Annotated in this window: 51 protein-coding genes; 30 read left to right on the top strand and 21 right to left on the bottom strand. The window is 64.6% G+C overall.

Translation table 11 applies throughout. The features are described 5' to 3' along the window. Positions 1-145 precede the first annotated feature (145 nt). Genes Q8R75_RS07670 through Q8R75_RS07655 form a run of 4 tightly spaced genes read right to left on the bottom strand, consistent with a single transcriptional unit; the run spans position 146 to position 5,940 of the window. Positions 146-3,229 (bottom strand): valine--tRNA ligase, encoded by a 3,084-nt coding sequence (locus tag Q8R75_RS07670; protein WP_305612749.1) that lies wholly within the window; start codon positions 3,227-3,229, stop codon positions 146-148. 29 nt (positions 3,230-3,258) lie between these two features. After that, entirely contained in the window at positions 3,259-4,017 is a 759-nt protein-coding gene (locus Q8R75_RS07665; protein WP_305612747.1) for a hypothetical protein, read from the bottom strand. Then, entirely contained in the window at positions 4,014-4,442 is a 429-nt protein-coding gene (locus tag Q8R75_RS07660) for a DNA polymerase III subunit chi (RefSeq protein ID WP_305612745.1), read from the bottom strand. Before Q8R75_RS07660 ends, Q8R75_RS07665 begins: the two co-directional genes overlap by 4 nt. Before the next feature lie 4 nt (positions 4,443-4,446). Further along, entirely contained in the window at positions 4,447-5,940 is a 1,494-nt protein-coding gene (locus tag Q8R75_RS07655; protein ID WP_305626029.1) for a leucyl aminopeptidase, read from the bottom strand. Between the two features lie 126 nt (positions 5,941-6,066). Here Q8R75_RS07655 and lptF point away from each other — a divergent pair, with 126 nt between their 5' ends. Then, on the top strand, positions 6,067-7,149 hold the full coding sequence (gene lptF, locus Q8R75_RS07650; protein ID WP_305612688.1) for an LPS export ABC transporter permease LptF: 1,083 nt from the start codon (positions 6,067-6,069) through the stop codon (positions 7,147-7,149). Positions 7,150-7,151: 2 nt separating this feature from the next. Further along, on the top strand, positions 7,152-8,225 hold the full coding sequence (lptG, locus tag Q8R75_RS07645; protein ID WP_305612690.1) for an LPS export ABC transporter permease LptG: 1,074 nt from the start codon (positions 7,152-7,154) through the stop codon (positions 8,223-8,225). A 31-nt stretch (positions 8,226-8,256) separates the two neighbouring features. Here the strand turns inward: lptG and Q8R75_RS07640 are convergent, their stop codons facing one another. The 4 genes from Q8R75_RS07640 to Q8R75_RS07625 all read right to left on the bottom strand — a co-directional run bounded on the left by Q8R75_RS07640 (position 8,257) and on the right by Q8R75_RS07625 (position 10,212). After that, positions 8,257-8,688 (bottom strand): RDD family protein, encoded by a 432-nt coding sequence (locus tag Q8R75_RS07640; RefSeq protein WP_305612691.1) that lies wholly within the window; start codon positions 8,686-8,688, stop codon positions 8,257-8,259. An 86-nt stretch (positions 8,689-8,774) separates the two neighbouring features. Next, positions 8,775-9,227, bottom strand: a complete 453-nt coding sequence (locus Q8R75_RS07635) for a DUF3106 domain-containing protein (protein ID WP_305612693.1) — start codon at positions 9,225-9,227, stop codon at positions 8,775-8,777. Then, on the bottom strand, positions 9,227-9,649 hold the full coding sequence (locus Q8R75_RS07630) for a DUF3619 family protein (protein WP_305612696.1): 423 nt from the start codon (positions 9,647-9,649) through the stop codon (positions 9,227-9,229). Before Q8R75_RS07630 ends, Q8R75_RS07635 begins: the two co-directional genes overlap by 1 nt. Further along, positions 9,646-10,212, bottom strand: a complete 567-nt coding sequence (locus tag Q8R75_RS07625; protein WP_305612699.1) for an RNA polymerase sigma factor — start codon at positions 10,210-10,212, stop codon at positions 9,646-9,648. The genes Q8R75_RS07630 and Q8R75_RS07625 overlap by 4 nt, the downstream gene beginning before the upstream one ends. Before the next feature lie 196 nt (positions 10,213-10,408). Here Q8R75_RS07625 and Q8R75_RS07620 point away from each other — a divergent pair, with 196 nt between their 5' ends. The 5 genes from Q8R75_RS07620 (at position 10,409) to Q8R75_RS07600 (ending at position 16,607) form a co-directional block, all read left to right on the top strand. Next, positions 10,409-12,118, top strand: coding sequence for an acetolactate synthase 3 catalytic subunit (locus Q8R75_RS07620; RefSeq protein WP_305626030.1), 1,710 nt, complete (start codon positions 10,409-10,411; stop codon positions 12,116-12,118). Between the two features lie 151 nt (positions 12,119-12,269). After that, a complete protein-coding gene (gene ilvN, locus Q8R75_RS07615) occupies positions 12,270-12,761 on the top strand; it encodes an acetolactate synthase small subunit (protein ID WP_305611570.1) in 492 nt (163 codons plus the stop codon). A 71-nt stretch (positions 12,762-12,832) separates the two neighbouring features. Beyond that, a complete protein-coding gene (gene ilvC, locus Q8R75_RS07610; RefSeq protein ID WP_305626031.1) occupies positions 12,833-13,849 on the top strand; it encodes a ketol-acid reductoisomerase in 1,017 nt (338 codons plus the stop codon). 208 nt (positions 13,850-14,057) lie between these two features. Further along, complete coding sequence (gene pssA / locus Q8R75_RS07605) at positions 14,058-14,825, top strand: CDP-diacylglycerol--serine O-phosphatidyltransferase (protein ID WP_305611568.1); 768 nt, start codon at positions 14,058-14,060, stop codon at positions 14,823-14,825. A 237-nt stretch (positions 14,826-15,062) separates the two neighbouring features. Beyond that, positions 15,063-16,607 (top strand): 2-isopropylmalate synthase, encoded by a 1,545-nt coding sequence (locus Q8R75_RS07600; protein WP_305626032.1) that lies wholly within the window; start codon positions 15,063-15,065, stop codon positions 16,605-16,607. 32 nt (positions 16,608-16,639) lie between these two features. On the opposite strand, the gene Q8R75_RS07595 is transcribed toward Q8R75_RS07600, so the two are convergent. Next, on the bottom strand, positions 16,640-16,999 hold the full coding sequence (locus Q8R75_RS07595) for a DUF2069 domain-containing protein (protein WP_305611566.1): 360 nt from the start codon (positions 16,997-16,999) through the stop codon (positions 16,640-16,642). Between the two features lies 1 nt (position 17,000). Beyond that, positions 17,001-17,594, bottom strand: a complete 594-nt coding sequence (gene wrbA, locus Q8R75_RS07590; RefSeq protein WP_305611565.1) for an NAD(P)H:quinone oxidoreductase — start codon at positions 17,592-17,594, stop codon at positions 17,001-17,003. Positions 17,595-17,694: 100 nt separating this feature from the next. Between wrbA and Q8R75_RS07585 the strand changes: the two genes are divergently transcribed. Continuing rightward, positions 17,695-18,525 carry a YihY/virulence factor BrkB family protein gene (locus Q8R75_RS07585; RefSeq protein WP_305611563.1) on the top strand — a complete coding sequence of 277 codons (831 nt, stop codon included), beginning with the start codon at positions 17,695-17,697 and terminating at the stop codon, positions 18,523-18,525. On the opposite strand, the gene Q8R75_RS07580 is transcribed toward Q8R75_RS07585, so the two are convergent. Then, entirely contained in the window at positions 18,522-19,973 is a 1,452-nt protein-coding gene (locus Q8R75_RS07580; protein ID WP_305611562.1) for a hypothetical protein, read from the bottom strand. The genes Q8R75_RS07585 and Q8R75_RS07580 overlap by 4 nt on opposite strands. Before the next feature lie 163 nt (positions 19,974-20,136). On the opposite strand from Q8R75_RS07580, the gene pyrF reads away from it, so the two are divergent. From pyrF to rplS, 7 genes are all read left to right on the top strand, one after another. Continuing rightward, entirely contained in the window at positions 20,137-20,877 is a 741-nt protein-coding gene (gene pyrF / locus Q8R75_RS07575; protein WP_305611561.1) for an orotidine-5'-phosphate decarboxylase, read from the top strand. Positions 20,878-21,019: 142 nt separating this feature from the next. After that, complete coding sequence (locus tag Q8R75_RS07570) at positions 21,020-21,940, top strand: ABC transporter substrate binding protein (RefSeq protein ID WP_305611560.1); 921 nt, start codon at positions 21,020-21,022, stop codon at positions 21,938-21,940. Next, entirely contained in the window at positions 21,937-23,862 is a 1,926-nt protein-coding gene (locus Q8R75_RS07565; RefSeq protein ID WP_305611559.1) for an ATP-binding protein, read from the top strand. The genes Q8R75_RS07570 and Q8R75_RS07565 overlap by 4 nt, the downstream gene beginning before the upstream one ends. A gap of 88 nt (positions 23,863-23,950) precedes the next feature. After that, entirely contained in the window at positions 23,951-24,187 is a 237-nt protein-coding gene (gene rpsP, locus Q8R75_RS07560) for a 30S ribosomal protein S16 (RefSeq protein WP_069039486.1), read from the top strand. Positions 24,188-24,195: 8 nt separating this feature from the next. After that, positions 24,196-24,729, top strand: a complete 534-nt coding sequence (rimM, locus tag Q8R75_RS07555; RefSeq protein WP_305611557.1) for a ribosome maturation factor RimM — start codon at positions 24,196-24,198, stop codon at positions 24,727-24,729. Beyond that, the gene (trmD, locus tag Q8R75_RS07550) at positions 24,723-25,442 is read left to right on the top strand and encodes a tRNA (guanosine(37)-N1)-methyltransferase TrmD (protein WP_305611555.1); all 720 of its coding nucleotides are present in this window, start codon (positions 24,723-24,725) and stop codon (positions 25,440-25,442) included. The genes rimM and trmD overlap by 7 nt, the downstream gene beginning before the upstream one ends. A gap of 124 nt (positions 25,443-25,566) precedes the next feature. Beyond that, positions 25,567-25,950 (top strand): 50S ribosomal protein L19, encoded by a 384-nt coding sequence (rplS, locus tag Q8R75_RS07545; protein WP_069039488.1) that lies wholly within the window; start codon positions 25,567-25,569, stop codon positions 25,948-25,950. Positions 25,951-26,043: 93 nt separating this feature from the next. On the opposite strand, the gene dxs is transcribed toward rplS, so the two are convergent. The 3 genes from dxs to xseB are packed head-to-tail and all read right to left on the bottom strand — an operon-like array spanning position 26,044 to position 29,079. Further along, a complete protein-coding gene (gene dxs / locus Q8R75_RS07540; protein WP_305611551.1) occupies positions 26,044-27,933 on the bottom strand; it encodes a 1-deoxy-D-xylulose-5-phosphate synthase in 1,890 nt (629 codons plus the stop codon). Between the two features lie 2 nt (positions 27,934-27,935). Then, on the bottom strand, positions 27,936-28,832 hold the full coding sequence (locus Q8R75_RS07535; protein WP_305611549.1) for a polyprenyl synthetase family protein: 897 nt from the start codon (positions 28,830-28,832) through the stop codon (positions 27,936-27,938). After that, positions 28,825-29,079 carry an exodeoxyribonuclease VII small subunit gene (gene xseB, locus Q8R75_RS07530; RefSeq protein ID WP_305611547.1) on the bottom strand — a complete coding sequence of 85 codons (255 nt, stop codon included), beginning with the start codon at positions 29,077-29,079 and terminating at the stop codon, positions 28,825-28,827. Before xseB ends, Q8R75_RS07535 begins: the two co-directional genes overlap by 8 nt. 194 nt (positions 29,080-29,273) lie before the next feature. Here xseB and Q8R75_RS07525 point away from each other — a divergent pair, with 194 nt between their 5' ends. From Q8R75_RS07525 to Q8R75_RS07500, 6 genes are all read left to right on the top strand, one after another. Further along, positions 29,274-30,377, top strand: coding sequence for an aromatic ring-hydroxylating dioxygenase subunit alpha (locus Q8R75_RS07525; RefSeq protein WP_305663630.1), 1,104 nt, complete (start codon positions 29,274-29,276; stop codon positions 30,375-30,377). A gap of 89 nt (positions 30,378-30,466) precedes the next feature. Further along, positions 30,467-31,315: a DMT family transporter gene (locus Q8R75_RS07520; RefSeq protein WP_305611544.1), complete on the top strand. Its 849-nt coding sequence runs from the start codon at positions 30,467-30,469 to the stop codon at positions 31,313-31,315. Positions 31,316-31,334: 19 nt separating this feature from the next. Continuing rightward, a complete protein-coding gene (locus tag Q8R75_RS07515) occupies positions 31,335-31,685 on the top strand; it encodes an STAS/SEC14 domain-containing protein (protein WP_305611543.1) in 351 nt (116 codons plus the stop codon). Positions 31,686-31,690: 5 nt separating this feature from the next. After that, on the top strand, positions 31,691-32,524 hold the full coding sequence (locus tag Q8R75_RS07510; RefSeq protein ID WP_305663629.1) for a sulfurtransferase: 834 nt from the start codon (positions 31,691-31,693) through the stop codon (positions 32,522-32,524). Further along, a complete protein-coding gene (locus Q8R75_RS07505; protein WP_305611541.1) occupies positions 32,488-32,829 on the top strand; it encodes a DUF3253 domain-containing protein in 342 nt (113 codons plus the stop codon). Before Q8R75_RS07510 ends, Q8R75_RS07505 begins: the two co-directional genes overlap by 37 nt. Before the next feature lie 223 nt (positions 32,830-33,052). Beyond that, positions 33,053-34,147: an alkene reductase gene (locus Q8R75_RS07500; RefSeq protein ID WP_305611540.1), complete on the top strand. Its 1,095-nt coding sequence runs from the start codon at positions 33,053-33,055 to the stop codon at positions 34,145-34,147. A gap of 4 nt (positions 34,148-34,151) precedes the next feature. On the opposite strand, the gene Q8R75_RS07495 is transcribed toward Q8R75_RS07500, so the two are convergent. The 3 genes from Q8R75_RS07495 to norR all read right to left on the bottom strand — a co-directional run bounded on the left by Q8R75_RS07495 (position 34,152) and on the right by norR (position 39,935). Beyond that, positions 34,152-34,529 carry a YbaN family protein gene (locus tag Q8R75_RS07495; protein ID WP_305611539.1) on the bottom strand — a complete coding sequence of 126 codons (378 nt, stop codon included), beginning with the start codon at positions 34,527-34,529 and terminating at the stop codon, positions 34,152-34,154. 326 nt (positions 34,530-34,855) lie between these two features. Continuing rightward, positions 34,856-38,233: a transglutaminase family protein gene (locus Q8R75_RS07490; RefSeq protein ID WP_305611538.1), complete on the bottom strand. Its 3,378-nt coding sequence runs from the start codon at positions 38,231-38,233 to the stop codon at positions 34,856-34,858. A 175-nt stretch (positions 38,234-38,408) separates the two neighbouring features. Then, positions 38,409-39,935, bottom strand: coding sequence for a nitric oxide reductase transcriptional regulator NorR (gene norR / locus Q8R75_RS07485; RefSeq protein ID WP_305611574.1), 1,527 nt, complete (start codon positions 39,933-39,935; stop codon positions 38,409-38,411). Between the two features lie 156 nt (positions 39,936-40,091). On the opposite strand from norR, the gene ytfE reads away from it, so the two are divergent. From ytfE to Q8R75_RS07470, 3 genes are all read left to right on the top strand, one after another. After that, the gene (ytfE, locus tag Q8R75_RS07480) at positions 40,092-40,784 is read left to right on the top strand and encodes an iron-sulfur cluster repair protein YtfE (protein WP_305611537.1); all 693 of its coding nucleotides are present in this window, start codon (positions 40,092-40,094) and stop codon (positions 40,782-40,784) included. Then, complete coding sequence (locus tag Q8R75_RS07475; RefSeq protein ID WP_305611535.1) at positions 40,777-43,062, top strand: nitric-oxide reductase large subunit; 2,286 nt, start codon at positions 40,777-40,779, stop codon at positions 43,060-43,062. The genes ytfE and Q8R75_RS07475 overlap by 8 nt, the downstream gene beginning before the upstream one ends. Before the next feature lie 154 nt (positions 43,063-43,216). After that, entirely contained in the window at positions 43,217-43,549 is a 333-nt protein-coding gene (locus Q8R75_RS07470) for a YegP family protein (RefSeq protein ID WP_305611533.1), read from the top strand. A 250-nt stretch (positions 43,550-43,799) separates the two neighbouring features. Here Q8R75_RS07470 and Q8R75_RS07465 read toward each other — a convergent pair whose 3' ends face one another. The 3 genes from Q8R75_RS07465 to trxA all read right to left on the bottom strand — a co-directional run bounded on the left by Q8R75_RS07465 (position 43,800) and on the right by trxA (position 46,432). Continuing rightward, a complete protein-coding gene (locus tag Q8R75_RS07465) occupies positions 43,800-44,399 on the bottom strand; it encodes a cysteine hydrolase family protein (protein WP_305611532.1) in 600 nt (199 codons plus the stop codon). Between the two features lie 347 nt (positions 44,400-44,746). Continuing rightward, positions 44,747-46,006: a transcription termination factor Rho gene (gene rho, locus Q8R75_RS07460; protein ID WP_069039506.1), complete on the bottom strand. Its 1,260-nt coding sequence runs from the start codon at positions 46,004-46,006 to the stop codon at positions 44,747-44,749. Between the two features lie 99 nt (positions 46,007-46,105). Further along, the gene (trxA, locus tag Q8R75_RS07455) at positions 46,106-46,432 is read right to left on the bottom strand and encodes a thioredoxin TrxA (protein ID WP_305615083.1); all 327 of its coding nucleotides are present in this window, start codon (positions 46,430-46,432) and stop codon (positions 46,106-46,108) included. A gap of 507 nt (positions 46,433-46,939) precedes the next feature. Here trxA and fdxA point away from each other — a divergent pair. From fdxA to Q8R75_RS07430, 5 genes are all read left to right on the top strand, one after another. Further along, the gene (fdxA, locus tag Q8R75_RS07450; RefSeq protein WP_305615081.1) at positions 46,940-47,263 is read left to right on the top strand and encodes a ferredoxin FdxA; all 324 of its coding nucleotides are present in this window, start codon (positions 46,940-46,942) and stop codon (positions 47,261-47,263) included. Positions 47,264-47,306: 43 nt separating this feature from the next. Further along, complete coding sequence (locus Q8R75_RS07445) at positions 47,307-49,976, top strand: PD-(D/E)XK nuclease family protein (RefSeq protein ID WP_305615080.1); 2,670 nt, start codon at positions 47,307-47,309, stop codon at positions 49,974-49,976. Beyond that, positions 49,973-53,248: a UvrD-helicase domain-containing protein gene (locus Q8R75_RS07440; protein WP_305615078.1), complete on the top strand. Its 3,276-nt coding sequence runs from the start codon at positions 49,973-49,975 to the stop codon at positions 53,246-53,248. The genes Q8R75_RS07445 and Q8R75_RS07440 overlap by 4 nt, the downstream gene beginning before the upstream one ends. A 102-nt stretch (positions 53,249-53,350) precedes the next feature. Continuing rightward, entirely contained in the window at positions 53,351-53,800 is a 450-nt protein-coding gene (locus Q8R75_RS07435; RefSeq protein WP_305615076.1) for a CBS domain-containing protein, read from the top strand. 74 nt (positions 53,801-53,874) lie between these two features. Continuing rightward, positions 53,875-55,572: a long-chain-fatty-acid--CoA ligase gene (locus Q8R75_RS07430; RefSeq protein WP_305615074.1), complete on the top strand. Its 1,698-nt coding sequence runs from the start codon at positions 53,875-53,877 to the stop codon at positions 55,570-55,572. A gap of 55 nt (positions 55,573-55,627) precedes the next feature. On the opposite strand, the gene Q8R75_RS07425 is transcribed toward Q8R75_RS07430, so the two are convergent. After that, positions 55,628-55,960, bottom strand: a complete 333-nt coding sequence (locus tag Q8R75_RS07425) for an H-NS histone family protein (RefSeq protein WP_305615072.1) — start codon at positions 55,958-55,960, stop codon at positions 55,628-55,630. A 373-nt stretch (positions 55,961-56,333) separates the two neighbouring features. On the opposite strand from Q8R75_RS07425, the gene Q8R75_RS07420 reads away from it, so the two are divergent. Beyond that, the coding region (locus Q8R75_RS07420) for a cbb3-type cytochrome c oxidase subunit I (protein WP_305663631.1) at positions 56,334-57,291 on the top strand (958 nt) is incomplete at its 3' end.

Genomic DNA, 57,291 nt, shown 5'->3' with positions numbered 1-57,291 from the left:
TGCGCTTCGGAGCGAGCCCTGCCCGCGATGCGAATGAACATCACGTGACATCGCGTGCCCGCAGATCGGATCGCCTGCGGGCACGCGCCTACTGTTCCAAGGCGGCCAGGGCCACGGCATGCACCGTGCGCCCTGAACCCGCCCCTCAGCCCAGCCGGCCGAGCTGTTCCTTCAACTTGCCCAGCAGATCGCCGAAGTCGGTCATGCGCTTGCGCTCCTGTTCGACCACATTGGCCGGTGCGCGGCCGACGAAGCTTTCGTTGCCCAGCTTGGCTTCACACTTGGCGATCTCGCCGCTGACCCGTGCGATTTCCTTGCCGATGCGCTCGCGCTCGGCGGCCACGTCGATCTCGATCTTCAACAGCAGGCGGAAGCTGCCGACCACCTGAACCGGTGCCGGCGAGGCCGGAAGCTCTTCGCCGACGGCCTGCACTTCGCTCAGCCTGGCCAGCGCGGCGAGATAGGGTGCGTAGCCGGTGATCGCCTCGATATTGCCGGCGGCCAGCAGCGGTACCTTCTGCGCCGGCGACACGCCCATTTCGCCGCGCAGGCTGCGGCAGGCGTCGACCATGGACTTCAGTTCGATCACCCAGGCATCGGCCGTCGCGTCGATGCGGCTGGGCACCGCCTGCGGATAGCGCGCGATCTGGATCGAGTCCCCCTCCTTGCGCGCCGCCAGCGGTGCGACCGTCTGCCACAGCTCTTCGGTAATGAACGGAATCAGCGGGTGGGCGAGGCGCAGCACGGTTTCGAGCACGCGCAGCAGGGTGCGGCGCGTGGCCCGCTGCTGTGCCGGCGTGCCGTTCTGGATCTGTACCTTGGCCAGTTCGAGATACCAGTCGCAGTACTCGTCCCACACGAAACGATAGATGGCCTGTGCCACCAGGTCGAAGCGGTAGTCGCCGAACTGCTTTTCGACTTCCGCTTCGACGCGCTGCAGTTCGCTGACGATCCACAGGTCGGGCGCCTGGAAGTGCAGTGCGCCTTCAGGGCCGCAGTCTTCATTGCACGGCGCCAGCCCGCAGTCCTGGCCTTCGCAGTTCATCAGCACGAAGCGGGTGGCGTTCCACAGCTTGTTGCAGAAGTTGCGGTAACCCTCGCAGCGCTGCATGTCGAACTTGATGTCGCGGCCAGGGCTGGCCAGCGAGGCGAAAGTGAAGCGCAGCGCATCGGTGCCGAAGGCGGGAATGCCGTCCGGGAATTCCTTGCGGGTGCGCTTTTCGATCTGTTCCGCCTGCTTCGGATTCATCAGGCCGGTGGTGCGCTTCTTTACCAGGTCGTCGAGCGCGATGCCGTCGATCAGGTCGATCGGGTCCAGCACATTGCCTTTCGATTTCGACATCTTCTGGCCTTCGGCGTCGCGGATCAGGCCGTGCACATAGACGTCGCGGAACGGAATCCTGCCGGTGATGTGCGTGGTCATCATGACCATGCGCGCCACCCAGAAGAAGATGATGTCGAAACCGGTCACCAGCACCGACGACGGCAGGTAGAGGTCGAGCGCCGGATTGCTCTTGTCCGGATTGCCCGGCTCCCACTCCGGCGTCCAGTCCAGCGTCGAGAACGGCCAAAGCGCCGACGAATACCAGGTGTCGAGCACGTCTTCGTCGCGCTTCAGTAGCGGCAGGTTCTCCTTGATCGCGTAATTCCGACCGACCTCGGGCAGCGTGTCGCCGGACATTTCGCGCGCCATCGCGGTCGCGACGGCGAGGCGCTTCAGGTCCGGATTCGACTGCGCCAGGTGCTCGAAATACTTCTGGTAGGCCTCGGCTTCCGAGTGCGCGACGAACACGTTGCCGCTTTCGTCGTACCAGGCCGGAATCTGGTGGCCCCACCACAGCTGGCGCGAAATGCACCAGTCCTGGATGTTGTTGAGCCACTGGTTGTAGGTATTGACCCAGTTTTCCGGGTGGAAGCGGATTTCGCCGCTGGCCACCACGTCGAGCGCCTTCTGCGTGATGCTCTTGCCGTCGGCGCCCGGCTTGGTCATCGCGACAAACCACTGGTCGGTCAACATGGGCTCGATCACCGCGTTGGTGCGGTCACCGCGCGGCACCTTCAGCGTGTGCTTGTCGGTCTTGTCGAGCAGGCCGGCCGCTTCGAGATCGGCGACGATGGCCTTGCGCGCGGCGAAGCGGTCGAGTCCTTGGTAGTGAAGCGGAATGTACTTAGCCAACAGCTCATCAAGAGTGAGCGAGTAGTCCGTCGCATTTTCTCTCTGTTGTGCGAGAGAGGCGTGCGTCGCGTCTTTCTCGTTGAACAAATCAAGAAGATTCGTAATGTCGGCAGTCCGGGTGATCGAAGTGCGGGAATAGAGCTTCGCATCCGGCGCGAGAATTGAGATAAGCCTGAGACCGTGGCGCTTGGCAACCGCGTAGTCGTTGAAGTCGTGCGCCGGCGTCACCTTGACCACGCCGGTACCGAATTCGCGATCGACATAGTCGTCGGCGATGACCGGAATTTCCCGGTCGGTCAACGGCAGCTTCACGGTCTTGCCGATCAGCGCAGCGTAGCGCTCGTCTTCCGGATGGACCATGACAGCGACGTCGCCCAGCATGGTTTCCGGACGGGTGGTGGCGACGGTCAGATGGCCCGAACCGTCGGCCAGCGGATAGCGGATGTGCCACAGCGAGCCGGCTTCTTCCTCCTGCACCACTTCGAGGTCGGACACCGCCGTGCCCAGCACCGGGTCCCAGTTCACGAGGCGTTTGCCGCGGTAGATCAGGCCTTCTTCATGCAGGCGGACGAAGGTTTCGGTGACGATTTTCGACAGGCCTTCGTCCATCGTGAAGCGCTCGCGCGTCCAGTCGGGCGAGGTGCCCAGACGGCGCATCTGGCGCGTGATGGTCGAGCCGGAGAATTCCTTCCACTCCCACACCTTCTTCACGAACGCCTCGCGGCCGAGGTCGTGGCGGGAGATCCCCTGGGCGTCGAGCTGGCGCTCGACCACGATCTGGGTGGCGATGCCCGCGTGGTCCGTGCCCGGCTGCCACAGCGTGTTGTCGCCGCGCATGCGGTGGTAGCGCGTGAGCGCATCCATCAGGGTCTGGTTGAAGCCGTGACCCATGTGCAGCGTGCCGGTGACGTTCGGCGGCGGCAGCAGGATGCAGAAGTTGGGCTTGTTCGGGGTGTCTGTGTCCAGGCCGGCAGCGAAGTAGCCGCGCGATTCCCACTCGGGGTACCAGCGGCGCTCGATGTCGGCCGGTTCGAAGCTCTTGGCCAGCGTCATGACGGGTTCGCGTAAAAGCAAACCGTCGATTATAGAGGCTGGTCCGGTGCTTCCGACGGGTCGCGGGACAGTGCCGCGGTGACCACTGCCACGCTGCGCGCCTCGATTTCACCGGCGATGGTGTCGCGCAGGTCGAGCACAGCCTGCTCTCGGATGCGCGCCGTGGCGTTTTCTACGGCGGCGCCCATCGCGGCTTCGAGTGCGGCGCGCAGTTCAAGCCCGACCAGCGCCGGCAAGGTGGTGCGGCTCCAGTCGTCGATCAGGCTCTGGATCAGCGGCGCCAGATCGCCGAACTGCTGCGTCAGAGCATACGAGGTGTTCTGCTGCAGTGCGTCCCGGAGTTCAGCGTTGATTTCCGCCCGGACCGCATGGCGGGCCTCGTCAAGCAGGTCCAGCCGTGTTTGCGCGGCGACCTCCTGCGTGACGCGCTCGGTGACGTCGCGCGTGACCTGCTGGGCGACTTGTGCAGTGACCTGCTGCGTCACGTCTGCCGTCACCGCAGCAGTGACTTCGGCGGTGACGCGCGCCGTCACGTCGGCGGTCACCCTCTCGGTGACTGCAGCCGTGACTTCGGCGGTCACGCGCTCAGTGACGTCGGCAGTGACCTGCGCCGTGATCTCCGCCGTGCGGTCTTCCGGTTCCGGGACGGCGATCAGCGCGTCGAGATCGATGGCTTCAGTCAGCAGCGGAATGCCGTCATCGACCGGGGCCGGCGCGGCATGACCGGCGACGAAGCTGCGGCTGCGCCGCATCAGGCTGTCGGCCCGGCCAAGCAGGTCATCACTCATGCGGGCTCCGCAGTGGCATGTCGGGTATGCAGGTCACAGCCGTGCTGCCGGTAGAACACGAAGCGTGCGCGGGCGGCGTCGCGGTCCTCGGTGTCGCGACCGACGATTTCGACGATGTGCTCGCGCTGTTCAAAGCCGTCCGGTACCTGAACCGACAGGTTCAGCAGTATCGCGTCGGCCGGCGCCAGCGCCGGGTCGCGGCCGATGCGCACCGGGGTGGCGTCGGCCAGCGGGTGGCCATCGCGCACATGCGGCACGAAGGCGAGGTGCTCGAAGGTCCACAACATCTGGTCGACGCGCGCTGCCAGCAGGTCATCGGCGCAATGGATCCACACACGGCGCCCGTCGGCGTGCCAACTGGCGACCAGTTCGCAGGCGTGGCGCAGCTTGTCGGGTGCGTCGTGGTGGAAGTCGACCCGGGGCATGGGCTCAGAGCTTGCCGGCGCGTTCGAGCAGGAAATTCACCAGCAGCGGCACGGGCCGGCCGGTTGCGCCCTTGTCCTTGCCGCTTTTCCAGGCGGTGCCGGCGATGTCCAGGTGCGCCCACTTGTACTTCTTCGCGAAGCGGGAAAGGAAGCAGGCGGCGGTGATGGAGCCGGCGGGCCGACCGCCGATGTTGCCCATGTCGGCGAAGTTGCTCTTCAGCTGTTCCTGGTAGTCGTCCCAGATCGGCAGCCGCCAGGCGCGGTCGAGCGCACTCTGGCCGGCGGCCAGCAACTCGTCGGCGAGCGCGTCGTCGTTCGCCATCAGGCCGCTGGTGACGTGGCCGAGCGCGATGATGCAGGCGCCGGTCAGCGTCGCGATGTCGACGACGCAGGCTGGCTCGAAGCGTTCGGCGTAGGTCAGCGCATCGCACAGGATGAGCCGGCCTTCGGCGTCGGTGTTCAGGATTTCGATGGTCTGACCGGACATCGACTTGACCACGTCGCCCGGCCGGGTTGCCGCGCCGCCCGGCATGTTTTCGACCGTCGGGATCAGACCGACCACATTGATCGGCAGCTTCATCGCCGCGATGGCCTGAAGCGTGCCGAGCACGCTGGCGGCGCCGCACATGTCGTACTTCATTTCGTCCATGCCTTCGCCGGGCTTCAGCGAAATGCCGCCGGAGTCGAAGGTGACGCCCTTGCCGACCAGCACCACCGGTGCATCGGCCTTCTTGCCGGCCCGATACTCCATGGCGATGAATTTCGGCGGCTGGCGGGTGCCGGCCGATACCGACAGCAGCGAACCCATGCCCAGCTTCTGCATGTCGGCGCGCTCAAGCACGGTGACCGCGATGCCGCTCTTGCGACCCAGTTCCAGCGCTTGCTCGGCCAGATAGGTCGGCGTGCAGAGATTGGGCGGCAGATTGCCCAGGGTTTTCGTGAAGGCGACGCCATGGCCGATGGCAGCACCCTGCACCAGCGCTTCTTCCGCCGCAGTGGCGCTGCATTTTTTCGGCAGCATGAAGGCCATCTTTGCCAGCGCGCGCGATTCATCTTTCTTGTGGCGTGCGTGCGTGTCGTAGCGATACAGAACGTCCAGCACGGCGCTTGCCGCCTGACGCAGGGCGCGCGCGCCAGCCGCCTTGCGCGGCGCTTCGTCGGCCAGCGCACACACCGCGTCGGAAGCACCCGTGTCGCGCAGTGCGCGCACGGCCGCAGCCACTGCATCGCGGTACTCGCGTGCGCCGAACTCCTTCTCCTTGCCCAGACCGACCAGCAGCACGCGCTCGGCGGCAACGCCGGGCAGCTTGTGCAGCAGCAGCGTGCTGCCTGCCTTGCCCTCCATGTCGCCGCTGTCGGTGATTTCGCTGATGCGGCCCTTGCTTGCCGCGTCCAGTGCAGCGGCAGTGGCAGTGAGCTTGCGGGATTCGTAGACGCCGACGATCAGCGCACCGGTGCGCAGTTTCTCGGGGCTGCCGCTCTTTATGCTAAATTCCACCCGCTTCTCCTCAAGTCAATTCGCGCCGCTTCAATCGCCCGATTATCGGTGTGAAGCCGCACACGAGTCAAAAAAGAACGCTGCGACGCGCCCCGGCGCAGAGCCGTTCCGCACGGAGCCCCAGGCTTGATCTTCCAGCGCGCCGCCCTGCGCGAATTCGCCAGCACAGCCTTGACGGTCTTTGTGGCCCTGTTTGCCATCGTGCTGTCCACGCAACTCGTGCGCCTGCTCGGACAGGCAGCCGGCGGAAAGGTGGCATCCGAAGCCGTGATGGCGCTGCTCGGCTTCGGGGCGCTGCGCTACCTGTCGGTCATCCTGTCGCTCACGCTGTTCATCGCCATCCTGCTGTCGATGTCGCGCAGCTGGCGCGATTCGGAAATGGTCGTGTGGTTTTCGACCGGCGTGTCGCTGACTGCCTGGATACGCCCGGTGCTGGTGTTCGCCGTGCCGCTGACCGTGCTGGTGGCGGTGCTGTCGCTTTATCTCGCGCCCTGGGCACTCAACAAGAGCGCCGAATTCCGCACCCGCATGAGCAATCGCGATGACGTGGCCCAGATGTCGCCCGGCAGTTTCCGCGAGTCGTCCCAGGCAGACCGCGTGTTCTTCGTCGAAAGCGGCGAGGGCAAGGAGGGTGCGGTGAAGAATATCTTCGTCAGCACGACCGACAAGGACAAACTGGGTGTGATGGTGGCGGGCGACGGCTACACGCAGACGGTTGAGAACGGAGACCGCTTTGTCGTGATGCTCGAAGGGCGTCGCTACGAGGGCGTACCGGGCAGCCCGGAGTACCGCGTAATGGAATTCGAGCGCTACGCAGTGCGCATCGAAACGCGCGAGGCGCAAGGCGTGGAGTCGCGGCCCTATCTGCGTACGGTCGAGGAACTGCTGGCCGATCCGACACCGCCCAACAATGGCGAACTGGCGTTCCGCATCGGGCTGCCGATCGCTGCGCTCAATCTGGCGCTGCTGGCGATCCCGCTTTCCTTCGTCAATCCGCGCGCCGGTCGCGCCACCAATCTGCTGACCGCGCTGCTGATCTACTTGATGTATTCGAACCTGCTTAGCGTCACGCAGGCCTGGGTCGCGCAGGGCAAGCTGTCGCTGCCCGGCGCACTGTGGTCGCTGCACGGTGGCATGTTCCTGCTGCTCGCACTCCTGTTTGCCTGGCGCACGTATTCACACGTGCCGCGGGCCTGGCTGAACCGCTGACCATGCTGATACACGAACGCTATCTGCGTCGCGAAGTCGTGCTGGCCACCCTGCTGGTGCTCGCGTCCTTTCTCGGCCTGTTCGGCTTTTTCGACCTGATCAACGAACTGGACAACCTCGGGCGCGGCAATTACGGGCTGGAGCATGCGGTGATGTACACCGTTCTGACCATGCCCGGTCGCGTGTATGAAACGCTGCCGATCGCCGTGCTGATCGGCGGTCTGTATTCGCTGACCACGCTGTCGCGCCACTCCGAAATCACGGTGCTGCGGGCATCGGGCGTGTCCACGCCGCAACTGCTGCGACTGCTGGCACGCATCGGTCTGCCCTTTGTCGTGTTGACCTTCGTCACAGGCGAGTTCGTCGCGCCGCCCGCCGAAAAGGCGGCGCAGGAACTGAAGCTCGCCGCACGTTCGCAGTTGCTGACCAGCGAATTCCGCAGCGGCTTCTGGATCAAGGACGAGAACGACTTTGTTAACGTGGGCAGCGTGACGCCGGACGGCAAGCTGCAGCAGCTCCGCATTTTCGAGTTCAACGATAGCCGTGTGCTGCTGTCGGTGCTGGAAGCCGCCGACGCAGCCTATCTGCCGCCCGAGGGCTGGACGCTGACCGACGTCACCCGCACCGAATTCACCGACAAGGGTGCGCGGGTGAGCCGATCGGACAGCCTGGTGTGGGAATCTGGCCTCAGCCCGGATGTGATGAGCGTCATGCTGGTCGTGCCCGAACGCATGTCGGCCTGGAAGCTCTGGCACTACATCCAGCACCTGGTCGACAACCGGCAGGAAACAGGCCGCTACGAAATCGCGCTGTGGAAGAAATTCACCTATCCGCTGGCCTGTATCGTCATGCTGGCACTCGCGCTGCCGTTCGCCTACATGCACAACCGCAACGCCGCGGTCAGCATCAAGGTATTCACCGGCGTGATGATCGGCGTGTTCTTCCACATGCTGAACGGTCTGTTTTCCAACCTCGGTGCGATCAATTCCTGGCCGCCCTATGCGGCAGCGCTTACGCCGGGGCTGCTCTTCATGTTCGCCGCGGCAGCCATGCTGTGGTGGGAAGACCGGCGATGACTTGCGGCTTTCATTGGCCCTTTGGAATGACTTACTTGACGCGGATCACCCGCGTGCCGGCCAGCCGATCGTGCAGAAACTGGCGCTCGCGATCGAACAGTGCCCAGATCAGGCCGGCGCCGCAGAACAGAACCGAAGGCCAGCTCAGCAGATAGCGCAGCACGGCGCGGCGCCAGTGCGGCGGTTTTTCCTGCGCCGCATCGACTACCTGGATACCCCAGGTCTGCATGGCCAGCGTCTGGCCGCCGCTGTGCCAGTAATGCACGAAATACAGGCCGAGCAGCGAGAACGCGTGCAGCCAGGCAAACCAGCCCTGCGGCGCCACCTCGAAAAAGAGGCCTATTGCCAGATAGGGCAGCATGAACCCAGCGGCCAGCACGCCCAGCAGCAACAGTGATTCGTACAACAGCGAAGCGAGGCGGCGGCGCAGGCCGGCCACCGGAAAACGGATGAGATCTGACATCTGAAAGTACGGGAGCGTGGAACGGCGACCCAGAGGTCTGCAGGAGTGCGAACTGCCCTCCTGCAGACCCCGGAACCCTGCGCAGTCTACTTGCGTACCGGAGCCGCGGTGGCGGCGCCCGGTGCTTTTTCTGCCGGGCGTTGACTGTCGCTGAAGCGCTTGCGTTCTTCGCGCGACAGGCTTTCGTAGGCTTCCCACTTGCGCGCAAGTGCTTCGCGCTGATCGGGCGGCATGGCCTGCAGGCGCTTGTAGCGCTCACGAGCCTCGACCCGCTCTTCTGGTGTAAGGCTGGACCAGTAGCTCATGCGCGCGCGCATGCGCGCCTGTTCATCGGGCGTCATCGATGGAAATCGCTGCGCCAGTTCGAGCCATTTCCGGCGCCGATCATCGTCAAGGTAATTCCAGTCTCCCCCCAGCGGGGAGAGCACATCGCGCTGCGCCGCGCTCAGTTGCTGCCAGTCGGGCTGGTCGCTGGCCTGTGCAGGGACTGCTGCGGTGATCGCCAGCACGACCGAAATCATGCACAGCAGGGGGCGCATCAGACGCCTCCCTGGTGCGCGACCCAGGCCGCGAAGCCACGGTCGAGGTAGGCATCGATCGGCAGGTCGTCCGTCAGCAGCGCGCTGTCGATTTCGATGACTTCGCTGTGATTCGCGTTCGCGCCATACTGGCCGGCGACAGTGGCGACCACCGCCAGCATGACAATGCCGAGCGCCGGAGTGATGACGTCGCGCAGCCAGCGCTGGCCGGTGCCCGGAAAGCCGGCCAGCTGGAACAGTGCGATCGGCGCCCGCCGCCTCGATGCATGCAGCGCAAGTGCCTTCTCGCGCGACTGGCCCAGACGGAATACGATGTCCGGCGGCAGTGCCGCACTGGCAGCTTCCAGCGCGGCATGCGCGCGCTGCCCGATCGCCGCCTGTTCAAGCGCATTCGGCTCGGGCCTGGTGATGGAATTGTTCATAGTTTGACGCCGCGCAGCTTCAGGGCGGCGGCCAGCGAATGCGTGGCGCGCGAGCAGTGCGTCTTCACACTGCCCTCGGAGCAGCCCATGACCGCCGCAGTTTCGGAAATATCCATTTCTTCCCAGTAACGCATCAGAAACGCCTCTCGTTGACGGCCCGGAAGCCGGGCAATCTCCCGCTCGATCAGCGCCATCACTTCTGCCTGCCCGACGTTCTGCTCCGGGCTGCGGCCGAGCGATGACGGGTCGTCGACCACCATGGTGTCGAGCAGATCGTAATCATCATCGTCATCCGCGCCGGAAAAGGCCGACAGCAGCGTTGTCCAGGTCGAACGCACCTTGCGTCGCCGGAATGCGTCACGGATGACGTTCTGCAGGATGCGCTGGAACAGCATCGGAAACTCGCCGGCTGGCCGGTCACTGTACTTTTCCGCCAGCTTTAGCATGGCGTCCTGCACGGCATCGAGCGCGGATTCGTCATTGCGCAACGCGAAGACAGCCTGTTTGAAGGCACGACGTTCTACGGCGGCGAGAAAGCTCGACAGTTCTTCTCTGGAAGCCAGATTGATTCCTTCTCGGGGTGTCTGCGCCGAACGATCAGCGTATTCTGGATCGGTCGGATGGAGGCTTGGTTCCCGGCGGGACGGGGCGCGGTGAGGAGCCCGCATTGCCGCGCAGATGGCGGACAAATGCCTTGACCACGCAACAGGTGCAGGCTACCCTCTGGCGCTTTTCCGGAAATTTTATACAGGTGGTTCAATGCTATTGACCGGAGCGGAAATTGTAGTCAGGTGCCTTGCGGAAGAAAAGGTCGAATATGTGTTCGGGTATCCGGGCGGTGCCGTCCTGTACCTCTACGACGAGCTTTTCAAGCAGGACGCGGTACGCCATGTACTGGTCCGGCACGAGCAGGCCGCGCTGCACGCGGCCGATGCCTACTCGCGCTCGACTGATCGTGTGGGCGTTGCGCTCGTCACGTCCGGTCCCGGTGTGACCAATGCCATCACCGGCATTGCCACGGCGTATATGGATTCCATCCCGATGGTGATCATTTCCGGTCAGGTGCCCACGGCCGCCATCGGTCAGGACGCCTTCCAGGAGTGCGACACGGTCGGTATCACGCGCCCCTGCGTGAAGCACAACTTCCTGGTCAAGGACGCAAAGGACATCGCCAGCACGATCAAGAAAGCCTTCTATATCGCCAAGACCGGCCGCCCGGGCCCGGTGCTGGTCGATATCCCGAAGGACATCACGATCGCCAAGGCGGAGTATGAGTACCCGAAATCGGTCACGATGCGGTCGTACAACCCGATCATCAAGGGGCATCAGGGGCAGATCAAGAAGGCGGTACAGCTGCTGCTCGACGCCAAGCGGCCGATGATCTACGCCGGCGGCGGCGTCATCCTGTCCGACTGTTCGGAGCAACTGACGAAGCTCGTTCGCACGCTTGGGGCGCCGTGCACCAATACCCTGATGGGTCTTGGCGCGTATCCGGCGACCGACAGGCAGTTCGTCGGCATGCTAGGCATGCACGGCAACTACGAAGCGAACATGGCAATGCAGTACTGCGACGTGCTGATCGCCGTCGGCGCCCGGTTCGACGATCGCGTGATCGGCAATCCGGCGGATTTCGCCCGCATTGCCCGCAAGATCATTCACATTGACATCGATCCGTCGTCGATCTCCAAGCGTGTGAAGGTGGATGTGCCCATCGTGGGCAACCTGCCGGACGTGCTGGACGACATCCTTCGCCTGCTCGACGGCTCGGCCGACCGCCCCGATCAGGAAGCGCTTGGCGAGTGGTGGAAGCAGATCGAGGAATGGCGCCGCCGCGACTGCCTGAAATACAAGCAGAGCGACGAAATCATCAAGCCGCAGTTCGTCATCGAAAAGCTGTGGGAAGTCACCAAGGGCGACGCGTTCGTGACGTCCGACGTAGGCCAGCACCAGATGTGGGCGGCCCAGTACTACAAGTTCGACAAGCCGCGTCGCTGGCTCAATTCCGGCGGCCTCGGCACGATGGGCGTGGGCATTCCTTACGGTATCGGCGTGCAGCTCGCCCACCCGGGATCTCCGGTCGCGGTCGTGACCGGTGAGGGTTCGGTGCAGATGAACATCCAGGAACTGTCGACCTGCAAGCAGTACCGCATTCCGCTGAAGATCTGCAGCCTGAACAACCGCTATCTGGGCATGGTTCGCCAGTGGCAGGAAATCATCCACGGCAACCGCTATTCCGAGTCGTACATGGATTCGCTGCCGGATTTCCCGAAGCTGGCCGAAGCCTATGGGCACGTCGGCATGCGCATCGAGAAGCCGGGCGATGTCGAAGGCGCCCTGCGCGAGGCGTTCAAGCGCAAGAATGATCTGGTGTTCCTCGACTTCCAGGTCGATCAGACCGAAAACGTCTATCCGATGGTGATGGGCGGCAAGGGTTTGACCGACATGATTCTGTCTTCGGAAGACTTGTAACCGTAATTCGAACGCTGCTGTACGCGGAACCGGGCGGCAACGCTGCCCAGTCCGTCTGCCGGGATTACCCGCCCGGCAGACAGCGGGCACCGGCCTCCGGCAGCCCGTTTCCGCGGCAGCGGTCTCTGCAATCCCTACCAAGGCGCTCGCAATGAGGCACGTCATTTCCGTATTGATCGAAAACGAGGCAGGTGCGCTGTCTCGCGTGTCCGGGCTGTTTTCCGCTCGCGGCTACAACATCGAATCGCTGACCGTGGCACCGACCGAAGACGTGTCGCTGTCGCGAATGACCATCATTTCCACCGGTTCGGACGACATCATCGAACAGATCACCAAGCAGCTGAACAAGCTGATCGAGGTGGTCAAGGTGGTCGACCTGTCCGAAGCGGCACACGTCGAGCGCGAGCTCATGCTGATCAAGGTGCGTGCGACCGGCAAGGACCGCGAAGAACTGAAGCGGGTCGCCGATATCTTCCGCGGCCGCATCATCGACGTGACCGACTCGACCTATGTCATCGAGCTGACGGGCAACACGACCAAACTCGATTCCTTCGTCGGCGCCATCGATGCGTCGCTGATTCTGGAAACCGTGCGTACCGGCGTCTGCGGCATCGGCCGCGGCGACCGCATATTGCGTCTCTAGGCTGCAATCGAATCCGTATCACCATCACGTACCGCATCACCGCTCAAACCCACACGTATAAGGGAAAACCCATGAAAGTCTTCTACGACAAGGACGCTGACCTGTCCCTCATCAAAGGAAAGAAAGTCACCATCGTCGGCTATGGTTCGCAAGGCCATGCCCACGCCCAGAACCTGTCCGATTCCGGCGTCAAGGTCACAGTCGGCCTGCGCAAGGGCGGTGCATCGTGGAAGAAGGCCGAAGGTGCCGGCCTGAAGGTGAAGGAAGTCGCTGAAGCGGTGAAAGGCGCGGATCTGGTCATGATCCTGCTGCCGGACGAGAACATCCCGCAGGTTTACTACGGCGATATCGAACCGAACATCAAGAAGGGCGCGACGCTCGCATTCGCGCACGGTTTCAACATCCACTATAACCAGGTCGTGCCGCGCGCCGACCTGGATGTCGTGATGATTGCGCCGAAGGGCCCCGGCCACACGGTGCGTTCCGAATACCTGCGCGGAGGCGGTGTGCCGTCGCTGATCGCCGTGTATCAGGACAAGTCGGGCAAGGCGCGCGATCTCGCGCTGTCGTACTCGGCCGCCAACGGCGGTACCAAGGGCGGCGTGATCGAAACCTCGTTCCGCGAAGAGACCGAAACCGATCTGTTCGGCGAACAGACCGTGCTGTGCGGGGGGCTGGTCGAGTTGATCAAGGCCGGTTACGAAACGCTGACCGACGCGGGTTACGCGCCGGAAATGGCCTACTTCGAGTGCCTGCACGAAGTGAAGCTGATCGTCGATCTGATCTTCGAAGGCGGCATCGCGAACATGAACTACTCGATCTCGAACAATGCCGAGTATGGCGAGTACGTGACCGGCCCGCGCATCATCGGTGCCGAAGCCCGTGCCGCGATGAAGGAGTGTCTGGACAACATCCAGAACGGCAACTACGCCAAGCGCTTCATCCTCGAAGGCCGCACCAACTACCCGGAAATGACGGCCCGTCGCCGTCTGACTGCAAATCACGAAATCGAGAAGGTCGGTGCCGAACTGCGTGCGATGATGCCGTGGATCGCGAAGAACAAGCTGGTCGACCAGTCGAAGAACTGATCCGGTATCGGTGCTGCCCGATCCGTCTGCGCGCGTGCGCGGGCAGATCGGGCTTTTGCATTTCGGGGTCGGCTGATTCGCGCTGACTCTTGCGACGTGGATCGTTGATGATGGTGGATCTGATCGCACTGGCGTTCACCGGATCGTCCTGAACGCAGTGTTCTGCCTTGCGCGCTGCTGTCCGCGCAGGATTTTCCGGAGAGAGCGCATGTCAGAGTACGACCCGCAATATGTGAAGCCCGCCGACCCGCTGAAACGCAGGCGCGGCATCTATATCCTGCCCAACCTCTTCACGACGGCTTCGCTGTTCGCCGGCTTCTACGCCATCGTGCAGGCCATGAACGGGCGGTACGAATATTCTGCGGTCGCGATTTTCGTGGCCATGGTGCTTGACGGCCTGGACGGACGCGTGGCACGCCTCACGCGCACCCAGTCGGCGTTCGGCGCCGAATACGACTCGCTGTCGGACATGGTGTCCTTTGGCGCCGCGCCGGCGCTGATCGCTTATGAATGGGCAATGCGCGGCCTCGGGAAATGGGGCTGGATTGCCGCCTTCATCTACTGTGCCGGTGCTGCGTTGCGACTGGCGCGCTTCAATACCAATCTCGGTACGGTGGACAAGCGATATTTCCAGGGCTTGCCCAGCCCGGCGGCAGCCGCGCTGGTTGCCGGTCTCGTGTGGGTCACGACAGACAATGGCTATACCGGCCCCGACATGCGCTGGGCGGCATTCGCAATCACCCTGTTTGCTGGACTGACGATGGTGAGCAATGTCAAATTCTGGAGCGGCAAGGACATCAATCTGCGCCGAAGCGTGCCCTTCATCGTCATCTTCGGGTTCGTACTGGCCTTCGTCACGGTGTCGTTGAACCCGCCGATCGTGCTGTTCGGCCTGTTTGTCGCCTATGCGCTGTCCGGTTACGTCATGCTGCTGGCGAAATTCTTCACCCGGAAATCGACTCCGCCTCCGGCCTGAACCGGGCAACGGACATTGCCGGGCGGCGAAATTGCATTTATATTCGGGTACATGAACGCGATCCGCCTTCCGTCGTCCTCCCTCTCGCTGCGCCGCCTGCTGCTGGCCCGGCCGCTGCTGCGCTCGCGCGCACACTAATTCCTCCCCACAATTTGTTGAAGTCTGCCCGCCGTGCGCCAGCGCCACCGCGGTGCGTTCCCGTACGCCGAACATTCCAGTCTGACACCGGAGAAAATCATGTCTGAACGATTGATCATTTTTGACACCACCTTGCGCGATGGCGAACAAAGCCCCGGCGCATCGATGACGCGTGACGAGAAGTTGCGTATTGCCCGTCAGCTCGAACGCATGCGTGTCGACGTCATCGAAGCCGGCTTCGCAGCTGCTTCGAACGGCGACTTCGAGTCGGTGCGCGCGGTGGCGGAAACCATCCGTGAATCCACCGTGTGCTCGCTCGCCCGTGCCAGCGAGAACGACATCCGCCGGGCCGGCGAGGCGATCAAGCCGGCCGCCAGCGGACGCATCCACACCTTCATTGCGACCAGCCCGATCCATATGGAGAAGAAGCTGCGCATGACGCCCGACCAGGTCGTGGCGCAGGCGATCAAGTCGGTCGGCTTGGCGCTCGAGTACACCGATGACGTGGAGTTCTCGGCCGAAGACGCCGTGCGCAGCGACATCGATTTCCTCGTCCGCGTCTTCACCGAGGTAATCAAGGCGGGTGCCCGGACGATCAACGTGCCCGACACGGTCGGCTACTCGGTGCCGGCGCAATGGGCCGAGCGCATGAAGCAGCTCATCGAGCGCGTGCCGGGCGCCGACAAGGTCATCTGGTCGACGCACTGCCACAACGATCTCGGGATGGCGGTCGCCAATTCGCTTGCCGCGGTGATGGCCGGCGCACGTCAGGTCGAGTGCACGATCAACGGACTGGGCGAGCGGGCAGGCAACGCGTCACTTGAAGAAATCGTCATGGCGGTGCGCACCCGGCGTGATGTGTTCGGGCTGGAGACGCGCATCGATGCCACGCAGATCGTTCCGGCGTCGCGCCTCGTGTCGACCATCACCGGCTATCCGGTGCAGCCGAACAAGGCGGTGGTCGGTGCCAACGCCTTCGCGCACGAGTCCGGCATCCATCAGGACGGCGTGCTCAAGCACCGCGAAACCTACGAAATCATGCGCGCCGAGGACGTGGGCTGGAACACCAACAAGCTGGTGCTCGGCAAGCACTCGGGGCGAAACGCATTCCGCGCGCGTCTCAATGATCTGGGTATCGTGGTCGAGTCGGAAGAGCAGTTGAACGTTGCCTTCGCCGCCTTCAAGGAGTTGGCCGACAAGAAACACGAGATTTTCGATGAGGATCTGCAGGCGCTGATGAGCGACGAGTCGGTCACGCCGGAAGAAGAGCTGTACAAGCTGGTCGCCATGAGCGTGCGTTCGGAAACCGGTGAAACGCCGTACGCTGCGGTGACGCTGATCGATGCAGGACGCGAAGCGACGGTCGAATCGAAGGGCAGCGGCCCGGTCGATGCGGCGTTCCGCGCGATCGAAATGGTGGCGGCGAGCAAAGCCGAGCTGTTGCTCTATTCAGTCAATGCGATCACCACCGGTACCGACGCGCAGGGCGAGGTGACGGTCCGTCTGGCAAGGGGCGGGCGCATCGTGAACGGTCAGGGCGCGGATACCGATATCATCGTCGCCTCGGCCAAGGCCTACATCAACGCGCTGAACAAGCTGCGCGGCGGTCAGAAGCTGAACCCCCAGGGTGAAAGCCCGATCTGACCAGAAGGCCGGCGCCGGGGCGCCGGCCTTTCTCATTCCGCTGCAGCCATCCGGCTCGGTGCCGTCAGCTTCGAATAGAACATGCAGCCGAAAAACAGCGTCGTCGTCAGCACGGTTGCGACGGCCGCCAGCTGTGCCGACAGCCCGCTGTCCGACGTCGCGCGCACGATGCCCTCCGTCAGGTAAACCAGGCTGAGCAACGACATCCACTGATGTGTATAGCGCTTGCCGCGCAGGATGCCGAACAGCGCGGCAAGCAGCGGCACGATCTTCAGCACCAGCCAGGATCCGCCCGGACGCAGCGGAGCAAGCCACAGTTCCCACGCGAGGCCGAGCAGGATGAGGGCGACCAGGCTGATGCTGGCCATCAGGTTCCAGTGACGTGCGCTCATGTCAGATGGCCAGTTTGAGTGCGGTGAGCGCGAGCCTGCGGCCGAGCGCGAAGGCCAGGCGTGCTTCCGGTTCGGTCAGCCGGTTGTCGCCATCGGCCCCCGCCACATGGCTTGCGCCGTAGGGTGTGCCGCCGTCGGGCGTCGTGGCGAGGTCGGGTTCGGAGTAGGGCAGGCCGACAATGACCATGCCGTGATGGAGCAGCGGCAGCATCATCGTCAGCAGCGTACTTTCCTGACCGCCGTGCTGCGAGGTGGTTGAGGTGAATACCGCAGCTGGCTTGCCTGACAGCGCGCCCGACAGCCATTGTGGGCTGCTGCCATCGAGAAAATACTTGAGAGGTGCTGCCATGTTGCCGAAGCGGGTCGGGCTGCCCAGCGCGACGCCGAAGCATTCTTCCAGATCGCACGCTTCGGCATACGGTGCGCCGCTGTCGGGCACTGTCGAGGCAACCGCCTCGCACACTGTCGATACTGCAGGTACGGTGCGCAGTCGCGCCGCAGCACCGTCGACCGAGTCGATGCCGCGCCCGACCTGGCGCGCCAGATTGAACACCGAGCCGTTGCGGCTGTAGTACAGAACCAGAATTTCCTTCACCGGATATCTTTCAACGCAGGTGATCCAGCACAATGAGTCAGGTGAGTGTACAGGCACCGGCCCCGGTCACCGAATTTCCCGTCCCTCCACTTCGTACGACATGTCTTCCCGTTTCCCGGTTTCGCTCATCCGCATCTTTCGGACACTGGCGGCCGCAGCCCGCCGGCATCGGGACGCCCATGCGGCCCAGTCCGCCGCAGCACTGGCACTCGCGTTGCTGTTCGCGCTGGTGCCGCTGCTGGTGCTGGCGCAGCAACTCGCCGATCTGTTGCCCGACGCGTTGCGCGTAGCCAGGCCGCTGCGCGCCTACCTGACCGGTGCGCTGCTGCCGGATGAAACCGGCGCATCGGTGGTCCGCCACGCCATGCGCTTCGTCGCAAAAGCGCGTCGCCTGTCGCCAGCCGATCTGCTGGTGTTGCTGGTCAGTGCATGGGTGTGGGTGCGCACCGCTGATCATGCGCTCAATGCGATGTGGCCACAGGCGCCGCGACGCAAGCTGCGTCAGACTGTGCTGGTCTATCTCGGTCTGCCGCTTCTTGCACCGCTTGCCCTTGGCACCGGTGCCGCGCTGAGCGTGTATCTGGTCACCACGTCGCTTGGCCTGATCGACGAGCCAACCTGGCTCAAGCTCACGCTGCTGCGTGCGGCTGCCGCGCTTGTCACTGCCGGTTTTCTGCTGCTGCTGTACTGCACGCTGCCCCGCGCCCGGGTATCGCTGCGCTACGCCGTGACCGGTGCGCTGGTCGCCACGGCGCTGCTGTCGTTGATGCAGAAGGTACTCAGCGCCTATATCGATCATGTGCCGGGCTACGAGCTGGTGTACGGCGCGCTGGCGACCTTGCCGGTTTTCCTGCTGTGGCTCTATCTGTTCTGGAGCATCGTGTTGTTCGGCGCCAGCCTGACGGCGGAACTGCACGCAGGCAGACCCTAGGGCGTCATCCGTTCTTCAAGTTCGAACAGTTCGAAGGCGTGCGTTTGCAGGGTGAGGTCCGACAACCGGGCATCGCCCAGCCGGAGGCGCTCTCCGGCGGCGTGTGCGATGAGGATGTCGCGACCGACTGCGGCGCCCGTCTGCAGCATCAGTGCAGGCTGCGGGCGCCGCGAGGTCAGCGGCGGCAGCCGCAGTGCTGCGACCGACATGCGACCGGATGCGCGTTCGGTGCCGAATATCACGGTGGCCGCCTGTGCGCCGTGACTGAGCAGTTCGACACCGATTTCCATCCGGTCCGCCTGACCGCTGCGTGCCCAGCGCACCACGCAGATCATCCATTTTCGCGAATCGACGCCCTTTATCATGACCGGCGTTCCCGGACGGACCAGTCCGGTCTGGCCGCTCGCCAGGCTCAATGCGAAGCCGCTTGCACTGTCGTTCTGAATGAGCCAGTGCGAACTGCAGCGCTGCCAGTCCGGCGAGGCATCGCGCCGCTCGAGCAGTGTCCATATGGCGTCGAATCCGATCAACATTCGCACGTCCTGAGTACGCTCGCGGCGCGCCTGCTGGCGTCTTGGCATCGACATCCAGCGCGACTGAAGCATGCGCATCAGCCGGCGTGTCGGCAGTTGTTCGAGACAGGCGGGCAGATGCAGTTCGCCAGCGCTTCCACCTTCGTCGATCAGATCAAGGTGCTGGCCGAGTACCTGCCCCAGCCGCTGACAGGAGCAGTAAAGAATGTGCCCGATGCGTTCCGTGTCGGCTGGTGCGCGAAGCAGTGCGGTGGGACCACGGTCGATCTCGTCGTCGAGCCAGAACCATGAATCCAGATCGCGGTGCGGTGGTTGTATCTGCAACTGCACCGCGCCCGAGTAGCTGCGCACATACTCGGCCACCCGGAAGAAATCGGCGGGTGCAAGGTTGGGTGGCTGCGCCAGCGCCAGCGCGACCAGTTGCCGGTACAGCTGTTCCGCGTCAACAGAACCGGGCCGGCTGCTAACCGGCGCAGCCACTACCCGTGCATGCATCAACAGCGCATTGGCGGTGCCCCACATGCCCGGCGGGTCGTCGGCCGCAATGAGCACATTGAGTGCGTAGGCGTCGAGTACGCACACCATGGCATGTCCTGCGGTACGTGCGGGTCGATGGGCAGCGCCTTCGGCGAGTGCTTCGAGATAGGCACGAGCGAGCCGCATGTGCAGCAGACAGAGCAGTTCCGCCGTGTCACGCATGGCGCGTTCGACCGGCAGGGCACTCGCCGCAAGCTCTGGCTTCAGTGCGGCGGCGCAGCTTCGTGCGCGGTCGTGGAAGATGTCGAGGATGCGCACGCGGGCCGCTTGCGCTACGTTCGCCTGGTCGAGCATGTCAAGGTGGGCGGACAGCGCAGCCGTTTCATCCGCGAATCGAGCATCGACCGGCTTTGCAAGCCAGTCGAGCACCGTTCTCATGCCCTGTCCTGTCCGCGCGTCACGGATGAGCCCTTCGAGTACGGGCGATACGGAAGCGGGAAAAGACATCGTGAGCGATCGTTGCAGCGGAAGAAGGTAGGAACGATTCTAGTAAACTCGGGCTTTTCGTGCGCAGGCCATACGCCTCACTTCATTCTGGATCATGACCGATTTCCGACCCGCCAGCGCTGAACGCCCCATCATCGACCCGCCCGACCGGCTGATCGTTGCCCTGGATGTACCGAGTGCCGATCAGGCGCGCGCCGTCGTCGACCAGTTGGGCGACGAGGTTCGCTTCTACAAGATCGGTCTGGAGCTTTTCATGACCGGCAACTACTTCGAGCTGCTCGACTGGCTGGTGAAGCGTGACAAGAAGGTGTTCGTCGACCTGAAGTTCTTCGACGTACCCGAAACCGTGCGTTCAGCAGTGCGCGCGCTGTCCTGCAGCGGTGCGACCTTTGCGACGGTGCATGGCAATCAGGCCATCATGGAAGCGGCTGGCGCCGACAAAGGCGCCTTGAAGATACTTGCTGTGACCGTGCTGACCAGTCTCGATCGTGGCGATCTGGATGATCTCGGCTTTGCCTGTGATGTCGAAGCACTTGTTCTGTCGCGTGCGCGGCGCGCACTGGCAGCCGGGTGCGATGGTGTCGTGTCGTCGGGTCTTGAAGCGCCGGCGATCCGCGCCGAACTCGGCTCGCGCGTGCTGGTCGTGACGCCGGGCATCAGGCCGGTCGAAAACCGGCCGTCGGACGACCAGAAACGTACGGTCGATGTAGCGCAGGCGCTTGCCAACGGCGCCGATTACCTCGTGGTCGGGCGCCCTATCCGCAATGCGTCCGACCCGGCCGCAGCTGCGCGCCGGATGCAGCTGCAGATCGCCCAGGCGCTGGGTGTGTGCTGAAAGGGAGCCGGCGCACGTTATCAGCCCTTCGGATGATGATTTGCGCGTGAGCCTTGCAGCATACTCAGCGTGTCTTCAGTCAGCGACGGGGCAGTACCGCGTTCACGTGCTTGCGTCGGCACCTACACCCGCCCGGTGGTCCGTGCGCTCCCGGTTCTCCCGGGCGGCTGGCGCGGTGCTGTGCGCCTTTCTCCTGCTTGGTGCGCCAGCCGCGCTGGCGGCGTCCGTGCTGGTCCTGCTCAGTGAATCGGGTGGCGCCTACGCGGAGTTTGCTGATGCATTGAAGGCTGAGCGCGGCGCACGCGGAGGCTATTCGATCGCCGTGCTGTCGCGGGCAGATTTCTCGCCCGAAGCGCTCGAGTCGCATGATCTGGTGGTCGCGGTCGGTGCGAGCGCGCTGCGCACGCTTGTGCAGAGCGAGGTCAAGGTGCCGGTGCTGTCCACGCTGGTGCCGAAGACGGCCTACGAGGGCCTGGTTGCCGCCGATGCGCGCAGGTGGTCGGCCATCCATATCGATCAGCCATTTTCGCGTCAGGTGGCGCTGATCCGTCTGGCACTGCCCGACGTACGGCGCATCGGCGTGGTGGCTGATGCCGATACACCACAACGTCTGCAGCCGCTGCGCGAGGCGATGACCGGCACGCCGCTCCAGTTGGTGTCTGCGTCCTTTACCGGCGAGGCGTCTCTTTTCTCATCGCTCACGCAGGTTCTTGAGCAGTCCCAATTGTTTCTCGCACTACCGGATCCGCGTGTGCACAACGCCGGCACCGTGCGCAATCTGCTGCTGACTTCCTTCCGTGCGCGCATACCGGTGGTCGGGTTTTCCGCTGCCTACGTACGTGCCGGCGCGGTCATGTCTGTTTACTCGACGCCCGAACAGATGGCGCGCCAGGCCACCGACGCGATGATCGGCTGGACACTTGAGCGCAGCTGGCCGCAAGCGCGCTTTCCCCGTCACTTCACGGTGTCGGTGAATACCCATGTTGCACGCTCGCTCGGCCTGCGGATCGCCGATGCCGAAGCCCTGCGCGACCAACTGGTGCAGCAGGAGAAATCGCCATGAAGCACTGGGGAATCCGATCCCGCGTTCTGCTGGTGGCGCTTGCACCCCTGCTGGTGTCGGGTCTTGTCGGCGGCGCGTGGCTCGTGCTGGATCGCCTGGCCGCGCTCGAAAGCGCGCTGGTCGAACGCGGTCACGCCACAGCGCGTCAGGTTGCGGCATCCGCCGACTACGGCGTGTTTTCCGGCAATACCGATGCACTGGTGGCGCTGATCGAAGCCGCCCGGCGGGAACGTGACGTCACCGGCATCATGGTGTCGAATCGCGACGGAGACCTCGTGGTGTCAGGCGGTTTGCTCAGTCGCGAAGCCTATGTGCCCGGTGCCCGGCCGGCCGGGCTGGCACTGGTTGAGCTTGAATCTTCGACGCTGTTCATCGAGCCCATCGTGCGCAGTGCGGTGATCGGCGACCAGGACATGTTTGACGGGCTGACTGAAGACTCCGTCGACAATCGCCCCACCGGATGGGTACTGGTCGAGGTGTCGCGCAAGCGGGTCGATGCGCTGAAGACCGATTTTGCCGTGACCAGCGCGATCGTCATTGCCTGCGTGCTGCTGGCGGCCAGCGCTTTTGCGATCCGCATCAGCCATACGGTGACCCGACCGGTGCGGGAAGTATCGCGCGTCGTCCGGCGCATCGGCGACGGTCATCTCGACGAGCGTGTGCCGGTGGCGGGAGGCGGGTCGCTGCGCATACTGGGCGAAGGCGTGAACAACATGGCCGAACGGCTGACGCGTGCGCGCGACGAGCTTGAAGCACGCATCGCCGACGCGACTCGCCAGCTGCGCAGCCGCACCGACGATGCCGAACGCGCCAATCATGCGAAGTCGCGTTTCCTTGCAGCCGCCAGCCATGACCTTCGCCAGCCGATGCATGCACTCGGACTGTTCGTTGCCGAACTGGCCGAGCGCTTGCGCGGTTCGGAACATCGCTCCCTGATAAGGCAGATCGAGGAATCGGTCGGCGCGATGGAAGACCTTCTCGATGCGCTGCTCGACATGTCGAAGCTGGACGCCGGTGGCGTGACGGCGCGTCGCTCCGAGTTCGCACTGCAGCCGCTGTTGTCCCGCATCGTCGATGACTTCGCGGCCGATGCATTGCAGCGAGGGCTGCGCCTGAAGCTGCGCGCGACCGATGCATGGGCGGAGACCGATCCGCTGCTGCTTGAACGCATCATGATCAATCTGGTGTCCAATGCGGTGCGCTACACGCAGCGGGGCGGCGTGTTGATTGCCGTACGAGCGCATGGCGATCACCTGCGCATCGAGGTGCGCGACTCGGGTCCGGGTATCCCGGACGAGGCGCTCGAAATGATTTTCGAGGAGTTCTACCAGCTGCAAAATCCCGCGCGCGCGCGCGGCCAGGGTCTTGGGCTCGGGCTGGCCATCGTGCGGCGGCTGGTCGGACTGCTTGGCCACGAGGTGACCGTTCGCTCGCGGACCGGTTTGGGGTCGGTGTTCGCGATCGAAGTCCCTCGTGTTGAAAGTGGCAACCGGCCGACGCCCGAAGATGTGCCGGAAGTGATGCCCGACCGACTTTCGCTGTTCGTTGTCGTGATTGATGACGATCCGGGATCGCGCACCAGCATCGCCGGCCTGCTTGCCTCCTGGGGCTGCGAGGTGCTGTGTGCCGGAACGCTGTCCGAAGCGCGCGACGCCATCCGGCAGCGCGACAAGGCGCCGGCACTTGTCCTGTGCGATTTTCGGCTCGCAGCCGTCGCGACCGGTATCGATGTGCTCGACACGCTGCTCGCCGAGCAGAAGGGTGACATCGCCGCCGCACTGGTAACCGGCGACACCGATCCGCAAGTGAGGCGCATGGCGACCGCGCGTGGCTACCCGGTGTTGCACAAGCCAGTGCGCCCGGCGCGGTTGCGCGCGTTGATCCAGCAGGTTCTCGCGCAGTCACAGAACCCGGTCGCCTGATGACGATTGAGGTTACGTGGTGAATGTCTTGCTGCGCAGTGGGTTCTTCGCTAATATCGCGGGTTTTCCTCGTTTCGAAGGAAGTGTAATGGTCGTTATCCGTCTCGCGCGTGGGGGTGCCAAGAAGCGCCCGTTTTTCAATATCGTTGCGACCGATTCCCGCAATCGTCGCGATGGCCGTTTCATTGAGCGCGTCGGTTATTACAACCCGATCGCTCCGGAAGGCACTGGCCTGTCGGTCAACGCTGAACGACTGGCCTACTGGACTGGCGTCGGTGCGCAACTGAGCCCGACGGTCGCCCGTCTGGTCAAGAAGGTCGCCTGATTTCCGGCTTGACGAGCACCATGGTCGTCCTCGGGCGGCTGTCGGCGCCGTTTGGCGTGCAGGGCTGGTTGAGGTTGCACCCGTTCGGTGACGACCCCCAGTCCTGGAAAGTGATTCGTGACTGGCGTGTTCACGCCGATGCCGATGCGCCTGCGGCGCAGTGGAGCACGTTGAAGCTGGCCGAGTTGAAGCTGCAGAACACCGGTCCGGTCGTTAAGTTCGAAGGCTGCGACGATCGCAACGGTTCGGAAAGGCTGGTCGGCCTGTATGTCGCCGTACCGCGCCATGAACTTCCGGACACCGGAGAGGATGAATATTACTGGGGCGACCTGATCGGTCTGTCGGTCGTAAACAGTGCGGGCGTGATGCTCGGTCACATCGATCGATTGCTGGAAACCGGTGCCGACGACGTGCTGGTTGTAGTCGATGCCCAGTCCGACGACAAGCCGGTAGAGCGTCTGATTCCTTTCGTGTCGGCCGTCGTGACCGATGTCGATCGCGAAGCGGGCGTGGTTTGTGTCGAATGGGATGCGCAATGGTAGGGCCTGATGGCTCTGTTGAAGTCACCGGAGCGGCGGTTGTCGCCTTCGAGGTGATCACGCTGTTTCCGGAAATGTTTGCGGCTATCGAACGCAGCGGCATCACCCGACGCGCGATGGAACGGAAGTTGTGGCGGGCGAATTACGTCAACCCACGTGATTTCGCGACCGACGCCCACCGTACCGTGGATGACCGGCCGTATGGCGGTGGTCCCGGCATGGTGATGATGGCGGAACCGCTTGCGCAGTCGATTGCGTCGTGCCGGGCACGTCACGCAGGAGCGGTGAAAGTGGTGCATTTTTCACCGGCTGGCGAGCGCCTGACGCATCGCCGGGTGATGGAGCTGGCGGGCGCGCAGGCACTGGTCTTGTTGTGTGGCCGGTATGAAGGGGTGGATCAGCGCTTGATCGACCGCCATGTCGACCTGGAAGTATCGCTGGGTGATTTCGTGTTGTCCGGCGGTGAATTGCCGGCGATGGTGCTGATGGATGCCATCATCCGCCAGCTGCCGGGCGCATTGAATGATGCGAATTCTGCGATCGAGGATTCATTCGTCGCTGGCCTGCTCGACTGTCCGCACTACACGCGGCCGGAGACGTGGGAAGGTGAAACGGTGCCGGACGTGCTGCTGTCGGGTGATCATGCCCGCATCCGGCGCTGGCGGGCCGAACAGGCTCTGGCGCTGACGCGCAAGCGTCGTCCGGACCTGCTGTAGAAGCATGAAGTAAATGCTGTTGAAGTAGATAGGGTGGTCGCGGTTTGGATCACTTCAATAAATGCGCGCATCACGGAACAGGTGCTCTGCGGCAAGGCAATGCCACTGACCAGGAGTTTTTGCAATGAATTTGATTGAGCAACTCGAGCAGGAAGAAATCGCCCGTCTGGGCAAGAACATTCCCGACTTCGCACCGGGCGACACGGTGATCGTGAATGTGAATGTGGTCGAAGGCGAGCGCAAGCGCGTCCAGGCTTACGAAGGCGTCGTGATCTCAAAGCGCAATCGCGGCCTGAATTCAAATTTCATCGTGCGCAAGATTTCCAGTGGCGAAGGCGTCGAGCGGACCTTCCAGACCTATTCACCGCTGATCGCATCGGTCGAGGTGAAGCGTCGCGGCGACGTGCGTCGCGCCAAGCTGTACTACCTGCGCGAACGTTCGGGCAAGTCGGCGCGCATCAAGGAAAAGCTGGTCCGCCGCGCCGCACCGGCTGCCAAGCAAGACTGACATCCGTCAGGCGGGGCGCTTCGGCGTTCCGCGCCGCGGTAGTGAAAAAGGGACCGCAAGGTCCCTTTTTCACGTCTGTTATTGCGGGTGATGTCAGCCGGCATCCAGCGGCAGCAGCGCAGCCCGAACCTGAGCCCGCACGCCTGCCTCATCCAGCCCGACTTCCGCCATCAGCTGCGCCGGATCGCCGTGATCGACGAAGCGGTCCGGCAGGCCGATCCGCACCACGCGACAGGCGAGACGAGCGTCGTTGACCAACCGCTCGACCTCGCTGCCGGCGCCGCCGATCAGCGCGTTCTCTTCCAGCGTCACCAGCACTGCGTGGCGCTGTGCCAGTCCGAGTACGAGCGCAGTGTCGAGCGGCTTGGCAAAGCGCATGTTCGCCACGCTGGCATCGAACTCATCGGCCACCGCCAGCGCCGGTGTGAGCATCGCGCCGAATGCGAGCAGGGCGACTTCACCGTTGCCGGAACGGCGCAGCTCGCCCTTGCCGATCGGCATAGTGCGCATGTCGCTCTGCAAAGGAACGCCGGGGCCGCTACCACGCGGATAGCGCACGGCGCTGGGACCTTCGTGCAGGTAAGCGGTGTACAGCATCTGCCGGCACTCGTTTTCGTCGCTCGGTGTCATCACGACGATGTTCGGTAGGCACATCAGGTAGGACAGGTCGAACGCACCATGATGCGTCGCACCGTCGGCACCCACCAGACCGGCGCGGTCGAGCGCCATCATGACCGGGAGGTTCTGCAGGCAGACGTCGTGGATCAGCTGGTCGTAAGCGCGCTGCAGGAATGTCGAGTAAATGGCGACGACCGGCTTCATGCCTTCGCATGCGATGCCTGCCGCGAAGGTCAGCGCGTGCTGTTCTGCGATGCCGACATCGAAGTAGCGCGTCGGGTACTCCTGGGCGAAGCGCACCATGCCAGAGCCTTCGCGCATCGCCGGCGTGATCGCCATCAGCTTGTCGCTCAGCGCCGCCATGTCGCACAGCCAATCGCCGAACACCTGGGTATAGGTCAGCTTGCCGGCGCCCTTGGCCGTCTGGATACCTGCGAGATGGTCGAATTTGCCGACGCCGTGATACAGGATGGGGTCGGCTTCCGCCAGTTTGTAGCCGTAGCCCTTCTTCGTGATCACGTGCAGGAACTTCGGTCCCGGCAGTTCGCGCAGGTTTTCGAGCGTCGGAATCAGGGCGTCGAGATCATGTCCGTCGATCGGGCCGTAGTAGTGGAAACCGAATTCCTCGAACAGCGTACCCGGCGTGATCATGCCCTTCACATGTTCTTCCGCTCGTTTGGCAAACTCCTTCAACGAAGGCGCCAGCTCCAGCACTTTGGCACCCGCGCGCCGCGCAGCGTTGTAGGTCTGGCCGGACAGCAGGCGCGTCAGGTATTTGTTCAGCGCGCCGACCGGCGGCGATATCGACATGTCGTTGTCGTTCAGGATGACGAGGATGTCCGCGTCTTCCACGCCGGCGTTGTTCAGCGCTTCGAAGGCCATGCCGGCCGTCATCGCGCCGTCACCGATCACCGCAATGCTATGGCGCTTCACACCCTGCGCTCGGGCTGCGACCGCCATACCGAGCGCCGCGGAGATCGAGGTCGAAGAGTGCGCGGTGCCGAAGGTGTCGTATTCGCTTTCGCAGCGGCGCGGAAAGCCGCTCACGCCGTGATACTGGCGCAGTGTCGACATGCGTTCGCGGCGCCCGGTCAGTATCTTGTGTGCGTACGTCTGATGGCCCACATCCCACACGATACGGTCGTGCGGCGTGTTGTATATGTGGTGCAGCGCGACCGTCAGTTCCACCGTTCCAAGGTTGGACGACAGGTGACCGCCGGTGCGCGACACCGATTCAAGCAGGAATCTGCGCAGTTCGGCCGCCAGCGGCGCAAGGTCGCGCGCATTGAGCGCCCGCACGTCAGCCGGAGATCTGATGGTGTCGAGCAGCGGGTAGGCGCTTGTCGTTTGCAAGGATCTGTCCATGTTCAGTTCTGCCGTGTCAGCACGAAGTCGGCGAGTTCGCGCAGGCGCTGTGCCTTGTTGCCAAAACCGGTGAGGCTGTCGAGCGCTTCGTCGTGAAGCTCGCGGGCGCGTTCTCGCGCCCGGCCAATGCCCAGTGTGGTGACATACGTCGGCTTGTTGGCCGCGGCGTCCTTGCCCGCAGTCTTGCCCAACGCCGCCGTGCTCGCCTCACAGTCGAGCAGGTCATCCACCACCTGGAACAGCAGCCCGACGCGCGCTGCGTAATGGTCCAGCTTCGCCGTGCCGGCGGCGTCCAGTTCGCCACAGGCAGCACCGAGTTTCACCGCACAGCGTATCAGCGCGCCGGTTTTGTGGATATGCATGAATTCCAGCGCTTCGACGTCCAGTTCCAGGCCGACCGATGCCAGATCGATCGCCTGACCGCCGGCCATGCCGCGCGAGCCCGACGCGACCGCGAGTTGAGTGATGAGCGCGACACGCGTGGCCGGGGCGACCGCGCAGTGTTCGGAGAGCAGCAGAAAGGCGAGCGACTGCAGGCTGTCGCCGACCAGCAGCGCCGTTGCATCGTCGTACTGCACATGCACCGTGGGCTTGCCGCGGCGAAGCACATCGTCGTCCATGCACGGCATGTCGTCATGCACGAGGGAATAGACGTGGATCAGTTCAAGCGCACAGGCGGCGGCGTCGAGCGCTTCCGGCGCGGCGCCGGACAGGGCGCCGGCTGCGTGACAGAGCAGCGGACGCACCCGCTTGCCGCCGCCCAGCGCGGCATAGCGCATGGCTTCGTGCAATCGGGCCGGGGCGATGGTTTCGGGCGGCAGGAAGCGGTCGAGCGCGCTTTCGGTGCGCTGCTGCACCGCGCCCACCCAGTCGCGAAAACCCGGTCCGCCGTCAGTCATCGCCACGCGCGCTGGCATCGGCCGGAAAGTCGCGCAGCAACCCGTCTTCGAGTATCTGCACCGTCTGTTCGGCCGCGTTCAGCGCAGACTGGCAGTGGCGCACCAGATCGACGCCCCGCTGGTAGCGCTCCAGCGCGCTGTCGAGCGGCAGCTTGCCGTCTTCCATCGCACGCACGATGGATTCAAGTTCTTCGATGGCGGTCTCGAAGCTGGCGGGCTCTGACGCCGCTTCTGATTTTCGGGTCATGCTGGGTACGGGCAGCTGGCTGGACCGCGAAAAATAGCTGATCCACCCCGGGCGGTCAAACCTGCATCTGGTTATACTCACCGGCTTTGTCACGCGCACCCGGTCCCTGCACATCCGTGCACAGTATTTCTTGTGCCGTGTGTTCCGCGCAGGCCGGCGCGCGGTTTTCCAACTTTGACTTCGGGGGTTGGGGAATGTCCGATCTGCAGTCCATTACCCGTCTGGAACCGGCGCACACTCAGTTTCCGGTGTCCTGGTACGTCGATTCATCGCTGTTCGAACTCGAAAAACGCGTGCTGTTCGACAACGGACCGGGCTATGTGGGGCATGAGCTGATGGTGCCCGACGCAGGCGATTATCAGACCCTTGGCTGGGCAGCCGATGCGCTCATGCTGGTACGCAATGCGTCCGGCATTGAACTGCTGTCCAACGTTTGCCGCCATCGCCAGGCGCTCATGATGAAGGGGCGCGGCAACGCGTCCAACATCGTCTGCCCGGTCCATCGCTGGACCTACGACACGCGCGGCGAACTGCTGGGTGCACCGCATTTCCCGAATACGCCCTGCCTGAACCTGAAGCGCCAGCCGCTGCAGAACTGGAAGGGGCTGCTGTTTTCGGGCCAGCGCGACATCGCGGCTGATCTGGCCGGCATGCAGGTGGCACCGGATTTCGACTTTTCCGGTTACCGGCTCGATCACGTAGAGATGCACCAGTGCAACTACAACTGGAAAACCTTCATCGAGGTCTATCTTGAGGACTATCACGTCGAGCCCTTCCACCCCGGGCTGGGCAAGTTCGTCACTTGTGATGATCTGAGCTGGCAGTTCGCGCGCGACTACTCGGTGCAGCGGGTTGGCGTGAATAACCGGCTGGCGCGGCCCGGCACGCCGACCTATGAACGCTGGCACCGCGCGGTGCTCGACTACTACCAGGGCGAACTCCCGCCGCACGGCGCGATATGGCTTACCTACTACCCGAACATCATGGTCGAGTGGTATCCGCACGTGCTGGTGGTCAGCACGCTGTACCCGCAGGGCCCGGACAGCACGCTCAACATGGTCGAGTTCTACTATCCGGAGGAGATCGTGCTGTTCGAGCGCGAATTCATCGAAGCCGAGCGTGCGGCCTACATGGAAACCGCGCGCGAGGACGACGAGATCGGCGAACGCATGGATGCCGGCAGGCGTGCGCTGATGAAGCAGGGCCGCTCGGAAACCGGGCCCTACCAGTCGCCGATGGAAGATGGCATGCAGCACTTCCACGCGTGGTATCGCCGCGAAATGGCAGACTATCTGTGAAGGCTGGATACCCGTGAGCCTTGGTCGGCGCCTTCGGCAGGACGGGGCACCGTGCTGCCCTGTTGCCTTGCGTCACTGACGGCCCTGCGATGCAGTCGCTGTGGATGGTGCTTGCCAGCCTTTTGTTCGCGTCGATGGGCGTGTGCGTGAAGCTGGCAAGCGATGCACTTCCGGCATCTGAAATCGCCTTTTACCGCGGCTTCATTGCGCTGTTGCTGGTCGCCGTGGTGATGCGCTTGCGCGGCGCTGACTTCGCCACACCGCACGCCGGATTGCATCTGAAGCGTGGCGTGTCGGGTGCGGTGTCGCTCATCCTGTACTTCGAGGCCATTTCGCTGCTGCCGCTTCCGACCGCGGTCACGCTCAACTACACATCGCCGCTGTTCATGGCCGCCTGGCTGGGCTTCACTGCGTCGGGCGAGTTGTCGCGACCGCTGATGCTGGCACTGGCCATCGGTTTCGCCGGTGTCGTGCTGGTGCTGCAACCTACGCTGGGCAGCGAACAGTGGGTTGGCGGGCTGTTCGGACTCGGGTCGGGGCTGATCGCCACCGTTGCCTATCTGAGCGTGCGCGACCTGGGGCGCCTGGGCGAACCGGAGTGGCGCATCGTGCTCTACTTTTCTGCCTGTTCGACAGTACTGGGTGCGCTGTGGGCGCTCGCCGACGGCGGGTTTCACTTCCATTCGGCACGGACCTGGGCGCTGCTGGGCGGCGTCGGCGTGTTCGGCACGGCCGCTCAACTGTGCATGACTGCCGCCTACAAGGGTGGGCGCACACTGGTGTCGGCCAGCCTGGCGTACACGACGGTCGCTTTTTCGACGCTTTACGGCATCCTGCTATGGCAGGAAGTGCCGTCTGCAGTAGTCTGGCTGGGCATGTTGCTCATTGTTGCCAGCGGCCTGCTTGCGCTGCTCAGGCCGCCGCCGGTGAAGACCTAGTTTTTCAAGGAGATTTCAAATGATCGCAACCGAGTCCGATGGCAATCTGGTGACGGTGTCCGCCTTCGGCGAGTTCACGCTGGCGGATTACCGCGAGTTCGAAAACCTGGTGAATTACCGCATCAAATTCGAAGGGGTGGTCAATCTGCTGATCGACCTGCGCCAGATGACCGATTTCACGCTCGACATGGCGCTCGAGGAACTGCGCTTCGCCCGCGAGCACAGCCACGACTTCGGGCGCATCGCGGTGCTGGCCGGCAGTCCCTGGATGATCTGGACGGCCTGGCTGTCGCAGGTGTTCGTCGATGCCGACGTGACCGTGTTCGACGACGAGGCCAGCGCGCGCGCCTGGCTCGCCGAAACGGTGTGAGCGCCGTGGGTCCGCTGATCAGCGCCGAGGCACTCGCAGGTCGCCTCGGCGACGACGCTCTGGTCATGATCGACTGCCGGCACGATCTGGCACGACCTGACGCCGGCGAAGCCGCGTGGGCTGAGAGCCATATTCCCGGGGCGCTGTTCATGCACCTCGATCGCGACCTGTCGTCGGTGAAAACCGGCAGCAACGGCCGTCACCCGCTGCCATCGCCGGCCGCCTTCACCGCGTTGCTCGGTCGCTGCGGCATCACACCGCAGCACACCGTGGTCGCCTACGATGACGCTGGCGGCATGTTCGCCGCCCGTCTGTGGTGGATGTTGCGCTGGGTCGGTCATGCCGACGCCGCGGTACTCGATGGCGGCCTCGCCGCTTGGCGCGCCGCGGGCGGCGCGCTTGACCAGACCGTACGCAGCCGCCCGGCCACGCGCTATCCGGTAGGCGCGGTCGAAACCACGCTGGATGCCGACGCCTTGATGGCCAATCTCGACAGCGCCGCGCTGCTGGTGGTCGATGCGCGTGCGCCGGACCGTTTCCGCGGCGAGAACGAAACGCTGGATCCGGTCGGCGGCCACATACCGGGTGCGGTCAACCGCTTCTTCAAACTGAATCTGACCGACGATGGCCGCTTCAAGCCGGCCGACGTCCTGCGCGCCGAGTGGTGTGCCATCGCCAATGGACGGGATCCGGCAACCCTGGTCATGCAGTGCGGCAGTGGCGTCACGGCCTGCCATAACCTGCTCGCGCTCGAACTCGCTGGCCTGTCCGGCGCGCGCCTGTATCCGGGTTCGTGGAGCGAATGGTGCAGCGATCCGGCACGACCGGTGGCGCGCTGAACGGCGCCACCGACCCTGTTGGCGACAACGCGATGATTGCGCGCGAACTGCTTGCGCAGGTCGCCGTACGAGGCGCCGGGCGGTCGATCTGCCCGTCGGAAGTCGCGCGCGCACTGGTCACTGACTGGCGCGCACTGATGCCGCGCGTGCAAGAGGTGGCGCGCCAGCTGGCACGTGACGGTCTGGTTGTCATCACACAGGGGGGCGAAAAGCGCGACCCGAACGCCGACTGGCGCGGCCCGATCCGTTTGGCGCAGGCGCCTGAGCGCTCCGCCGGCTCCAACGGAGCGATTTGTTGGCCGTGAAAGGGTGGTCGGGAAAGCGGTCGCCTTCTGCAAGATCTGCCGGTCGACGGCGTTGATTGTCTGGTCGATATCGAACTGACGCCATCGGAGGCACACGGGCATGATGTGCTCGTGCGGATCGCTGAACTGGAACTGATTTTTGCGCGTTCGCTCTACCCGTGCGCCGTCGCGGTCGGACCGGCGTGCGGCCGCGGCGAAGCCATTTCATATATGGGAGTAATGCATGACCACACTTTTCGACCCGCTGAATCTGGGCGACATTGCACTGAACAACCGCGTCGTCATGGCGCCGCTGACGCGCAACCGAGCGCTGCCCCGTCAGGTGCCGGGACCGCTGACCGTCGAGTACTACACGCAGCGCGCCAGCGCCGGTCTGATCATCGCCGAGGCGACGCAGGTCAATCCGATGGGGCAGGGCTATCTCGACACGCCGGGCATCCATTCGGCCGAACAGGTCGCCGGCTGGCGCAAGGTGACCGATGCGGTGCATGCGGCTGGCGGCCGCATCATTCTGCAACTTTGGCACGTCGGCCGCATTTCGCACTCCTCGCTGCTGCCTGGCGGCGCGTCGCCGGTGTCGTCGACCTCACGCCGTCCGGATGCGCAGTGCTTCACCCGCGACGGCTTCGTCGATGTGTCGGCACCGCGCGCGTTGCGCGACGATGAATTGCCCGGCCTGATCGACGACTACCGCCGCGCTGCACGCAACGCCATCGACGCCGGCTTTGACGGCGTCGAAGTGCATTCGGCCAACAGCTATCTGCTGGAGCAGTTCCTGCGCGACAGCGTGAATGACCGCAGCGGCCCGTACGGTGGTTCGATCGAAAACCGCGCCCGTTTGCTGCTGGAAATCATGGAAGCGGTGGTGGCCGAAATCGGCGCCGGTCGGACCGGCGTGCGCCTGTCGCCGGCCACGACGTTCTGCGACACGCCGCTCGACAGCAATCCGCAGGTGCTGCACAGCCATGTGCTCGACCGGCTGTCTGCCCTGGGCATCGCTTTCGTGCACATGATCGAGGGCGAAACCGGTGGCGAACGCGCGCCTGCCAGCGTCAAGCCGCCGATCGACTACGCTGCGCTGCGCGCGCATTTCAACGGTGGCTGGATCGCGAACAACGGCTACGACCGCACGATGGCGATGGATGCCGTCGCATCGGGCGCCATCGACGCGGTGGCTTTCGGCCGGCCCTTCATTTCGAACCCGGATCTGGTGCGCCGCCTGCGTGACAACGCGCCGTACAACGACCTGCGCGCCGAACTGATGTACGGCGGCGGTGCAGCGGGCTACACCGACTATCCGGCACTTGGCGCAGTCTGAGCGCTCAGGGTGGGTCTTGAGGTAGCGGGCGCGCCGCCGGTTCGGGGCGTGTCCACATCCAGCCGGCGACCGCTGCGAGCAGCACATACACGCTGCCCCGCACCCACACCGGCACCGGGCTGAACCACAGCGTGGTGGCGCTGAACAGCATCATCGCGCTGGCCAGCCACTTGGCGCGCCGCGGAATGGCGCCCTGTTCGCGCCAGTTCGTGATGTAGGGGCCATAAGTCGAGTGCGCCAGCAGCTTGGCTTCCAGCTCCGGCCAGCCCCGGCTGGCTGCCCAGGCTGCCAGCAGCAGGAAAGGCACCGTCGGCAGCACCGGCAGCACTGCGCCGATCACGCCCAGCAGAACAGCCACTCCTGCCAGCAGCCGCCACAGCAATTGTCGGGTCCAGTGGATCAAAAGGGGCCGGGCAGGATTTCAAAGCAGCATTGTGCCGCAGCCCGGCGCGTGTCGGCCGGTACGTGTGAGAGCAGCCCCTGCGAGCGGACTCCTGTGGATGCGGCCCCCTGTGGGAGAGGCCTCTGAGGAGAGGCCCCTGTGGGAGCGGCGATCCACTGCCGGCCCGGCATGGCCGGCCGGCTCTGCGGGCCGGCAGTGGATCGCAGCTCCCACAGCCACAGCCCCAACAGCTGCAGCGCCCGACCGCTGTTGCGCCCACTGCCGAACCTGCAAGAAACAGCTGGGCGCGGTCGTGGGTGGCCTGCTTACCGTCGCAGGTCGAGCGTGAACGGGAAATTCGGGTTGCGGTCTTCCGGCGGGGCGGATACGTGACCCGGCGTGTGCCCCATGGCAAAGAAGCGCGCCAGCCGGCGTCCTTCGGCCTCGTAGGAATTCACCGGGAAGCTTTCGTGATTGCGACCGCCGGCGTGCGCGACGTGATATTGGCAGCCGCCCATCGAGCGCTTCATCCAGTCATCCACGAGATCGAACACCAGCGGGGCGTGCGGCGGAATGGTCGGGTGCAGGCAGGTCGCCGGTTGCCAGGCACGATAGCGCACGCCGGCGACGTACTCGCCGACCCGACCGGTCGGCGACAGCGGCACGCGCCGACCATTGACGGCCAGCACATGCCGGTCGTCGACCAGGCCCTGCACCTTCACCTGCAGGCGCTCGACCGATGAATCGACGTAGCGCACCGTGCCGCCGGCCCCGCCTTCCTCACCCAGCACATGCCAGGGTTCGAGCGCACTGCGCAGTTCCACCAGTACGTTGCGGGCAGAGAACTGGCCCATACGCGGGAAGCGGAACTCGAAGTGCGGCGCAAACCACTCGAGCTCCATCGGATAGCCGAAGGCACGCAGGTCATCGACCACGTCGCGCATGTCCTCCCACACGAAGTACGGCAGCATGAACCGATCGTGCAGTTCGGTGCCCCAGCGCTTGAGCTTCGGCGGGGCATACGGCTGCTGCCAGAAGCGGGCAATCAGCGCGCGCAGCAGCAGTTGCTGAGTCAGGCTCATGCGGGCATGCGGTGGCATTTCGAAGCCGCGCATTTCCAGCAGGCCGAGCCGGCCGGTCGCGCCATCCGGCGAATACAGCTTGTCGATGCAGAATTCGGCGCGATGCGTGTTGCCGGTGGCATCGACCAAAAGGTTGCGCAGGATGCGGTCGATCAGCCAGGGCGGCGTGTAGCCCGTGTCGCGCGAACGGCGCTCGATTTCGGCGAACGCGATTTCCATCTCGTACACTGAATCGTTGCGTGCCTCGTCCATGCGCGGCGCCTGACTGGTCGGGCCGATGAACAGGCCGGAAAACAGATACGACAGCGCCGGATGGTTGTGCCAGTAACTGATCATGCTGCGCAGCAGATCGGGCCGGCGAAGGAAGGGCGAATCGGCCACCGTGGCGCCGCCCAGCACGAAGTGATTGCCGCCGCCGGTACCGCTGTGGCGGCCGTCGATCATGAACTTTTCGGTGCCGAGGCGGGTTTCATGGGCCGCCTCGTACAGGAAGGTGGTGCCGGCCACCATGTCGTCCCACGAGTGGTACGGCTGGATATTCACTTCCAGCACGCCCGGGTCGGGCGTGATGCGCAGCACCTCGACGCGCGGATCGCGCGGCGGCTCGTAACCTTCGAGCACCACCGGGTGGCCGCAGGCGGCAGCGGTCAGTTCGACCGCGGTGACCAGTTCGAGGTAATCATCCAGCGTCGGCAGCGGCGGCATGAACAGATACATCACGCCGTGGCGCACCTGCGCGCACAGCGCGGTGCGGGTGATCCAGCCGGCAGATTCCAGCGACTCCGGCTTTCTGTCGGTGGCCGGCGCGCGGGCTGCAGCCGGAGCGGCGGTGGCGAAGTCGATGCCGGCTGCGTCGTCGTCTTCCGGCTGCTGCATGCGTACGGCAATGTCGATCTGCGGCCGCAGCGGCACCTGTCGCTGTACCGGGTCAGGTGCATGCACCCACGGATATTCGGCGGCCGACACCCAGGGCTGGGAATCGAGCGGCAACCGGTAACCCATCGGCGAATCACCCGGAATCAGGAAGCAGCGGTCGTCGCGCAGGAACCATCGTCCGCTCTGCCACGCGTCGCCCGCCGGCGTGCGCGCCAGCGGCAGGATGTGGCCGACCTCGCTGTCCAGCCCGTCATGGAACAGACGACGAATGCAATCGCGCTCCAGCGGGTCTTCGAGCCGTGAATCGAACGGATCGACGTTCACCGGCAACTTGCGTTCGCGCCACAGGTAGTACCAGACGTCTTCGAAGGCCGGAAACACATACCTGCCGTCCACTTCAAGGCGTTTCGACAGCGCCTTCAGGAAGGTCGCGCAATGTTCCGGATCAAGCGCGTAATCGACCGCTTCGTCGGCAATCAGGCCAGGATCGGTCCAGATCGGCTCGCCGTCTCGCCGCCAGAAGCAGGACAGCGACCAGCGCGGCAATTGTTCGCCCGGATACCACTTGCCCTGGCCGTAATGCAGCAGGCCGCCCGGCGCATAGCGCGCCTTGAGCTTCGCCAGCAACTCGGCGCCCAGCAGGCGCTTGACCGGCTTGTCCGGCGGCGAATCGGCCGTGGTGTTCCACTCGGGGCCGTCGCGGTCGTCCACCGACACGAAGGTCGGCTCCCCGCCCATCGTCAGCCGCACATCGTTCTGCACCAGATCGGTGTCGATGCGATGGCCCAGCTTTTCGATGCGCGACCAGGCGTCGTCGGTGTAGGGCTTGGTCACGCGCGGTGCTTCCCACACGCGCTCGACCTTCATGTGGTGCTCGAATTCGGTTTCGCACTTTTCGGTCAGGCCGCTGATCGGCGCTGCCGACGACGGGTCGGGCGAGCAGGCGAGCGGAATGTGGCCCTCGCCGGCGAACAGGCCGGACGTCGCATCGAGTCCCACCCAGCCGGCGCCCGGCAGATACACCTCGCACCAGGCGTGCAGGTCGGTGAAATCCTTCTCCGGGCCGCTCGGGCCGTCGAGCGACTTCACGTCGGCGGTGAGCTGTATCAGATAGCCGGACACGAAACGCGCCGCCAGCCCCAGATGGCGCAGCACCTGCACCAGCAGCCAGGTCGTGTCGCGGCACGAGCCGCTGCCCTTCTGCAAGGTTTCTTCCGGCGTCTGCACGCCCGGCTCCATGCGGATCAAGTAGCGGATGTCGCCCTGCATCTGCTGGATCAGCGCCACCAGATAGTCGACGCTGGCCTTGCCGTTGCTGCCGAACAGCGCGCGTGCGTCATCGACCCAGCGGGTGAATTTCGGCGCGTTGGAACGGGTCAGCGGCAGCGTGACCAGATAGGGAAACAGTTCGCGCGTCTGCTCTTCGTTGTAGCCGAACGGAATCTTCTCGGCCGCCGGCTCGAGGAAGAAGTCGAACGGATTGATGACCGACATTTCGGCAATCAGATCGACTTCGATGCGCAACTCGCGCGTGCGCTCCGGAAAAACCAGGCGCGCCAGATAGTTGGATTGCGGGTCCTGCTGCCAGTTTACGAAGTGCTCGGCCGGCGTGACGCGCAGCGAATACGACAGGATGGGCGTACGCGTGTGCGGCGCCGGGCGCAGACGCACCACCTGCGGGCTCAGCAGCACCGGACGATCGTAGCGGTAGTGGGTGACGTGGTTCAGTGCGACATGGATGGACACGGAATACTCCGGTTGCGGGCAGTGAAGGGGTTGATGCGCTCAAGCAATTAGCGTGCGCGACTCAAGTTCATGATTTTCAATACCAATGGTTTCAGCATGTCGACGACTCCTGCACAGTAAGGGGCGTGCGCACCGCACAGGTGCATGACATTTCCGTACGCGGCCGGCGTCGCCGTCATTTGAGTCCAAGGCGGCGCGCCAGCTTGTGCAGATTGCTCGCGTCGACATCCAGTCGGCGCGCCGCGTCGGCCCAGTTGCCGGCACAGGCATCGAGCGCGGCGCGGACCAGCCGGCGCTGTGTGGCATCGATGGCTTCACGCATGGACGGCAGTATGGCGCCGGACGTCGTGTCGCAGGTCGGCGGCGTTGCAGCAGGGGTGGTCAGGCCATCGAGATCGAGCAGTTCGGCCGGCAGCGACACGATGTCGGTGCGCGCGGCGCCCCGGCTCACCGCTTTCAGCGCGGCACGGCTGATCACGTGTTCGAGTTCGCGCACATTGCCTGGCCAGGGGTAGCGGCACAGCGCATCCTCCGCCTCCGGCGACAGGCGCAGGCTGCGCAGGCCCAGGCGGGCACGGTTCAGCTCGAGAAAGCGCCCGGCCAGCAGCAGTACGTCACTGCCGCGCTCGCGCAATGGCGGTATCGGCACCGGATACACCGACAACCGGTGATAGAGGTCGGCACGGAAGGCGCCGTCGCGCACGCTGTCGCGCAGGGTGCGGTTGGTGGCGGCGATGACGCGCACGTCCACGCGTCGCGGCTGGTCGGCGCCCAGGCGCTGGATTTCGCCGTTCTGCAGTGCGCGCAGCAGCTTGGCCTGCACGGTCAGCGGCAGTTCGCCGACCTCGTCGAGAAACAGCGTGCCGCCATCGGCCGCTTCGAAGCGGCCAGGGCGGTCGGCCGTGGCGCCGGAGAACGCCCCTTTCACGTGGCCGAACAGTTCGCTTTCGGTCAGCGATTCGGGCAGCGCGGCGCAATTGACATGTATCAGCGGCTGCGCGGCACGACGCGAATGACGGTGCAGGTGGCGGGCAAACAATTCCTTGCCGACGCCTGTTTCGCCGAGCAGCAGCACCGACAGTTCCGAATCGGCCACCACCTTCATTTCGTGCAGCAGGCGTTGTATCACCTCGCTATGCCCGACGATTTCGGCGTCGTCCGCGCTGGCACCTTGAGGGTCGGCCGTTTCGCCGCCACGCGACAGGCGCAGCGCGTGCAGGTCCTGCTCGAGTCGGGTCACGCGCACGGCGGCTTCGACCAGCAAGGTAAGGCGGCGCAGGTCGTCGCGTGCCGCGTCGGTGAATGTGCCAGTCTGCAGCGCGTCCAGCGTCAGGGCACCCCAGGTCTGGCCTTCGACCTGCAGGCTGGTGCCCATGCAGTCGTGCACCGGCAGCGGTTCGCCGACGCGGGTGTCGAGCAGGCCGTCATAGGGGTCGGGCAGCGCGCTGTCGTGGTCGAAGGCGGTGATGTCGCGCCGGGACAGGATGGTTGCCAGCCGCGGATGCTGGGCGACGACGAAGCGCCGCCCCAGCGTTTCGCGCACCAGACCGTCGACCGCCAGCGGGCGCAGGCTGTCCTCCTCCAGCTTCAGCAGTGCGACCGCGCCACAGCCGAAGTGGGTGCGCAGGCTGGATACCAGGCGCTGCAGGCGCACGGCGGGCGGCAGTTCCGACACCAGGTCGGCCAGCAGCAGCGGCTCCATCATGGTAGTTAAGACCCGGTTGTGGTGAAAAAAACCCTTCAATGTGACGGTCAAAAATACCTCAATTTACTCAGGTCATTGATTTTATTTGTCGCAAAGGGTTGGCCCGGACCTTGCGAAGACGTGTTGTCTTCTTTCCCCCACGAGGTCTTCGCCATGAACCTGATCGACCAATCCCTCGGCGCGCTGGCGCGCAGCATCCCGGGTGCCACACAGGTGTTCCACGAACACAAGCTGGATTTCTGCTGCGGCGGCAAGCACAGCCTGCAGGACGCCGCGGCCGAGCGGGGCATCGACGTACAGCCCATCGTTGAACGTCTGGGCGTGCTGCTGTCGCAGGCCACGCGCGAGGCGCGCGACTGGCGCACGGTGCCGGCGGCCGCGCTGATCGAACACATCCTGGTCCGCTTCCACGATCGCCACCGCGAACAGCTGCCGGAATTGGTCCGTCTGGCTCGCCGGGTCGAGCAGGTGCATGGAGACCGGCCGGACTGCCCGAGCGGGTTGGCCGATCACCTGACGGTGATGCAGCACGAACTGGAAAGCCATATGCAGAAGGAAGAACAGGTGCTGTTCCCGATGCTCGCCCGCGGCCATGCTGCCGCGGTGCAGGGGCCGGTCACGGTGCTGCGCAACGAACACGACCAGCACGGTGAAGCGCTGCAACGGCTGGAAGCGCTGACCGACGACATCACGCTGCCGCGCGGTGCCTGCAACACCTGGCGCGCGCTCTACACCGGTCTGGCGGCGCTGCGCGAAGACCTGATGGAGCACATCCACCTGGAGAACAACATTTTGTTCGAAGGGCTGAATGCGGCACCGGCCGAAGCGGAGACCACTCATGGGTAATTACCGGAAGCTGTGGTTCACGCTGATCGGCGTGCTCATCGTCACCTTCTCGCTGCTCGGTTACTACGGCGTCGAGGTGTATCGCAACGCGCCGCCGATTCCGCAGCAGATCGTCAGCGAAGACGGCCGTGTGCTGTACACGCATGACGGCATCCTCGACGGCCAGACCGCCTGGCAGTCGGTCGGCGGCATGCAGCTTGGCTCGATCTGGGGGCACGGCGCCTACCAGGCACCGGACTGGACGGCCGACTGGCTGCACCGCGAACTGCTGGCCTGGCTCGATCTCGCCGCGCAGGACGCGCATGGCAAGCCGTACGCGGAACTGGATGCCGATGCGCAGGCGCTGCTTGAGGCACGCCTGAAGCGCGAGTACCGGCGCAATACCTTTGACGAGGCGACCGGCGTGGCCACCGTGTCCACGCTGCGCGCCCGGGCGATCGAACGCACTGCCGACTACTACGTCGAGCTGTTCGGCGACGCGCCGGCGCTGCAGGGCTCGCGCGAAAGCTATGCGATGAAGGACAACACGCTGCCCGACCCGCAGCGGCGCGCACAGCTGGCCGGCTTCTTCTTCTGGACCGCCTGGGTGGCCGCGACCGAGCGGCCGGGCACCAGCGCCACCTACACCAATAACTGGCCGCACGAACCGCTGATCGGCAATGTTCCGACGGCGGAGAACGTCGTGTGGTCCATCGTCAGCGTGGTGGTCATGATGGCCGGCGTCGGCTTCCTCATCTGGGGCTGGTCCTTCCTGCGCCGGCAGGACGAAAGCGACCCGGCTGCGCCGGCGCAGGATCCGCTGTCGCGCGTGGCGCCGACGCCGTCTCAGCGCGCGCTCGGCAAGTACCTCGTCCTGGTGGTGGCGCTGTTCGTGTTCCAGGTCATGATGGGTGGCTTCACCGCGCACTACACGGTCGAGGGCCAGACCTTCTACGGGATCGATGTATCGCAGTGGTTCCCGTATTCGCTGGTGCGCACCTGGCACATCCAGAGCGCGCTGTTCTGGATCGCCACCGGCTTTCTGGCCGCCGGGCTTTTCCTTGCGCCATTGATCCACGGCGGGCGCGATCCGAAATTCCAGAAGCTGGGTGTGGACGTGCTGTTCTGGGCACTGGTCGTGGTGGTCGTCGGCTCCTTCGTCGGCAACTACCTGGCCATCGCGCAGATCATGCCGCCGGAACTCAATTTCTGGCTCGGCCACCAGGGCTACGAATACGTGGACCTCGGCCGCCTGTGGCAGATCGGCAAGTTCGTCGGCGTGGCGCTGTGGCTGGTGCTCATGCTGCGCGGCATCGTGCCGGCGCTGCGTACGCCCGGTGGCGACAAGAACCTGCTCGCTCTTCTCACTGCCTCGGTGGTGGCGATCGGCCTGTTCTACGGCGCCGGTTTCTTCTATGGCGAGCGTACCCACCTGTCGGTGATGGAGTACTGGCGCTGGTGGGTCGTGCATCTGTGGGTCGAAGGCTTCTTCGAAGTGTTCGCGACCACTGCACTGGCGTTCATCTTTTCCACGCTCGGCCTGGTGTCCGCCCGCATGGCGACCGCGGCCAGTCTGGCGTCGGCGTCGCTGTTCATGCTGGGCGGCGTGCCGGGCACCTTCCACCACCTGTACTTCGCCGGCACCACCACGCCGGTAATGGCGGTCGGCGCCTCGTTCAGCGCGCTCGAAGTGGTACCGCTGGTCGTGCTCGGCCACGAAGCATGGGAGAACTGGAGGCTGAAGGACCGCGCCGCGTGGATGGCCAAGCTAAAGTGGCCGCTGATGTGTTTCGTCGCAGTCGCCTTCTGGAACATGCTCGGCGCCGGCGTGTTCGGCTTCATGATCAACCCCCCGATCTCGCTGTACTACGTGCAGGGCCTGAACACGACGCCGGTGCATGCACATGCCGCGCTGTTCGGTGTCTATGGCTTCCTCGCGCTCGGCTTCACGCTGTTGGTGTTGCGCTACCTGCGGCCGCAGCTCTCCTTCGGCGAGCGGCTGATGAAGACCGGCTTCTGGGGGCTCAACGCGGGGCTGGTGTTGATGATCGCGACCAGCCTGCTGCCGATCGGCCTGATCCAGTTCCACGCCAGTGTCAGCGAGGGCCTGTGGTACGCACGCAGCGAGGCTTTCATGCAGCAGCCGCTGCTGGAAACGCTGCGATGGGTGCGCACCTTCGGCGACGTGGTGTTCATCATTGGCGCGCTGGCGGTGGCCTGGCAGGTGGTGTCGGGCGTGTTCGGCCGCGCCGGCCGTGCGCCGGAGCCGGTCAATGCGCTGGCAGGGGCCCGTCGATGAACTGAGCGCAACCGTCCTCCCTCCTTGCCGCAACGCTTCGGCAAGGTTGGGGCGCCTCGCCGCAAGGCTGGCGCCCCTCTTTTTCTTCGTCGCTATACTGTCGCCGCGCACCCGCGCGTTCCCACATACGACTCAACAAACAGGAGAGCGGAGCATGGCGAAGTTTCAGTTGAAGAAGGCTGCAAACGGCGAATTCCACTTCACGCTGCTGGGCCCGGATGACCAGTCCCTGCTGCAGAGCGAAATGTACAAGACGCGCGCATCCGCCGAGAACGGCATCGAATCGGTGAAGAAGAACGCGGCCGACGACGGCCGCTACGATCGCAAGAAGGCCACGAACGGCAAGGACTATTACGTGTTGAAGGCAGGCAACGGACAGGTGATCGGCCAGAGCAAGATGTTCGATAACAACGGCGCAATGGAAGCTGCGATCGCCTCGGTGAAGAGCGGCGCCGCCAGTGCCGCAGTGGATGATCAGGCCGGCTGAGCTGATGTCGGCGGTGCGTCCTGCCAGCGCGCGGGACGCGCCTGCACTGCGCAGCGGGCCCCCGTTTTGCTGTCGCCTACGCGAGGTGCAGCGGTCGGGTCTTCCATGTCTTTCCTGTCAGGCTGCGATGCGCTTCAATTTCGGGTCGTCGGCCATGCGCTGCGCCCCTTCGTGCAGCGTTGAACAAAGAGCCACGAATGTGTCTTCCGTGATGCGGAGGCATTGGCGACAGCTTCGTCTGCGCGACGACTCAGTGCGCCAGATCGTCCACGCGGCAGGCCACGGCGGCGAACAGGTCGCCCAGCGCCGCGAGACTTGCGGCTTGCAGCGCCGCCGCGCTGACTTCACCGCCTCCGGCGACCGGCAGGTCACGCGTGGCAGTGGCCGATGCAATCACGGTGGGCGAGTAGCCAAGATTGAAGGCGCCGCGCGCGGTCGAGTTGATGCACATGTGCGTCATGAAGCCCGCAAGGACCAGGTGCCTGATGCCGAGCTTCTTCAGCTCTTCGTCGAGCGGGGTATGCACAAAGCTGTTCGGGTAGTTCTTGGTGATGACGAGTTCGCCAGCCTGTGGCGCAACGATGTCCGATATCTGGCCGATGTATGCGCTCACGTCGTAGGGCGTGCCGGGGCCCGCGTCGTGCCGGATATGGATGACCGGTCGGCCGATCTCGCGCGCAAGGTCAAGCGCCCGGCGCGCCTCGACAAGCGCGGCTTCGACACCGGTGAGCTGCATGACGCCTTCGCGATAGGTGTTCTGGCAATCGATCATGACCAGCGCGGCGTGCTTCAACGAGCCTGGTGCATGGCCGAGGCCGGTGAGGTCACGCAGTGTGGTGATCGCGGTCATGGGATGGTTCCTTTCGGGAGACGTTGGCGGTGCGGATTGCCGGGCAGGAAGGTCGGCGCGGCTTGACGGGAGGGAGGTTGGGCATCGCTGCGCTCACCCCAACCTACGTTCTGGATCGGTGGCGGCTGCACGGTGATGAGCTGAACGGCCGACGAGCGCCGGGCGGGAAGGTCGGCGCGGCTTGACGGGAGGGTGTTGGGCATCGCCGTTGGCTCACCCCAACCTACGGGAAGTTTCGTAGGTTGGGGTGAGCGCAGCGATGCCCAACGCAAACGACGGTACCGCGACCATCGTCATGGCACGGTACCGTCGCGGGTCGGGAGGTGTGGCGGTGTTCCGCCGCTGGGTCAGCCTCGACGCATGGCGTCGAAGAACTCGCCGTTGCTCTTCGTGGCCTTGATCTTGTCGAGCAGGAATTCGATTGCTTCCAGGTCGTCCATGTTGTACAGCAGTTTGCGCAGGATCCATATCTTCTGCAGGATTTCCGGCTTCAGCAGCAGTTCTTCGCGGCGCGTGCCCGAGCGGTTCACGTTGATCGCCGGATAGACGCGCTTTTCCGCCATGCGCCGGTCAAGATGGATTTCCATATTGCCGGTGCCCTTGAATTCCTCGTAGATCACGTCGTCCATGCGGCTACCGGTTTCGATCAGCGCGGTGGCGATGATGGTCAGGCTGCCGCCTTCCTCGACATTGCGCGCGGCACCGAAGAAACGCTTGGGCTTCTGCAGCGCATTGGCGTCCACACCGCCGGTGAGCACCTTGCCCGAGGCCGGTTGCACTGTATTGTAGGCGCGGGCCAGACGGGTGATTGAGTCAAGCAGGATGATCACGTCCTTCTTGTGCTCGACCAGGCGCTTGGCCTTCTCGATCACCATTTCGGCGACCTGCACGTGGCGGGTGGCCGGTTCGTCGAAGGTCGATGCAACCACTTCGCCCTTCACCGAGCGCTGCATTTCGGTCACTTCTTCCGGCCGCTCGTCGATCAGCAGCACGATCAGCATGGCTTCCGGATGGTTGGCGGTGATGGCGTGCGCGATGTGCTGCATCATCACCGTCTTGCCGGTCTTGGGCGGTGCGACCAGCAGCCCGCGCTGGCCCTTGCCGATCGGCGCAATCATGTCGATCACGCGCGATGTCGTGTTTTCCTCGCCGCGCATGTCGCGCTCGAGCACCAGCGTTTCGGTCGGGTGCAGCGGCGTCAGGTTTTCGAACAGGATCTTGTGCTTGGTCGCTTCCGGCGGCTCGCTGTTGACGCGATCGACCTTGACCAGCGCGAAGTAGCGCTCGCCGTCCTTCGGTGTCCTGATTTCGCCCTCGATGGTGTCGCCGGTGTGCAGGTTGAAGCGCCGGATCTGGCTGGGCGACACATAGATGTCGTCGGTGCCGGCCAAGTAGCTCGCTTCCGGCGAACGCAGGAAACCGAATCCGTCCGGCAGCACCTCAAGTGCGCCGTCACCGAAAATGCTTTCGCCCTTTTTCGCGCGGTTGCGCAGGATGGCGAAGACCAGTTCCTGTTTTCGCAGCCGGTTCGCGCCTTCGATCTCGAAGGACTGGGCCATTTCGAGCAACTGGCTGACGTGAAGTGCTTTCAGTTCGGAAAGATGCATGGTGACGGGGTCTGTGCGACGTGCGGGGTGGGGAGGCGGAGCCAGGAACCGGCTCCGGCGGGCGGGGTGCGCGAAGCACCCGTCGCCGTGGAAAAATGATTAGAGGTGGCTGTCCAGGAATGCGGTCAGTTGCGACTTCGACAGGGCGCCGACCTTGGTGGCTTCAACGTTGCCGTCCTTGAACAGCATCAATGTCGGAATGCCGCGGATGCCGAAGCGCGCCGGGGTGTCCTGGTTCTCGTCGATATTCACCTTGGCCACCCGCAGCTTGCCGGCGTAGTCACGCGCCACCTCGTCAAGAATGGGGGCAATCATCTTGCACGGACCGCACCATTCGGCCCAGTAGTCGACCAGCACGGGCAGATCGGCTTTGACCACTTCTTCTTCGAAGCTGGCATCGGTGACGTGGTGGATGTGTTCGCTCATCGTTTCCTCGCGGGGCTTGACTTGGGGGAGACCTGGAATGCCGGATCGTTTCTTGGATATGGGTATATCGGTCGGATATACCGTAGAAAACCGGATGTGGGCTGGGCGCTGTTGTTAGCCGGGCTGAGTGCCTGACGCGCACAGCGCAGGCCGGGAATTCGTGAACGGGTGAGTGCGGAGGTTGCGTGCTGCCGAGACAGGCACGGCGCTGGTCACTCTGGCAGCGCGCTGACCACGCACCTGCGCGATCGCGTTTGCTGCGCTGTTTTCGCGCTGTTTTCATGATGCTAATACAAAAAACACCGTGTTGCGCAGAGTGATGGAGGTACGCCCGACAAAAATTCATGCTGGCATGCCGCCTCTGCACGCCGCACGGAACGGCTGCGGCGCGGATCGCAGTGATAAAATCCATGCCGTTTTCCGGACTGTCATCGTCCCGAGATTCCGATCAAACCATCCCGTGGTACGCCTGCTGTCGGGCAATGCGGACCACCGCACGGAGAAACCATGACTTACGTCGTCACCGAATCCTGTATCAAGTGCAAGTACACCGACTGCGTCGACGTGTGCCCGGTCGATTGCTTTCGCGAAGGCCCGAATTTCCTGGTGATCGACCCTGATGAATGCATTGACTGCACGCTGTGCGTCGCCGAATGTCCGGCCGAAGCGATTTTCGCCGAGGACGATGTGCCGTCCGACCAGATCCATTTCATCAAGCTGAATGCCGAACTGTCCGCCGAGTGGCCCGCCATCATCGAGCGCAAGGAAGCGCCGGAAGATGCCGACGAATGGCTCAAGGTGAAGGACAAGCTCGGCATGCTGGAACGCTGAGCAGGCTGCCGTACGCCCGCCGCCGCATGTCGCGTCCTCGCGCATGAACCAGGCGGGCTTCGAAACCCTGCGGTTGCCGGCCGATGGCGCGCTGTTCGCCCGGCTCGCGCGCCTGCTGATCGATCGCCATGGCGATGCGCTCGCCGAATGTGACGTGCTGCTTCCCGTCATGGCGCATGCGCCGGCGCTGCGCGGTGCGTTGCTGGCTTACGCCGGACGCGCGCTGTTCATGCCGCGCATGCTTACGCCGTCCCTGCTTGCCGCGCGCTGGCAGGGCGATGCACCGGTCGATCCACACCCCCGTCGTCTGCTTCGCCTGGTGGCGCAATTGCGCCAGCAAGCCTGGCTGGGCGATGCCGATCCGTGGTCGGCGGCGCAGGAACTGCTCGAACTGGCGGATGCGCTGGCCGCATTGCCGGCGCCGCCGGACGAGAACGCCCTGCAGCAGGGCTTCGAACGCGCGCACGGGCTGACCGACAGCGCGGCGCTGTCGCTGGAAGCGCGTCTGGTGCATGCGGTGTGGCACAGCGACTGCACCGGAACGCCCGGCCATGCGCGCGCCGTCACGCAGGCGCTGATGCGCGCCGCAGGCGCAGCACGTCGTCCGCTCATCCATCTGTCCGCGCTGGTCGAGCCAGTGCCCGCGTGGCTTGAAATGCACGCCGCGCGCGTGCCGGTACTGCATGTGCAGGCGACCCGCGCTTTGGCGGACACACCGGTCGCCCGCGTGCTGCACGCCGCCTGGCCGCCCGGGCCGCCGCTCGGCGCGTCACCCGGACTGACTCCTGCCCCATCCCGTGACGACGCGCTCGAACTGGCCAGCCGTGTGCGCCTCGTCGGTGCGCAGTCGCTTGAGCAGGAGGCGCAATGTGCCGCGTCCTGCATCGCCGGCTGGCTGGCTGAGGGGCGACGCGACATCGCGCTGGTGGCACTCGACCGCGAGGCAGCGCGCCGCACCCGTGCGCTGCTGGAACGCCGCCAGGTGTTGCTGGCTGATGAAACGGGCTGGAAGCTGTCGACCACGCGCGCGGCGGCCACGGTCGACGCCCTGCTGCAATGCTTCGCGTCCGACGGCTATCATCGCGATCTGCTCGATCTGCTGCGCTCGCCGCATGTGGCCGGCGCGCTCGACCGCGATGCCCACGCCCAAGCCATCGAGGCCATCGACGACTGGGTGGTCAGGCGCAACCACGTCGATGGTCTGCACGCCTTGCTTACCGATGCCGGCCGCGAATTTTCCGGCCGCCCGGCCGGTCTGTTGATCGACGCGCTGTCGCAGGCCTTTGCGCTGATGCCCACTCACAACGCGCCGGCCAGCTTCCGGGTCGAACGCCTGCTGGTAGCGCTCGATGTGCTGGGCGCTCGCGCCGCGCTGATGCTCGACGCGGCCGGTGCGCAAGTGGTCAATCTGCTGGAACAGTTGCGTGCCGACAGCAGCGGCGTGGTACTCGACCTGTCCTTCGCCGACTGGCGCAAGTGGCTTAACAGCGAGTTCGAGCAGGCGCTTTTTCGCGACAGTGCGATCGACAGTCCGGTGGTGCTTACACCGCTCGCGGCGACCCGCCTGCGCCGTTTCGACGCCGTGTATGTGATCGGCGCCGACAGCCGGCACCTTGCGCCGGTTCGCCTGCGCGGCGTGCTCGGCCACCAGGGGCTGCGGCGCGAACTGGGCCTGCCCGATGCGCAGGTTGCCGCCGGGCAGTTGCGCGACGATCTGGCCGGGCTGATCGCCTGCAGCGACCAGACCGTATTGAGCTGGCAGACGCAGCGCAACGGGGAAGCGAATCTGCCCGGCATGGATCTGCAGCGCCTCGATCTGGTGTTGCAGCGCGCCGGTCTGCCGTCGGCCGTGCGCGCCGCGCCAGCGCTCGCCGATCCGCCGGCGCTGCCGGCTTTTGCCGTGTCCAGTGCGCCGGTGCTTGATGCGGTGCGCGTGCCGTTGCGGCTCACCGCGAGCGGACTGGCCGACCTGATGGCCTGTCCCTACCGTTACTACGCCCGCCACGTGCTCGGCCTCGGCGCTGGCGACGAAGTCGAGGAGGCCATGGGCAAGGGCAGCGTCGGCGAACTGGTGCATCGCGTGCTGCATGATTTCCATGTCGCTCACCCGCGGCTGGCCGACGCCGCGCCGCCAGCACTGGTCGATTCCCTGCGCGCGCAGATTGCCGCCGCCTTCGATGGCGCCATCGCGCGCAACTTTCAGGAACATGCGTGGGCGGATCGCCTGCACGATCGGGCCGACGCCTACGTCGCCTGGGCCGTGCAGCGCGAAGCCGACGGCTGGCTGTTCGACAGCGGTGAAGCCAGGCGCGCGCACCCGCTCGAGCTGCCGGATGGCACTGCACTGTCGCTCGAAGGCCGCATCGACCGCATCGATCGCAATGCAGATGGCGATGTCGCGCTGCTCGACTACAAGCTGCGCAGTGCCGAGCGCGTACGCAAGACCATGCAGGCCGACGACGTGCAACTGGCGTTCTATTCGGTGCTCGAAGGCGGCGCAGTGAGCGAGGCGGCCTATCTGGCGCTGGAAGAGGATGCGCCGGTGACCTTTGCAGAGGCCGATCCGCCGGCTGCTGCCCGGGCGCTGCGGGCGCTCGTGTCCGAGCTGTTTCCCGCTCTGCGCAACGGCGCAACCCTGCCGGCACATGGCGATGAGGCGGCCTGCCGACATTGCGACATGCGCGGTCTGTGCCGCAAGGACTGGCTGCCATGAGCCGTGAAGACGATCTGCGCGCACTCGACCCGGCACGCAGCGTAGTCGTCGAGGCATGCGCCGGCAGCGGCAAGACATGGACGCTGGTGTCGCGCCTGATCCGCCTGCTGCTGGCCGGTGCGCAGCCGGGCGACATTCTCGCCATCACCTACACGCGCAAGGCGGCGCGTGAAATCGAGGAGCGCCTGCAGCACTGGCTTGCAGAACTGGCCGTGGCCGACGATGAGCGGGTGGGCGCCTTCCTCGCCGAGCGCGGGCTGGACGTGCGGCGCGATCCGACGCTGATTGCGCGAGCGCGGGCGTTGTTCGAGCAGGTGGCCGACGCGCAGCCCGGGCTGACGGTGAACACCTTCCACGGCTGGTTTTCTTCACTGCTCGGCGCCGCACCGCTGAACAGCGGCCTGCGCGGCCTGCAGCTTTCCGAGCGCACGGCGCAGTTGCGCGATCAGGCCTGGGCCGCGCTGATGCGCCGCGCCGGGCGCGCACCTCAGGGCGAACTGGCGCTCGCGTTGCGCTGCCTGCTCGGCCGGTGCGGGGTGGCGGGCACCAAAAAGCTGGCCAGCGCGCTGGTCGATCGCCGCGCCGAGTGGGAAGCGTGGCTGGCGGCGCAGGGCGGCCTGGCGGGCGCGTTGGCCCACTTGCGACAGTTTTTCGGGGCCGACGCCGAGGCACCGGTCGACGTGCTGGCCGGCGACGAATTGCTGCGCCGTCGCTGCCTCGATCTTGCGCGTCTGCTCGGTCAGGGCACGGAGGCGCAGCAACGCAAGGCGACGGCGATCGAGCAGGCGTGTGCTCAGGTCGATGCAAAGCTGTATTTCGCCGGCCTGCGCGCCCAGCTTCTGAAGCAGGACGGAGAGCCGGCGAGCTTCAAGCCGGGCAAGGCGCTCGAAAAGGTCGGTGCTGCCGACGCCGCGCTCGCCCTGAACGAGCAGGTTGCGGCGCGTCTGGTGCACTGCCTGAACGCGCAATCCGACCTGGCCGCGTGGGTGCTCAACGAACAGGGCCTGCAGGTCGCCGCTGCGCTCCTCGACGCCTACGACCGCATCAAGCAGAACGCCGGCGTGCTCGATTTCGGCGATCTCGAATGGCACGCTGCACGCCTGCTGTCGGACGCGCAGACCGGCCCCTTCGTGCAGGCGCGCCTGGACGCGCGTTACCGCCACCTGTTGCTGGACGAATTCCAGGACACCAATCCGCTGCAGTGGCAGGTGCTGATGCACTGGCTCGACGCCTACGCGCCGGGTCAGGTGCAGCCGGTGGTATTCGTCGTCGGCGATCCGAAGCAGTCGATCTACCGCTTCCGACGGGCTGACCCGCGCATCTTCAAGCACGCCGCCACGGTGTTCGAACAGCGCTTCGGCGCCATCCGGCTGCAGCGCAATGAAACCCGGCGCAGCAGCCCGGCCGTGGTGAATGCGGTCAACGCGGTGTTCGGTGACCTTGACGTGTTCGAAGGCTTTGCGCTGCACAGCACGACCCGGACCGATCTGCCCGGCCGGGTCGAAGTGCTGCCGGCGTTCGGGCACGAAACCGACGCAGGGGCCGAAACCGACGCAAGGGCCGCTGCGACCGGCCTGCGCAATCCGTTGCGCCAGCCGAGGCTGGCCATCGAGGACAGCCGCCGCAAGCGCGAGGCCGATGCGCTGTGCGAGCGGCTCAAGAGCATGGTCGGGCGGCTCGCGGTGCGCGATGCGCACACCGGCGCGCCGCGCGCCGCGCGCTACGGCGACATGATGATCCTGCTGCGCCGGCGGACCGGGCTGGCCGTTTACGAGGCGGCCCTGCGCGCCCACGGCATTCCCTACCTCGGCGCCAGCCGCGGCCGGCTGCTCGATACGCTCGAAGCATCCGATCTGCTTGCGTTGCTGCGCTTTCTCGCCGCGCCGGGCGATGCGCTGTCGCTCGCCCATGTGCTGCGCAGCCCGTTGTTCGCGTTCGACGACGCGCAGTTGCTCGACCTGACCGGCGAGGGTGCCGAACGATTGTGGCCGATGCTGCGCGCGCGCCGCGCCCGCAGCGATCCGGCGTGCGCACGCGCGGCAGCACTGCTCGAGGGCTGGCTCGACGCAGCGACCCGTCTGCCGGTGCACGACCTGCTCGATCGCGTATTCGATCAGGGCGCGCTGATGCCGCGTTACGCCGCCAGCGTCGACGCGATGGCCTGGCCCGGTGTTCGCGCCAATCTCGAAGCCTTCATCGAGCTGGCGCTCAAGGTCGATAGCGGCCGCTACCCCAGCCTGCCGCGCTTCATCGACGAGCTGACACGCCTGCGCAACGAAGATGACGAAGCGCCGGATGAAGGCCTCATCCTCGGTGAAGACCCGTCACGCGGGCGCGTGCGCGTGCTCACGGTGCACGCGGCCAAGGGGCTGGAGGCGCCGATCGTCTGGCTGGCCGACGCGGTGTCGCGGCCGCGCACCGACAGCGGTGCGCGCGTGCTGCTTGCCTGGCCGCCCGGCGACGCTGCGCCCGGTCATCTGTCCTTGCTGCAGAACAAGGACAATCAGGGTCATGCCCGCGCCGCCTTCATCGACGCCGAGGCACGGGCCGCTGCGCGCGAGGACGCGAACCTGCTGTACGTCGCGCTGACCCGCGCTCGTCAGCTGCTGTTCGTCAGTGGTGTCAGCCCTGCCAAGGGCAGCAGTGCCGGCAGCTGGCTCGACCGGGTCAGCGCGGCGCTTGGCCGCTGCGCCGATGCCGTCGCCACCGACGGCGGCGGCATGCGGCTCGACCATGGCTTGCTTGCCGACTGCGCGGAAGACACACCGGACGACCCCGCCCTCGGGGCTGGCGCCACCGATGCGCCGATACCTGCCATCGGTGAGCGGCGAGCGCTGGTCGTGCTCGACTCTGTTCAGCTGTGGGGCGTGGGCCTGCACAGCTGGCTTGAGGCACTGGCTGGCGGCGAGCCGTCGCCAGCGCGGCCGGCCGGTCTCGATGCCGCACAATGGCGCGATCTCGAAGCGATCGCGCGCCGCCTCGTGGCGAGTGAATCGCTGCAGCGATTCTTCGATCCGGCGCAGCATCGCTGGTCGGCGAACGAACTCGAATTCGTGCTGCCCGACGGCAAACCAGGCCGGATCGACCGGCTGGTCGAATTCGATGAGGACATCTGGATACTGGATTACAAAAGCGGGCAGGGCGACCGCTTTGCCGATTCCTATACAGCGCAGCTAGCCGGCTATGCCGAGGCAGTGGCAGCGATCCGGCCCGGCAAGGCGGTTCATGCGGCGCTGATCCGGCCGGACGGCGCGCTCGACATCCGCTTCTGAGCGCCGCCCGAAACTTTGCGCCGCTGGCGGTTTTGACTACCATCTGCGATATTCAACCGCGGTGTGCGTTTCGCGCATGCGCAGCAAGAAGGGGTGGCCGTCATGCAAGTACATGAAATCCTGCGCATAAAGGGAACGGTGCTGTACACCGTAGTCCCGTCGCAGTCGCTGGATAACGCGGTTGCCACGATGGCCGATCTGGATGTCGGTTCGCTGGTTGTCATGGAACATGGCCTGATGGCGGGCTTGCTGAGCTTCCGCGAAGTGCTGCGCGCCTTGCGAACGGCCGGCGGCGGCTGGCAGACACTCACGGTCGCCGACGTGATGCAGCGTGACCCGGCCACCGCCCACCCCGACATGGAAGTGGACGAACTGCGTCGCCTGATGCTGGAGCGGCACTGCCGCTACCTGCCGATCATGGAAGGCGACACGCTGATGGGCGTGCTGTCCTTCCACGATGTAGCGCGCGCCATGCTTGAAGAGCAGAGTTTCGAAAACCGCATGCTGAAGAGCTATATCCGCGACTGGCCGATGGACGACGCGTCGGGCTAGACCACACGACGGACGACCGGCCGCCGGACGCGCGCAGACGCCGGGCGGTGCAGGCCGAACACGGGGGGAGGGCTATGGACAAGGTATGGCTGAAAAGCTATCCGGCTGGCGTGCCGGCCGAAATCGATCCATCGGAGTTCATGTCGATTGGCGATTTATTCGAGCGCAGCTGCCGCGAGTTCGCCGACCGTGACGCCTATGTCTGCATGGGCAAGGCGATCAGTTTCACCGAAACCGAAAGGCTGAGTGCGGCGTTCGCAGCCTACCTGCAGACGGTGCTTGGTCTGGCGCCCGGCTCGCGGGTGGCGCTGATGATGCCCAACGTGCTGCAGTATCCGGTGGCCATGTTCGGCGCGCTGCGCGCCGGCTACACGGTGGTGAACTGCAATCCTCTCTACACGCCGCGCGAACTGGAACACCAGCTGGTCGATAGCGGCGCCGAAGTCATCGTTGTACTGGAGAATTTCGCCTCGACGCTGCAGCAGGTGCTGCCCCGTACACCTGTGCGGCATGTGGTGGTGACCGCGCTGGGAGACATGCTGGCGGTGCCCAAGGGCTGGCTGGTGAATTTCGTCGTGCGTCACTTGAAGAAGATGGTGCCGGCGTTCGATCTCCCCGCTGCGGTGTGCTTCAACGACGCACTCAAACGCGGCCGCGGTCACACACTCAATCCGGTCAATGTGGTGCATGAAGACATTGCCTTCCTGCAATACACCGGTGGCACGACCGGCGTCGCCAAGGGCGCGATGCTCACGCATCGCAATATCGTCGCCAACATGCTTCAGGCGGATGCATGGATCAAGCCCTTTTTGACCGGGCCGCAAATCGTCATCACCGCGCTGCCGCTTTATCACATCTTCGCGCTGACCGCGAATTGCCTGGTATTCCTCAAGCTCGGTGCAAGGAATGTGCTGATCACCAATCCGCGCGACATTCCGGGTTTCGTCAAGGAACTGTCCAAACACCGTTTTACGGCGATCACGGGCGTCAATACGTTGTTCAATGCGCTGCTCAACAACGCCGATTTCGCCAAGGTCGATTTTTCGGCGCTCAGGGTGTCGTTGGGCGGTGGCATGGCCGTCCAGCGGGCGGTTGCCGAACGCTGGAAAAAGGTGACCGGACGGCCGCTCATCGAGGCCTATGGTTTGACCGAAACATCCCCTGCGGTGTGCATCAATCCGCCTGATCAGGCGGAATTCAGCGGCGCCATCGGGCTGCCTGTTCCGTCGACCGAAATCTCGATCAGAAATGATGACGGTGTCGAATTGCCGATGGGCGAGGCGGGCGAATTGTGCGTGCGTGGCCCGCAAGTGATGAAGGGTTATTACCGGCGGCCGGAAGAAACCGAGAAAGTGATGACGCCGGACGGATATCTGCGTACCGGCGATGTGGCAATCGTGGATGAAACCGGCTTCGTGAAAATTGTCGATCGCAAGAAAGACATGATTCTGGTATCCGGATTCAACGTTTATCCGAACGAGGTGGAAGAAGTCATTGTCGAGTGCGAGGGCGTGCTTGAGTGCTGCGTGATCGGGGTCGCGGACGAGCATTCGGGCGAGGCGGTCAGGGCATACGTCGTGCGCAAGGACATGGCGCTCACGACTGAACGGATCATTGCGCATTGCCGGACGCAATTGACTGCGTACAAGATTCCCCGCCACGTGGAGTTTCGCGAAGAACTGCCCAAAACGAATGTCGGAAAGATACTGCGCCGCGCGCTCAAGGAAGAAATGCAGAAGACACCTCCTGAACAACTGGGTGCCAGCAAATGAAAAAGGCACCACCAGGTGCCTTTTTCATTTGTCGTGCATGCAACCGTTCAACCGTTCAATTCACGCGCGCGGCGCTCAACTGTTCGGCCGTCATGCTGGCGAGCCAACCCGGTTTGCGGCCGGCCGCGCCGACTTCCTTGATTTCACCGTTTTCGGGATTACGGTACTTGCCCGGAGCAATCTTCACCTTTGCGCCGACAGTCGGGCGTGCGGCACGTTTCGCTGAAGAACCCGATAAACCGACGTCGGCAGCAGACAGATTGTATTTCTTGATCTTTGCCCTGACGTCGGCAATAACCGATTCGAGTTCAGCCCGACGCACCACCTCGGCCTGCTGTTGAAGATCCGAGATTCTTGCCATCAATTCGTCGTAACTTTGACCGGACATCGATACTTCTCCATTGAGTAATGAAATTGGATGATAGACCGATTCGACAATCAAGGTAAATCGATTCAGCGAATTTCAATCCGGGAAACGAATGGAATCGTAATGCAGGCGGGTAATGCAGCAGGGAAGTCGGGCGTCGCCCCCTGCGTCCAGGCCGGACGGTTCGTGGGCTCAGTGATGACCCCGGTTGCGCCATGGCAGGCGATCTGCGCCAATTTGGTGCACTGCGGCCAAAGCGGCGGCGCTTGACGTGGGTCAAGATCGTCGCGAGCCCCTGCACATACCCTTCGTTCCGGATCATGCGGGCTCGTGCGGGCTGGCGGGCGCGAGGCGGAATTTCAATGTGGAGCAGTCAAAAATGAAAACAGCAGCAATGGACGGGGTCGGCGAGACTTACGATTACCGGGTGGTGCGGCAATTCTCGCTGATGACCGTGGTCTGGGGCATCGTGGGCATGCTGGTCGGCGTGATCATCGCCGCCCAGCTGGTATGGCCTGAACTGAACTTCGGCGAGTGGTTTCACTTCGGGCGCCTGCGGCCCCTGCACACGAACGCGGTGATTTTCGCCTTCGGCGGCTGTGCGCTGATGGCGACGTCGTTCTTCGTCGTGCAACGCACCTGCCACACAAGGTTGTTTGCGCCCTGGCTGGCCGGTTTCGTGTTCTGGGGCTGGCAGACGGTCATCGTGCTGGCGGCCATCACCTTGCCGCTCGGCTATACGCAGGGCAAGGAGTACGCCGAACTCGAATGGCCGATCGACATCCTGATCACGCTGGTCTGGGTGTCCTACGCCATCGTGTTCTTCGGCACCATCGTGAAGCGCAAGACACCGCACATCTATGTCGCGAACTGGTTCTACGGCGCCTTCATCCTTGCGGTGGCGATGCTGCACCTGGTTAACAGCGCAGCCATCCCTGCCGACTTCATGAAGTCCTACTCGGCCTATGCCGGCGTGCAGGACGCGATGATCCAGTGGTGGTACGGGCACAACGCGGTCGGCTTCTTCCTGACCGCCGGCTTCCTCGGCATGATGTATTACTTCGTGCCCAAGCAGGCCGAGCGCCCGGTGTATTCCTACCGCCTGTCGGTGGTGCACTTCTGGGCACTGATCTTCACCTACATGTGGGCGGGCCCGCACCATCTGCACTACACCGCGCTGCCTGACTGGACTCAGTCGCTCGGCATGGTGTTCTCGCTGATCCTGCTGGCACCGAGCTGGGGCGGCATGATCAACGGCATCATGACGCTGTCGGGTGCCTGGCACAAGCTGCGCACCGATCCGATCCTGAAGTTCCTGATCACCTCGCTGTCCTTCTACGGCATGTCGACCT

The organism is Methyloversatilis sp., from assembly GCF_030696805.1.
Taxonomy (GTDB): Bacteria; Pseudomonadota; Gammaproteobacteria; order Burkholderiales; family Rhodocyclaceae; genus Methyloversatilis.
Note: the sequence above shows the minus strand (reverse complement) of the source record. Positions and strands in the feature narration are given on the sequence as shown.

Bases quoted from the DNA above. Each gene is read 5' to 3' on its own strand.
- Q8R75_RS07505 (WP_305611541.1), top strand. From the start codon at position 32,488: ATGGTGCAGCGATCCGGCACGACCGGTGGCGCGCTGAACGGCGCCACC.
- Q8R75_RS07640 (WP_305612691.1), bottom strand. From the start codon at position 8,688: ATGTCAGATCTCATCCGTTTTCCGGTGGCCGGCCTGCGCCGCCGCCTC.
- Q8R75_RS07665 (WP_305612747.1), bottom strand. From the start codon at position 4,017: ATGAGTGATGACCTGCTTGGCCGGGCCGACAGCCTGATGCGGCGCAGC.
- trmD (WP_305611555.1), top strand. From the start codon at position 24,723: ATGGTAGGGCCTGATGGCTCTGTTGAAGTCACCGGAGCGGCGGTTGTC.
- Q8R75_RS07475 (WP_305611535.1), top strand. From the start codon at position 40,777: ATGGGTAATTACCGGAAGCTGTGGTTCACGCTGATCGGCGTGCTCATC.
- Q8R75_RS07630 (WP_305612696.1), bottom strand. From the start codon at position 9,649: ATGAACAATTCCATCACCAGGCCCGAGCCGAATGCGCTTGAACAGGCG.
- Q8R75_RS07445 (WP_305615080.1), top strand. From the start codon at position 47,307: ATGAACCAGGCGGGCTTCGAAACCCTGCGGTTGCCGGCCGATGGCGCG.
- ytfE (WP_305611537.1), top strand. From the start codon at position 40,092: ATGAACCTGATCGACCAATCCCTCGGCGCGCTGGCGCGCAGCATCCCG.
- Q8R75_RS07535 (WP_305611549.1), bottom strand. From the start codon at position 28,832: ATGACTGACGGCGGACCGGGTTTTCGCGACTGGGTGGGCGCGGTGCAG.
- Q8R75_RS07435 (WP_305615076.1), top strand. From the start codon at position 53,351: ATGCAAGTACATGAAATCCTGCGCATAAAGGGAACGGTGCTGTACACC.
- lptG (WP_305612690.1), top strand. From the start codon at position 7,152: ATGCTGATACACGAACGCTATCTGCGTCGCGAAGTCGTGCTGGCCACC.
- dxs (WP_305611551.1), bottom strand. From the start codon at position 27,933: ATGGACAGATCCTTGCAAACGACAAGCGCCTACCCGCTGCTCGACACC.
- Q8R75_RS07430 (WP_305615074.1), top strand. From the start codon at position 53,875: ATGGACAAGGTATGGCTGAAAAGCTATCCGGCTGGCGTGCCGGCCGAA.
- Q8R75_RS07580 (WP_305611562.1), bottom strand. From the start codon at position 19,973: ATGAGAACGGTGCTCGACTGGCTTGCAAAGCCGGTCGATGCTCGATTC.
- Q8R75_RS07525 (WP_305663630.1), top strand. From the start codon at position 29,274: ATGTCCGATCTGCAGTCCATTACCCGTCTGGAACCGGCGCACACTCAG.
- Q8R75_RS07565 (WP_305611559.1), top strand. From the start codon at position 21,937: ATGAAGCACTGGGGAATCCGATCCCGCGTTCTGCTGGTGGCGCTTGCA.
- trxA (WP_305615083.1), bottom strand. From the start codon at position 46,432: ATGAGCGAACACATCCACCACGTCACCGATGCCAGCTTCGAAGAAGAA.
- rplS (WP_069039488.1), top strand. From the start codon at position 25,567: ATGAATTTGATTGAGCAACTCGAGCAGGAAGAAATCGCCCGTCTGGGC.
- pssA (WP_305611568.1), top strand. From the start codon at position 14,058: ATGTCAGAGTACGACCCGCAATATGTGAAGCCCGCCGACCCGCTGAAA.
- rpsP (WP_069039486.1), top strand. From the start codon at position 23,951: ATGGTCGTTATCCGTCTCGCGCGTGGGGGTGCCAAGAAGCGCCCGTTT.
- rho (WP_069039506.1), bottom strand. From the start codon at position 46,006: ATGCATCTTTCCGAACTGAAAGCACTTCACGTCAGCCAGTTGCTCGAA.
- norR (WP_305611574.1), bottom strand. From the start codon at position 39,935: ATGGAGCCGCTGCTGCTGGCCGACCTGGTGTCGGAACTGCCGCCCGCC.
- Q8R75_RS07425 (WP_305615072.1), bottom strand. From the start codon at position 55,960: ATGTCCGGTCAAAGTTACGACGAATTGATGGCAAGAATCTCGGATCTT.
- ilvC (WP_305626031.1), top strand. From the start codon at position 12,833: ATGAAAGTCTTCTACGACAAGGACGCTGACCTGTCCCTCATCAAAGGA.
- Q8R75_RS07500 (WP_305611540.1), top strand. From the start codon at position 33,053: ATGACCACACTTTTCGACCCGCTGAATCTGGGCGACATTGCACTGAAC.
- fdxA (WP_305615081.1), top strand. From the start codon at position 46,940: ATGACTTACGTCGTCACCGAATCCTGTATCAAGTGCAAGTACACCGAC.
- Q8R75_RS07520 (WP_305611544.1), top strand. From the start codon at position 30,467: ATGCAGTCGCTGTGGATGGTGCTTGCCAGCCTTTTGTTCGCGTCGATG.
- xseB (WP_305611547.1), bottom strand. From the start codon at position 29,079: ATGACCCGAAAATCAGAAGCGGCGTCAGAGCCCGCCAGCTTCGAGACC.
- Q8R75_RS07660 (WP_305612745.1), bottom strand. From the start codon at position 4,442: ATGCCCCGGGTCGACTTCCACCACGACGCACCCGACAAGCTGCGCCAC.
- Q8R75_RS07595 (WP_305611566.1), bottom strand. From the start codon at position 16,999: ATGAGCGCACGTCACTGGAACCTGATGGCCAGCATCAGCCTGGTCGCC.
- Q8R75_RS07635 (WP_305612693.1), bottom strand. From the start codon at position 9,227: ATGCGCCCCCTGCTGTGCATGATTTCGGTCGTGCTGGCGATCACCGCA.
- Q8R75_RS07620 (WP_305626030.1), top strand. From the start codon at position 10,409: ATGCTATTGACCGGAGCGGAAATTGTAGTCAGGTGCCTTGCGGAAGAA.
- Q8R75_RS07600 (WP_305626032.1), top strand. From the start codon at position 15,063: ATGTCTGAACGATTGATCATTTTTGACACCACCTTGCGCGATGGCGAA.
- pyrF (WP_305611561.1), top strand. From the start codon at position 20,137: ATGACCGATTTCCGACCCGCCAGCGCTGAACGCCCCATCATCGACCCG.
- Q8R75_RS07515 (WP_305611543.1), top strand. From the start codon at position 31,335: ATGATCGCAACCGAGTCCGATGGCAATCTGGTGACGGTGTCCGCCTTC.
- Q8R75_RS07670 (WP_305612749.1), bottom strand. From the start codon at position 3,229: ATGACGCTGGCCAAGAGCTTCGAACCGGCCGACATCGAGCGCCGCTGG.
- Q8R75_RS07465 (WP_305611532.1), bottom strand. From the start codon at position 44,399: ATGACCGCGATCACCACACTGCGTGACCTCACCGGCCTCGGCCATGCA.
- Q8R75_RS07440 (WP_305615078.1), top strand. From the start codon at position 49,973: ATGAGCCGTGAAGACGATCTGCGCGCACTCGACCCGGCACGCAGCGTA.
- Q8R75_RS07585 (WP_305611563.1), top strand. From the start codon at position 17,695: ATGTCTTCCCGTTTCCCGGTTTCGCTCATCCGCATCTTTCGGACACTG.
- ilvN (WP_305611570.1), top strand. From the start codon at position 12,270: ATGAGGCACGTCATTTCCGTATTGATCGAAAACGAGGCAGGTGCGCTG.
- Q8R75_RS07470 (WP_305611533.1), top strand. From the start codon at position 43,217: ATGGCGAAGTTTCAGTTGAAGAAGGCTGCAAACGGCGAATTCCACTTC.